The following is a 57671-nucleotide window of genomic DNA, read 5'->3' as shown; positions in this document are numbered from 1 at the left end:
CGGATCGTTTCGTCGCTATCGGTGACACCGCCTTCGTCGAAATCGGTGCGGATCTTGCGAAACACATCGTCATCACCGGCCTCGATGAAATCGGCTGCTATGACATCGCGGGCATAGGCCTCGGCCTCGCCATCCTTTTTGCCAAGACGCTCGGCAGCCCACAATCCGAGGAGCTTGTTTCTGCGCGCTTCGGCCTTGAAGCGTAAATCAGCATCGTGCGCGAATTTCTTTTCGAAAGCATCGCGGCGATCATCCATACCTGTCGTCATTCACAAAACTCCCAACAACTGCCATTAGGAATGAGATCGTCACCCATTCTCTTGCCTAAAGCTGGCAAGGGGCGCAAGATTATACAAGAGCGGCAAATCAATTTCTTGCTGTTCGTCCATAATCTTGCATGAGAACGCATCCCGAAAAGTGTAAAACCGTTTTCGGAGAAGATGCGCAACAAAACAAAGGATTGGAGTGCCAGGCTGATAGAATCGGATCGAAACGCGTTTCAGAATCACCGAAAACGGGGGAACGGGCACGAAGCAGGATTGTTAAAAGCCCTTATTTGCTATAGGTAGCCCGCGAGAATAGCGGCTTAGAGCCGATCACCATAGATATGGAAATCCGAGAAAAGCCATGAACCGTCGCCGCCGTATTTACGAGGGCAAGGCCAAGATTCTTTACGAAGGCCCCGAGCCAGGAACGCTTGTCCAGTTCTTCAAGGACGATGCAACCGCGTTCAACAAGAAAAAGCACGAAGTCGTGGACGGAAAGGGTGTACTCAACAACCGCATTTCCGAATATATTTTTACGCAGCTGAACCGCATTGGAATTCCGACCCACTTCATCCGCCGTCTCAACATGCGTGAGCAGCTGATCAAAGAAGTGGAAATCATTCCGCTTGAAGTCGTGATCCGCAACGTTGCAGCAGGCTCGCTGTCCAAGCGCCTCGGCATCGAGGAAGGCACGGTTCTGCCGCGCTCGATCATCGAGTTCTATTACAAGGCCGATGCGCTCGAAGACCCGCTGGTCACCGAAGAACACATTACGGCATTCGGCTGGGCCAGCCCGCAGGAAATCGATGACATCATGGCTCTTGCCATTCGCGTCAACGACTTCCTTTCCGGTCTGTTTCTTGGCGTCGGCATCCAGCTTGTCGATTTCAAAATCGAATGCGGACGTCTGTGGGAAGGCGACATGATGCGTATCGTCGTCGCCGACGAAATCTCCCCGGACTCGGCTCGTCTCTGGGATATCAATACCAATGACAAGCTAGACAAGGACCGTTTCCGCCGCGATATGGGCGGATTGGTCGAGGCCTATCAGGAAGTGGCGCGCCGTCTCGGCATCATGAACGAGAATGACTCGCCCCGTCCTTCCGGCCCTGTGCTTGTGAAGTAATCCGATCAGCCCGGGAGCCGCTAAGACAGACACCTTCCGGGCTGTTTCGTTCGCGACAGGCAATTCCAGATTTTCATCTGAAGTTGTAAGAACCAAATCTAGAGCTACAGGAACTTAAGAGTGATCAAGGCACGCGTCACCGTTACACTGAAAAACGGCGTTCTGGACCCGCAGGGCAAAGCTATCGTCGGCGCACTCGGCAGCCTCGGTTTCGCCGGCGTCAATTCGGTCCGTCAGGGCAAGGTGTTCGACCTCGAACTCGAAGGCACCGACAAGGCCAAGGCCGAAACAGACCTGAAGGCCATGTGCGACAAGCTCCTCGCCAATACGGTGATCGAAGATTATTCCATCGCCATCGGCTGAGCCAAACAAAGGAAGCAGACGCTCATGAAATCCGCTGTCATTCTCCTTCCCGGCCTCAATCGCGACCGCGACATGATCGCAGCGCTCACCAAGATCACCGGTCAGGCTCCTGTCACTGTCTGGCAGACCGATACCAGCATCCCGGACGATGTCGACCTGATCCTCATCCCCGGCGGCTTCTCCTACGGCGACTATCTGCGCTGCGGCGCAATTGCGGCCCGTATGCCGGTTCTTCAGGCCGTGCGTGAGAAGGCCGACAAGGGCGTCATGGTCATGGGCGTTTGCAACGGCTTCCAGATTCTCGTTGAAGCCGGACTGCTGCCGGGCGCGCTGATGCGCAACGCCTCGCTTAAGTTCGTCTGCCGCGAAGTGAAGCTTGAAGTCAGCAATGCGAACACCGCCTTCACCCGTGGCTATCAGCCGAACCAGATCATCCGCTGCCCGGTCGCGCATCATGACGGCAATTATTTCGCCGATGCCGAGACGCTGAAGCGTATCGAAGGCGAAGGTCAGGTCGTGTTCCGTTATGCGGAAGGCACCAATCCAAACGGTTCGGTCAATGATATTGCCGGTATCGTCAATGCGCGCGGCAATGTGCTTGGCATGATGCCGCATCCGGAAAATCTGATCGAAGCGGCCCATGGCGGCGACGATGGGCGGGCGCTTTTTGCGGGCGCGCTGGGCATCGCAGCCTGATAAGTTTCGAAGAAGGGCGGTTCTCTATGAGACCGCCCTTTTTCATTTTCTTCACCGAATTGCATTGCCGGTAAGATAACGTTCCCTGCCCGCACCCTCGACGACGAAAACCAGTCTAGCTTGTCGCCTGCTTTCGTGGCAGTTTTGCCTTGGGAGAATTCCTTGGCAACCGAATCGGGGGGACAAAATCATGCAGCTTTATTCTCGGCCTCTGTCTCCTTACTCCGCTTTCGTGCGCAGCGTTCTCTATCTGAAGGACCTGCCTTTCAAGCCGATCACACTGCCCTATCCCTTCCCGGCCGATTTCGGTGAAATCACGCCTTTGCGCCGTGTTCCCGTGCTGATTACCAGTTCCGGCGAAACGCTTTTTGAAGCCGTTGTGATTGCCGAATATCTCGAAGATCATTTTCCTGAAAAGCCGCTCCTGCCCGGCACGCCGCGCCAGCGCGCGCTGATCCGGCTTCTGGCCCGCGTTGTGGAGCTGGAAGTTCTTGGACCGGCGATGAAGCTGTTCATCCTGCTGAGCAAACCGGAGCGTGACAGCGCAACCATCGACCGCCTGTTCGAAAAACTGAATACGGGCCTGTCGGTGATCGAACATCGCCTCCCGGATACGTTTTATGCCGTTGGCGAAGAGCCGACGCTGGCTGATGCCTGGCTGCTACCGGTGCGCTTTCTCATGGAACCATTGAAGAAGCTTTCGGGAAAGCCGGATTTGCTGGACGCGTTTCCGAAATTCGATGCCTATGCCGCGAAGGCAAAGCAACATCCGGCTTTTGAGCGCATCTGGAACGAGATGAGCGATGGACTAAAGGCCTTCATGCCGCAGCTGGCCTGAGAGCCCGCTGCGCCGCCCCTTCCTGTCATTATTCCCCCTCTGCGCGCCTCCAGTCCTCCCCGGTGGCACGCCCTTTTGGAGTTCGTTTCTTGACGAAAAAGACCATCGCTTTCATCGCCTTGCCTGCGATTGCGCTTCTTGCGGCCTGTACGCCGCGTCCGGCCAGTGGACCAGTCACGCAGAATGTCAGCAAGGCTGCGCTACCGACGATGGAACGCATTGCACTGGCCGCCAATAGCTGCTGGTTCAAATCGAAGGACAAGGATTTCCGCAGCTATTCGCTGGCACCGGAACTCAATTCTTTCAGCGGTCGTCCGCGTATCCTCGTCGTGCCGGGGCACAATCCGGCAGCGCGCCCGCTGCTAGTCGTTCAGGCGGAAGGCAATCCCGCCCGTGTCGAAACCTTCGGCCCGATGCTCCAGGAAAGCCACGGCAACCGCATTCTCAGTGACGTCAACCGCTGGGCATCTGGCCAGAAGGGCTGCTAAAATTGAAACCCTCCCGCAAAAATGCGGGAGGGGTCATCTCTATAACAGCTGTCGACGACAGCGAATGTGTGTTTCAGTTCTTCACATCGAATTCGTTCTTGGCAGCGCAGGCGGTCGCTTCCCGTTTCAAAGCTTCAGATTTCGTCCCGCCTGATGCCAATGTCTTTAAGCTGTCTATCGTCCAGCTCCATAAGCATCTTCCGGGTCCGACGTCTTGACGAAGATGCCCGGACTTTATCGACAAGCCCTGTCCAAGCCTTGCGTATCCTGTGCGGCACAACCGAAACTGACCGAGCGCGCAAGCCCTTGCTTAAATCACTCGCAATATCGACTTCCGGCAGAATAGTAATTGCGTCAATCACATCATTGGTTGGCCTGATGTAGTTCATTACAGCAGCCTCCTCTTTTCAAACATTAGCTTCATGCGAATGGATTGATAATTAGGATGCTACCAAATTCACCAATATGAACAATTACAAGTACTTGCGCTGGATTTCTGCCTCGCTATTTTGCCATAGCCATTATTTCGATACTGCTCATATAGAGCTCGACGATTGCAGGCATGTTCCTGCACGCGCGTAAGCCCGGAGCGGGTTTGGGAATTTCAGCGCAGATGAAAACGTACCTTGCGCGCTTCCCGCTCGGCTTCGCTTCTTCTGAGGCCAATATCGCGCAACTGCTCCTCGGTCATTTCGAACAGTGCAAGGCGACTGCGACGCATCATGCTTTTGTGTGACAGCCAGTTGAAGAGCCGACGCAGCAGGCCCGCATCCGTCGCTTCCCCCGACGCAGCCTCCAGTTGAGCATGCAACCCACGGGGCAGTTCGCTTATACGATCCGCATCCGGCATGGGGGAAATTGTATCTATTGTCTCTGTCTGCAGTCTGAAGTAAAACATCGTTCCGTCCATTCATGTGCGCGCCTGATGCCATAGGGGGCCAGATTTGAAGGTCATTCACGGCAATCTGGATATAGGGGCATCAATCGGCTGCGAAATGACTCTATAATTGACTCCGTAACCGATACAATTTATAAGTTGTCACCATGACAAATTGGATTCCTGACCTATCGTGCAAAACCGGCCCGCTTTACCTGCAATTGGCGGATGCGATTGAGGAAGCGATCGGCAATGGTGGATTGCCTGCGGGCGTGAAACTGCCGCCGCAGCGCAATCTCGCTTACGATTTGAAGGTGACAATCGGTACAATCGGGCGCGCCTATGCGCTTGCCCATGAGCGTGGCCTCGTCACCGGTGAAGTCGGGCGCGGCACCTATGTGCTAGGTGAAGAGTCGTCCGAATCCGGGCTGGTTCCGCCCGGACTGATTGGTACGAAACCGGCTGACGTGCCAACGGGTAAAATCCGGCTCGATTCCACCTCGGCGCCGGAAGTCGGCCAGCACGATGTGCTGGCGCGGATCAGCGCCGACATTCACCGCGATTTTCCGCAGGAGATTGCCAACTATTCGCGTCAGTTTCCGCAGCATTGGCTGGAAGCGGGCCAGAAATGGCTCGGCAGGGCCGACTGGCAGCCGGATCTCGACAATATCGTCATCACCAATGGCGCGCAGGCCGCAAGCATTGCCATCATCACGGCTTTCACCAATCCGGGCGACCGCATTCTGTTTGAAAACCTGACCTATGCGCAGATCAGCCGTTCGGTGCGACTTCTCGGTCGTCGCACTATTCAGGCTGCGCATGATGAATACGGCCTCATCCCGGAGGAATTCGAGCGCGCCTGCCGCCAGCAGCACCCTACTTTGGCATTTCTCATGCCAACGCTGCACAATCCGACGCTTGCGACCATGACGGCGGAGCGTCGTCGCGCGATAGCCGATATTGCGCGGCGGTATAATGTCTGGCTCATCGAGGACGACATTTACGGCAGCATGTGCGAAAGCGACATTCCGCTCTTGGCAAGCTTTGCACCGGAGCGCACTTTCGTCGTGTCGAGCCTCTCAAAGGCGGTAGCCGCTGGCATACGCAGCGGCTGGGCCGCCTGCCCTTCGCATTGCGCGCAACGGGTCAAGGTCACGCACAAGATGATGACGGGCGGCGTGGCTTTTCTGCTGGCTGAAACCGGCGCACAGCTTGTGCTGTCCGGCGCCGCCGACGATATCCGCGAAAAAAGCCGTATAGAAACAAGAGCGCGTGAAGAAATAGCGCGCCGCGTGTTTTCCGGCTTCGATTTCGTGTCCCGCCCCAATATCCCTTTTCTCTGGATGGGACTGCCCGAGCCATGGCTCTCCGGCACATTCAAGGCTGCGGCCTATGAAAGCGGCATTCTGATTGACGATGAGGACGAATTCAAAGCCGGTCGCGTCGATCAGATTTACCACCGCGTGCGCGTCGCCTTCTCGTCACCGATAGACAGGAACATTGTCGAAGACAGCTTTCTGACGCTGCGGCGTCTGCTTGAAAACGAACAGGCGGGCTATGAGGGCAGCGTGTAAACGCTGCCGCTTGCCGGGCTGATAGAGTTTCGATGCAATCAGATGCTGAATCAGGCCGGGAAAGCGGCATTTTCCTGTCGCGCTTCCAACAGAGTTAGGTTAAAGAGACCCCTTGAAACCTTAGGTGTCCGCCCTTCGCCAGAAGTTTCCGGGTGCCACAGCCTGCGACGGGGTCCCTCATCTCCATGACTATTTCCAATAAGCGCGATATCACGCCGGAACTTATCGAATCCCACGGTCTCAAGCCGGACGAGTATCAGCGCATCCTCGAATTGATCGGTCGCGAACCGAGCTTTACTGAACTCGGCATTTTCTCGGCCATGTGGAACGAGCATTGTTCCTACAAGTCCTCGAAGAAATGGCTGCGCACGCTGCCGACCACCGGTCCGCGCGTCATTCAGGGCCCCGGCGAAAATGCAGGCGTCGTGGACATTGGTGACGGCGATTGCGTCGTCTTCAAAATGGAAAGCCACAACCACCCGTCTTATATCGAGCCCTATCAGGGCGCGGCGACCGGCGTGGGCGGCATTTTGCGTGACGTGTTCACCATGGGCGCGCGTCCCGTTGCTGCGATGAATGCGCTGCGCTTTGGCGAGCCGGATCATCCGAAGACCCGCCATCTGGTGTCCGGTGTCGTGTCCGGCGTCGGCGGCTATGGCAACGCGTTTGGCGTGCCGACCGTTGGCGGCGAAGTGAACTTTGACAAGCGTTATAACGGCAATATCCTCGTCAATGCTTTTGCAGCCGGTCTTGCCAAGCATGACGGCATCTTTTTGTCGGAAGCCAAGGGCGTCGGCCTGCCGGTCGTCTATCTTGGCGCCAAGACGGGCCGTGACGGCGTCGGCGGCGCGACCATGGCCTCGGCTGAATTCGACGAATCGATTGAAGAAAAGCGCCCCACCGTTCAGGTCGGCGATCCCTTCACCGAAAAGTGCCTGCTTGAAGCCTGCCTTGAGCTGATGGCGTCAGGCGCAGTCATCGCCATTCAGGACATGGGTGCGGCGGGCCTCACATGTTCTGCTGTTGAAATGGGCGCAAAGGGCGACCTCGGTATCGAACTCATTCTCGATCATGTTCCGGTTCGCGAAGAGAACATGACCGCCTATGAAATGATGCTTTCGGAAAGCCAGGAGCGCATGCTCATGGTTCTGAAGCCGGAAAAGGAAGCCGAAGCCCAGGCGATCTTTCGCAAATGGGGTCTCGACTTCGCCATTGTCGGCAAGACGACTGACGATCTGCGTTTCCGCGTCATTCATCAAGGCGAAGAAGTCGCCAATCTGCCGATCAAGGATCTGGGCGACGAAGCGCCGGAATATGATCGTCCGTGGATGGAACCGGGCAAGCATGCGCCACTCCCGGCCAGCAATGTGCCGCAGGTGGAAGACTATTCGGCAGCGCTTCTCAAGCTCATCGGCTCGCCTGACCTTTCGTCGCGCCGCTGGGTCTATGAGCAATATGATACGCTCATTCAGGGCAATTCGCTGCAGGTTCCGGGCGGCGACGCCGGTGTGATCCGCGTTGAAGGCCATGACACCAAGGCGCTCGCCTTCTCGTCGGACGTGACGCCACGCTATTGCGAAGCCGATCCCTTCGAAGGTGGCAAGCAGGCGGTTGCCGAATGCTGGCGCAACATCACCGCGACCGGCGCAGAGCCGCTGGCTTCGACCGACAATCTGAACTTCGGCAATCCTGAAAAGCCGGAAATCATGGGCCAGCTCGTCAAGGCCATAGAAGGCATTGGCGAAGCCTGCCGCGCGCTCGATTTCCCGATCGTTTCGGGCAATGTCTCGCTTTATAACGAGACCAACGGTCAGGCCATTTTGCCGACGCCGACCATTGCCGGTGTCGGCCTTATTCCGGACTGGACGCAAACGGCCAAGATCGGCGGCATGCAGGACGGCGACACGCTGGTTTTGCTTGGCGGAGACGGCACGCATCTCGGCCAGTCGGTCTATCTGCGCGATCTCTTCGACCGTGCCGACGGCCCTGCCCCGTTCGTCGATCTCGCGCTTGAAAAGCGCAATGGCGAATTCGTCCGCTCGGCAATCCGCAATGGTCAGGTTACGGCCTGCCACGATCTTTCCGACGGTGGACTGGCAATCGCTGTCGCCGAAATGGCGATCAAGTCTGGCAAGGGCGCAACCCTCAATGCTGGTGACGGCCTGCCGCACGCTGTTCTGTTCGGTGAAGATCAGGCGCGCTATGTGATCGCCGCCACGCCGGAAATGGCCAAGCTCATCGCGCTCAATGCCGAGGGTGCAGGCATTCCGTTCCGCATTCTGGGTCAGGTCGGTGGCGACCGTCTGACCATCGGCGATAGCGTCAATGTCGGCGTTACCGAACTGACGCGGGCTTTCGAAGACTGGTTCCCGGGCTTCATGAGCGGTGAGTTGGTCAGCGATAACTGATCGTCGCTGAACCAGCAGAAGTTAAAACGCCTGGATGAACATCTCATCCGGGCGTTTTGCCTGTATGGACCACCTGTGTGGCATTTAAACATTAGACAGATACACATTGACGTTCCACGATGGTGCGATACGATTCGATGGGTAACAAGAAGCTGGAAACGGCGGGAGTATTTGCATGGCTATGGACGCACATGAGATCGAAAAACTGATACGCGAAGGGATTCCCGGCGCAAAGGTGACGATCCGCGACCTTGCCGGTGACGGGGATCATTATGCAGCCGAAGTGGTCGCGGAGAGCTTCCGCGGCAAGTCGCGCGTGCAGCAGCACCAGATGGTCTATGACGCGCTGAAGGGCAATATGGGCGGCGTGCTTCACGCGCTTGCCTTGCAGACCAGCGTTCCGGAGTGAACCGAAGCGCTTATTGAGCGGACGGCATCTGCTGCGGCAAGATGTTGCCCCTTCAATCCGGCACTTCGCGCGTATTTGACTTGCTTTCACCCGCACGGGGTGGTTACGAGCATGGAAATGATTATATTGGGAGAGACCTCCCAATTAAGCCGGAAATCGACCCGGCGAGTTTGTTTGAAGCGTGATGCGGCCCCATATGTTCCAACGACATTGGGCACACGCTCTGAAAGGAAACGAGATGACCGGCATTAACGATTTCATCGACAATGAAGTGAAGACCAACGACGTCGTGCTTTTCATGAAGGGCACGCCCGGCTTTCCGCAGTGCGGCTTTTCCGGTCAGGTCGTTCAGATCCTCGACTATCTTGGCGTCGACTATAAGGGCGTGAACGTGCTTGCCTCCGACGAGATTCGCCAGGGCATCAAGGAATATTCCAGCTGGCCGACCATCCCGCAGCTTTATGTGAAGGGTGAATTCGTCGGTGGCTGCGATATCGTGCGCGAAATGTTCCAGTCCAACGAATTACAAGCACTTTTTACCGATAAAGGTATTGCCACCAAGGCTGCTTGAGGATTAATAGCCGGTCATACGGCTTTAGTCTTAGCTTTTTACAAAAGGCGCCGTTTATCGGCGCCTTTTCGTTTTTATCCGACGGCAGTTTCTGCCGGGTGCCTCATTTTCGAGATTTCGACGTTCGTACCGCCCTTTACTGGCGCGGCGCGTCAGTATGCCAAGGAATGTCAGTCATGCCGATCGACATAAAGAACGCCTCGCCGGACCAGAAGACCTCCATACACGGGCGCGGCGAATTCATTGCACTGATCGCGGCTATCATGGCCATCAATGCGCTGGCGGTTGATATCATGCTGCCCGGCCTGCCGCAGATCGGCGCGAGCCTCGGCGTGCAGTCTGAAAACCATGTGCAATTCGTGATCACCGCCTATCTGCTGGGCTTCGGTGTCTCGCAGCTGTTTTATGGACCGCTCAGCGACCGTTTCGGTCGCCGTCTGCCACTGTTCGGCGGCTTGGTGATCTATGTGCTGGCCGCGCTCGGTGCCGCCATGGTCACGGATTTCACCACGCTCATCATATTGCGCGTGCTTCAGGGACTGGGTGCCGCGGGCACCCGCGTCATTGCCGTTTCAGTGGTGCGCGACCGTTTTGCCGGTCGCCAGATGGCGGAAGTCATGTCGCTGGTGATGATGATCTTCATGATCCTGCCGGTGGTCGCACCCGCCACCGGACAGCTGATCATGCTGTTTGGCGAATGGCACCTGATCTTTCTGTCCATGGCCGTGATGGCGCTGATCGTCGGCATATGGGCCTTCATCCGCCTGCCTGAAACGCTGCCCACAGACCAGCGCCGCCCGCTGACCATCAAAAGCGTGATCGGCGGCTTCGGTATCGTGCTGTCGAACCGCGTCGCGCTGTTCTACATGCTTGGCACGTCGTTCATCCTCGGCGCGCTGTTCGGCTATATCAATTCCGCCCAACAAATCTTCGTTGATATCTACAAGCTCGGCTCCTACTTTCCGCTGGCGTTTGCTGCGGTCGCCATGACACTGGCGCTGGCGTCGTTCCTCAACTCCCGCCTCGTCGGACGGTACGGCATGCGCCGCATCTCCCAGTCCATGCTGCTGGTTTTCACCAGTTTCAGCCTGCTCTGGATGGTGCTGTCGATCGTGCTGGTCGATCCGGTGCCGTTCCCGCTGCTGATGGCGATCTACATGACCATCATGTTCTCGTTCAGCCTCGTGACGGCCAATTTCAACGCGCTTGCGATGGAGCCGCTTGGTGAAGTTGCAGGCACGGCATCGTCCGTTCTCGGCTTTGCCCAGACGGTCATCGGTGCTGCGCTGGGTGCGATCATCGGTCAGGCCTTCGACGGCACTACGACGCCGGTCGCCATGGGCTATGGCGTGCTTGGCTTCGTCGCGCTGATCTGCGTGCTGATCGCCGAACGCGGCAAGCTCTTCCGGGTGCAGAACCCGCCTGCCGAACATGTGGTCGGTTGATTTTCAATGAGAATAAAAAACCCGCCATTCCGGCGGGTTTTGTTTTTACTCTTCCCAGAGCGTGGCCTGAATAGCCTGCCAGCTGTCCTTACTCGGCGCAGCCAATATGCCCCCGCCGATATGCGACGGATGATAATCGCTACCGTCCCAACGGGCGAGATGGCCGCCTGCTTCCTGATGGATCAGTGCGCCGGGCAGATGGTCCCAGGGCATCAGCTTGTTATAGACCGCGAAATGCGCGCCGCCGGTCGCGAGAATGCGATAGTCATGCGCTGCACAGCGATAGCCGATCTGCGACAGGAATTTCGTATGATTGCGCGCAAGACGGGACCGCAGCGGTTCCGCCGTGTACTGCCACGAGATCGTGCCTGTCATCTGGTCGATAGCGGCGGGCGCTGCAACGCGGACCTTGCGCGTGCTGCCATTGGCATGGCGAATATAGCTGCCGCTGCCCTTTGTGGCCGTGATCCAGTCATTGCCGACCGGATCGTGGATGATGCCGGCAACGGTCTCGCCTTTCGACACGACCGCTAGCATAACACCGAACAGCGGTACGCCGGATGCAAAATTGAACGTGCCGTCCACCGGATCAATGGTGAAAGCAAAATCGGCATCGCCGAGTCCATCGAGCAAGGCTGGATTGTCGGAGCACGCTTCCTCGCCCACAATCATCGCATCGGGATAGCGTTCTTTCAGCTTTGCGGTGATAAAGCGCTCTGCATTGACGTCGGCTTCCGTCACCAGATCGGCGGGGGACGTTTTCTGCCGGATATCGTCCGCGTCGAGCGTGCGGAAACGCGGCATGATTTCTTGCTGGGCAGCTTCTGCCAGAAGATCGGCAAGCCAGTCGATCTGGCCTTCATCAAAGCGCACTGTCATTCCCTTCATTCTTCTCGTCCTGCGGACCAGCCATCAGGCCCGCGAAATCGAACAGCTTGCGGTCCAGAAGATGGCTCGGGCGCACATTGGTCATGGCGCGGATCATCGTGTCCTTACGGCCCGGCATGCGCTTTTCAATATCCGTCAGCATGGCCTTCATGGCATTGCGCTGAAGCCCTTCCTGGCTACCGCACAGGTCGCAGGGAATGATCGGAAACTGCATGGAGGTTGCAAATTTTTCCAGATCGTCTTCCGCCGCATAAGCCAGCGGGCGGAACACCATCAGATCGCCTTCGTCGTTCAGAAGCTTCGGCGGCATGGCGGCAAGGCGTCCGCCATGAAACAGGTTCATGAAGAAGGTTTCGAGAATATCCTCGCGATGATGGCCGAGAACGATGGCCGAGCAGCCCTCCTCGCGCGCAATGCGATAGAGATTTCCGCGACGAAGGCGCGAACAGAGCGAGCAATAGGTGCTGTTCTCTGGTAGCTTGTCCGTCACAATGGAATAGGTGTCCTGATATTCGATGCGATGCTCGATGCCATAGCGGTTCAGGAAATCCGGCAGAATGTGCTTTGGAAAATTCGGCTGTCCCTGATCCAGATTGACCGCGAGCAGTTCGACCGGTAGCAGGCCGCGCCATTTAAGATCGAGCAGCAGCGCCAGCAGGCCATAGGAATCCTTGCCGCCGGAAAGACAGATCATCCAGCGCTCGCCGGGCTTCACCATAGCAAAGTCTTCGATAGCCTGACGCGTCAGACGTAGAAGGCGCTTGCGCAGCTTGTTGAATTCGACCGTGGCGGGCACGTCGCGAAACAGCGGATGGCAACCGTCTCCGCCGGTCTCTTCCGAGATACCGGGCAAATTATCTGGCGCAATATTCGGATCGAAAGCGTTCATGGCTCTTCTCGGATGCTGTCTGGTATAGCGCTTTACATACAGAAAAGCCGCCCATGGGGAAACCATGGACGGCCATTTCTTTGCGATAAGTGGCGCCCGAAGGCGACCAGATTAACGCGAGTAGAATTCGACCACGAGGTTCGGTTCCATCTGGACGGCGTAAGGCACATCCGTCAGGGTCGGAACGCGGGCGTAGGTCGCAACCATCTTATTGTGATCAACTTCGATGTAGTCCGGCACATCGCGTTCTGCGAGCTGAACAGCTTCGAGAACAACAACCAGCTGCTTCGACTTTTCGCGAACTTCAACAACGTCACCGGCCTTCAGGCGGTAGGACTGGATGTTGACGCGACGGCCGTTCACGTTCACGTGACCGTGGTTGATGAACTGGCGTGCAGCGAAGATCGTCGGAACGAACTTTGCGCGGTACACAACAGCATCCAGACGTGATTCGAGAAGACCGATCAGGTTTTCACCCGTGTCGCCCTTGCGGCGAGCGGCTTCGTCATAGGTCTTGCGGAACTGCTTTTCCGAGATATCGCCGTAGAAACCCTTGAGCTTCTGCTTGGCGCGCAGCTGCACACCGAAGTCCGAGAGCTTGCCCTTGCGGCGCTGGCCGTGCTGACCCGGGCCATATTCACGACGGTTAACCGGGGACTTCGGGCGGCCCCAGATGTTTTCGCCAAGACGGCGATCAATCTTATACTTTGCGGATTCGCGCTTGCTCATCGCATTTCCTTCAAAAAGTTAGTGCGCCATACGGCGCAGACAGGAAACGCGCCCTCCTCTGCCCTCCGTTTTCGAGGACTGACAGGATGAAGCGCGCGAGCGCAATCTTCATCCACGGGACACGTCAAATGAAACGCCAGCGCGTTAAAGCGCCAGCGATGGCGGGCTTTTAGTCATGTGCATGTCATCTTGTCAAGTTCGAACGCTTGCCAAAGCCCAGATAACCGGGCGTTTAAAGCGCTTTTCGCCGTCTTTTGCAACATATTGCCATCAAGCGTGAAGGAACGCGGCTTCTCTTTGCGGCATTATGCAGTCGGGGCTGTAGAAAATGAGGTATTCATTGGTGTTGCTGGTCCTACCCCGTTTCCTATCCCGTAGAAATTCAACTGCCGCTGTTCTCCTCCTCAGTTTCCTCGGTTTTACGGGAGAAACGGCTCTTTATCCTCAGCCCGCACAGGCGCAAAACTTCATCGAAAAAATCCTGAAGCGCGATGCGCAAAAGGCAAAGCAACAGCGCAAGCGCCCGTCGGCCAACCCGCAAAAGAAACGGCAGGAAAGAAAGCCGCCAGCCCGGCAGGATAAAGCTCCGACTAAACCTGCACCACAGTCAGCATTGCCTGTTGTCGTTCCTGTTCCAACACCGGCACCCAGACCAGCGCCTGCTCCCGAACCGAAGACCGAGGCAGAGCCCGCCGTCATCATTCCGCCTGAAAAGCCCACCCCGCCACAACAGGCGGAGCCAGAACAGCCGCAGCCTTCAAAACCTGCCGCTGATGGACGCGTCTATCAGGTGGCGTGCCCCGCGCTGATTTCCGGCGAAGTAGAGGGCAAACTTCTGACACCCATCGAAGACGGCGCGCAATGCGGTCTCCATTCGCCGCTCTCACTGACGGCAATCGGCAAGAATGAGCCGCTCAAGCTTGCCAATCCCGTCACGACGAACTGCGCCATGGCGGTGACACTCGCCCAATGGAGCAACGACGTTAAAAACGCAGCACAGGATATCTACGGCAAGGATATCAAGATTACCCAGATCGGCACCGGCTCTGATTATCAATGCCGCAAGGTGAATGGCGCATCCACAGGCCGCGTGTCGGAACATGCCTTTGGCAATGCGCTCGACATCATGTCCTTCACATTCTCGGACGGCAGCAAGACGCAGCTGGAAAGCGGCTGGAATGGCGCCGACAAGGAAAAGGCCTTCTGGCGCGCTGTGCACGGCGCAAGCTGCAAGCTTTTCATGACCGTCATCGGCCCGGATGGCGATGCGGCGCACCGCACCAACATGCATCTTGATCAGGGATGCCACGGCAAAAGCTGCACGGCCCGGATATGCCAGTGAGAAAAGTGCATAACCGCCCGGAATTCATAAAAAAATCCAAATCCGGTTTCTAGTTTGATGCGGTATTATCGATTCCAGAACGGGTCCGCCTGTGACAGAATCACTGGAACCGCTCTCTTTGCCTATTTTGCAGGGTTTCCGAAAAGGATATGGGGCATGCAATTGACCAAAATTATACTTTCCACCCTTTGCGCCATCGGCTTTGTGACCGCCGCTCACGCGGACGCTGTTCCGAAGCGCTCGAAAGATTTTACGGGTAATTACCAGACATTGGTCAAGGACCAGCAGGCCTCGCCACAGGTGGCCGATTGTGTGGCCAGCGGTTATGATCTGGTGAAAAAGGACAAGAAATACGACCGTCTAGGCTTCACAAAAGACGATATTTCGTCGGCCACAACCAATGACACATCATCGAAGTTCAGCGCCAAGGACCCGCGCAAGGTCTCAGCCGTCATCTCGGTGCCGGGCGAAGCGCGTATCAAGAGCACGGGCTATAAATGGGATGGCGTCAATCTGCGTTGCGGCATCACCAATGGTAAGCTGACGGCCATCGAACTGGTTCAAACGAAAGCCGCACAATAATTTGATCGGCAACAGCCACACAGAACCGAGCACCTGATCCCAAGTCAGGTGTTCTTTTTGTCGTCGACATGCTGAGGCAGACCGTTGCGCTTGGTCTCGGCGAATTCTTCCAGTTCTTTCTCGCTCATCGATTCGTACATCTCTTTCGATGCGCCGATTAACTCGCTGACCTTGATCTCGCCGCGCTTGGCCGCCAACGCAGCACCGGCAGCCTTTTGCTGGGCTTGAGATTTTGCAGGCATGAACTCTTCTCCTTTTGCGCCGCCCCAAGGCCAACGCGACGGATAGAAATCAGTTCCCGCCGCTAGTCCTGCTCGCTGTCGAAACGAGAGCGCGCACTGCGTAGCGACGCCCGGTTTGCAACCGCCCATTGCCCCAAACTGTCGATAGGCCCCGCCAGCGAATGACCAAGCTCGGTCAGCGAATATTCGACTTCCGGTGGTGAAGTCGGTCGTACATGGCGCGAAACCAGCCCGTCGCGTTCGAGCGAACGCAGCGTGACCGTCAGCATACGCTGCGAGATTCCTTCAATTTCTCGCCGTAAGGCATTGAAACGCATGGAACCGCTCTGCAAGCTGAAGATAACAAGAATGCTCCACGTGTCGCCAACCCGGTCGAGCACATCACGGATCGGGCAAGAACCCTTGCCGTCCGTCTCAAAGGCCGGTGTGGAAGACAAAAGCGGCGTCTTGGCGTCTGGTCGTGTCGGTATCGTCATAGTCACTCTTATCACATACTCGCTTGTTGGGATCAAACCGGATGCTTGCGTCTGCCCTTCCGCCAAGCCCATGGGCTAACAACCCCACACGTCCAAACGTCCTTATCTTGCCTTTTGGACGGTTACTTCCATGTTTCCTACCCATGTAGAAGTGCGTTCTTCACAAGCCCGGTAGCCTGACATATGTAGTTACCAGAAATAACCTGATTATGAAACATACCTTAAATGGCTGAACTACAAAAGCGTAAAGAAGGAACTGGAATGGCTAAAATCGCACTGATTGGCGCAACGGGTTTTGTTGGCGCAGCAATCTTGAAGGAAGCCGCATCGCGCGGCCATCATGTTACGGCGCTGGTACGCCACCCGGAAAAGGTGGAAAAGCTTGCCAACGTGACCGCCGTGAAAACGGACGTGTACGACACGGATGCGCTCGCCAGCCAGCTTTCAGGACATGACATCATCATTTCCGCATTCAATCCCGGCTGGGGCGACACGAATATTCGTGAAAACCACATCAAGGGCAGCCGCTCGATCAACGAGGCAGCCAAGAAGGCAGGCGTCAAGCGTCTAATCGCGGTCGGTGGTGCTGGTAGCCTGTCGATCAACGGCCAGCAACTTGTCGATTCCGCCGAATTCCCGGCAGAATGGAAAGAAGGTGCTCTGGGCGCCCGCGAAGCGCTGAACGAGCTGCGCAAGGAAAGTGGCCTCGACTGGACCTTCGTGTCGCCAGCGATCATTCTTCAGCCGGGTGAACGCACGGGCAAATATCGTCTTGGCGGTGACGAGCCCGTTTTCAACGACAAGGGCGAAAGCACTATTTCGGTCGCTGATCTGGCTGTCGCTATCGTCGATGAGGCCGAACAGGGCAAGCATATCGGCAAGCGTTTCACCGCAGCCTATTGATTACTGCTTCTTGATCGCATTTCTGCTTTAAAAGCAAAGCCGGACGGTAAATGCCATCCGGCTTTAGAGCGCATCCCGAAAAGTGTGAAACGGTTTTCGGAACAAGATGCGCGTTAAAACAAAGAGTTAGAGCGCCGATCTGATCCAATCAGATCGAAACGCGCTTTAACGTATCAAAACAACCTGCGGAGACCGTATGGAACTCGGAATCTATACTTTTGGCGATCTTGGTCCAGACGTGGAAACCGGAAAGCCGATCGCCCCGCAACAGCGTATCAGCAATCTGATCGAGGAAATCGAGCTGGCCGATCAGGTGGGGCTCGATGTCTTCGGCCTTGGCGAACACCATCGGCCCGATTATTCGGTATCCGCACCCGCCGTTGTTCTGGCTGCTGCGGCCTCGCGCACTAAAAACATCCGGCTGACGAGCGCAGTCACCGTCTTGTCGTCCGACGATCCCGTGCGCGTTTACCAGCAGTTTTCGACGCTGGACCTGATCTCGAATGGACGCGCTGAAATCATGGCCGGACGTGGTTCGTTCATCGAATCCTTCCCGCTCTTCGGGTACAATCTCGACGATTACGACACGCTTTTTGCCGAAAAACTCGATCTGCTTCTAACGATCCGCGACAACGAACGCGTGAGCTGGACCGGGACGACGCGCGCAGCCATTGACGGGCGTGGTGTCTATCCCCGTGGCGTGCAGGAACAGCTGCCCATATGGCTCGCCGTTGGCGGTACGCCAGCTTCCGTCGGTCGCGCCGCCCTGCTCGGATTACCATTGGCTCTCGCCATTATCGGCGGCTACCCGGAACGGTTTGCCCAGCTGACCGATTTTTATCGTGAAGCTGGCGTAAAAGCGGATCATGCGCCGGAAAAGCTCAAAATTGGAATCAATTCGCATGGCTATGTGGCTGAAAACGCTCAACAAGCAGCGGATGAATTCTATCCGTCCTATTCACAAGTCATGGCAAAGCTTGGCCGGGAACGCGGCTGGCCGCCAACCACGCGAGAGCAATTCGACGCAATGCGCGAACCGCGTGGATCTCTTCTGGTGGGCAGTCCGCAGCAGGTCATCGACAAGATTCTCGCCCAACACAGCTACTTCAAGCACGACCGCTTTTTGTTCCAGACAGCGCTCGGCAATCTGCCGCATAAATATACGATGAAATCGATTGAGCTGTTCGGCACCAAGGTTGCGCCGGAAGTTCGCAAAGCGCTCGGCGTGGTATCCGCGACATGAAAAAAGCCCGGTGTCGCGACCGGACTTTTTTTAAACCAGTTCCACGTCCACGACGCCCTGAATGGCTTTCATTGCGCTCGCAATCTGCGGGCTGACGCGATAACGGTGGGGTAGTTCGATTTCAACTTCGCGCTGCCCATTGTCCTTGATGACGATGAGACTGACCTGTCCGTCGCCGCGCGTGTTGAAATGCGGCGCGATATGGCGAATCGCTTCCGCCGAGCGCAGATAAAGCCGCAGCGCCTTCTGCATGCGGCAGGCCTCGTCTTCCAGCGATTGCACGGTCTGGATGCGCAAGCCGATACCTTCCGGGCGATCCTCCGCCTGCACCGTGATCACCACCGATTTGCCGCTTTCCAGAAGATCGCGATATTGCGCGAGCCCTTCCGAAAACAGCACGGCTTCAAACTGGCCGCTGGCATCCGACAACTGAACAATGCCCATCTTGTTGCCGGTGCGGGTCTTGCGCTCCTGACGCGCCGTCACCGTGCCCGCCAGACGCCCGGCATTGGCGCCGCGCTTCACCGCAGCCGAGAAATCAGCCCAGCTTTGCACGCGCATACGATCCAGAACCGCGCGATATTCATCGAGCGGATGCGCCGACAGATAGAAGCCGACCGCCTGAAACTCTCGATGCAGCATTTCCGACGGCAGCCAAGGTGCGGCCTGCGGCAGAATAAGCTGTTCCTTCGGCGCACCGGACAGGCCGAAAATATCGGACTGGCCGCTGGCGGCATTTTCCTGCGTGCGCTGGGCGAAGCCCATGATGCGGTCCATGCCTGCGCTCATTGCCGGGCGTTCGCGCTTGAAGCAATCCATCGCGCCCGCATTGATCAGGCTTTCCAGCACGCGACGATTAACGATCCTCGGATCAATCCGCTCGCAGAAATCCTCAAGGCTTTCAAACGGCTTCTGGGCGCGCACATCCACAATATGGTCGACAGCAGCTTCACCGACGCCCTTGATGGCAGCCAGTGAATAGAAAATCTGCTTCTCGCCCACTTCAAACGGACGGAACGAGGTCATGACCGAAGGCGGCACGACCTCGATCCCCAGACGATTCGCTTCGCGGCGGAAATCGTTGAGCTTGTCGGTGTTCGACATATCGTAGGTCATCGACGCGGCCAGAAATTCGACCGGGTAATGCGCCTTCATATAGGCTGTCTGATAGGAAACGATGGCATAGGCCGCCGCGTGTGACTTGTTGAAGCCGTAATCGGCAAACTTGGCAAGCAGATCAAAGATCATATTCGCCTGAGCCTTGTCGACGCCGCCATCAATAGCGCCCGAGACGAAACGGACGCGTTGCTTGTCCATTTCCTCGCGAATCTTCTTACCCATGGCGCGACGCAGAAGGTCAGCTTCGCCGAGCGAGTAGCCCGACAGCACCTGTGCGATCTGCATCACCTGTTCCTGATAAACGATAACGCCTTGCGTTTCCTTGATCAGGTGATCGATCTTCGGGTGAATGGAAGCGATTTCCTCTTCACCATTCTTGCGCGCATTATAGGTCGGGATGTTCTCCATCGGACCGGGACGATAGAGCGCGACGAGCGCAATAATGTCCTCGATCCGGTCAGGACGCATGCCGAGCAGCGCTTTACGCATGCCAGCACTTTCAACCTGAAACACTCCGACGGTTTCGCCGCGCGACAGCATTTCATAGGTCAGCTCATCGTCGAACGGCAGCCGGGTCAGATCGATGTCGATCCCCTTGCGCGCTACGAGCTTGACCGCCGTTTCCAGCACCGTCAGCGTCTTGAGCCCGAGAAAGTCGAACTTGACCAGTCCAGCTTGCTCCACCCACTTCATATTGAACTGGGTGACTGGCATATCGGAACGCGGGTCGCGATACATCGGCACCAGTTCCGACAGCGGACGGTCGCCGATCACGATACCGGCGGCGTGGGTCGAAGCGTGGCGATAGAGACCTTCCAGCTTGAGCGCCATATCGAGAAGCCGCCCAACGACCGGTTCCTTCTCGCGTTCCTCGGTGATCTTCGGCTCGGTTTCGATGGCCTGCGCCAGCGACACCGGATTGGCTGGATTTTGCGGCACCAGCTTGCAGAGCCGATCCACTTGCCCATAGGGCATTTCGAGAACGCGGCCGACGTCGCGCAACACGGCGCGCGCCTGAAGCGTACCGAAGGTTATGATCTGGGCGACCTGATCACGCCCGTATTTCTCCTGCACATAGCGGATCACCTCTTCGCGGCGATCCTGACAGAAGTCGATATCGAAGTCGGGCATCGATACGCGGTCCGGATTGAGGAAGCGTTCAAACAGCAGCGAGAAGCGCAGCGGATCGACGTCCGTAATCGTCAGGGCATAAGCGACGAGCGAACCCGCACCCGAACCACGGCCCGGCCCGACCGGAATGCCATGCGCCTTGGCCCATTTGATGAAGTCCGCAACGATCAGGAAGTAGCCGGGGAACTTCATGCGGGTGATGATGCCGATCTCATATTCGAGACGTTCGGCATATTGTTCCGGCGTATAGCCTTCGGCAAGGCCCACGCTTTCCAGCCGCATCTGCAAGCCCTCACGGGCCTGACGTGCAAGTTCTTCTGCTTCCGCAGCGACAGCGGCTTCAGGATCGTCGGATTCACCCGTGAAGCGTGGCAGAATTGGAGCGCGGGTTTGCGTGTACCAACTGCAACGCTCCGCTATCTCAATCGTGTTGTCCAGCGCCTCGGGCAAGTCGGCAAACAGCGCCGCCATTTCGGCGCGGCTTTTCAGATAATGATCCGGCGTCAGGCGGCGGCGATCATCATTGGAAAGGATCTGCCCCTCGGCGATGGCCAGCAGCGCATCATGGGCTTCGTAATCCTCCGCCTTGAGGAAGAACGCCTCATTGGTGGCCACCAGAGGCAATTCCATCTCATAGGCTAGCGCAACAGTCTTGGCTTCCAGAGCACGGTCATAGCCCGCATAACGCTGTAACTCGACATAAAGCCGATTGCCGAATGTCTCATGCAGGAACGCCAGACGCGATTGCGCCCGGTCTGGCCGGTCTGCCGCAAAAGAGCGACCGATTGGCCCGAGCGGCCCGCCTGACAGGACGATGACGTCCTTGGCCAGTGCTGGCAGCCAGCCTGCATCTATATGGACCGGATCGCCCGCAGGCGTATCCAGAAACGAGCGGCTGACCAGCCGCACGATATTCGCGTAGCCCTCTTCCGTCGAAGCAAGCAGGACGAGAGGAGCCAGATCAAGCGCGAGCCTGCGATTGATACTGCGCCCATTGTCGTTGTGGTCGCCGAAGGCAACATCGACCTGACAGCCGATGATCGGCTGCACACCATCCTTCGATGCCTTCTGCGCAAATTCGAGTGCACCAAACAGATTGTTGGTGTCCGTTATCGCGATGGCCGGCGCTTCGTCGGCAATCGCCTGTTTGATGACCTTGCCGAGCGGCAATGCGCCCTCGAGCAAGGAATAGGCCGAATGAACACGCAGATGCACAAAACGCGGCGTGGAAACGCTTCCACTGGCTGCATTGTCTGCTGCTGCATCATTCATTCTATTCACCCTGATCAAACCGAACCGTGCGGGTGGACATACACCCGTTTCATAGGACCGCCTACTGAAATGCTGCTGGTCGCCGGCGACTCTGTCGCCTGAGGCTTTCAGTTTCAGGGAATGTCCCGGCGATGTCCAGAGAGACAGCCGCCGGTATCGAAAGGGTACACAAGAGAACCCTCAAAAGCGCGTTACTTCGAGCCGGTTCATACGGCGAACTTCAGTGATCGCACTCCAAGCTTTGTTACGCATATCAGTGTCCAAAACAGGTTTTCCGCTTTGGATGATATGCTTCAGTCACTTCAGATCGCGCTGACCCAGATGGCGAAGGTTGCAATAAACAGGCTGACGGAGACGAATGACAAAACGTCGTGGACGAGATCGGTCATGTGGAAAACTCCTCTTTGTTCACGTATGTTTATTTTTTGTTCTATTTTTGTTCCAAAGTCAACACCCTGTTTGAGTCGCCAGTTACATTAGGGTTTACGAATAATAAACGCGCAACCGCAGGCGGTATCACGCGCCTGCGGTTTCAATGGCTTAACGATGGAGAAAGTTGGCCGTCTTACAGATCGACGACCTTGCCGTCCTGCAAGGTCACGCGCCGGTCCATGCGGCGGGCCAATTCGTGATTATGCGTGGCGATCAGCGCCGCCAGACCGGACTGGCGCACAAGCGCCTCCAGTGCCCCGAACACATAGGAGGACGTCGTCGGGTCGAGATTGCCGGTCGGCTCGTCGGCTAAAAGCACAAGCGGCGCATTGGCGACGGCGCGCGCAATAGCGACACGCTGCTGCTCACCACCGGAAAGCTCGGCGGGACGATGCGAAGCGCGCTTGCCGATCTTCATATATTCGAGCAATTGCTGTGCGCGTTCCGATGCGGCCTTCTTGGTCAGGCCACGGATCATCTGCGGCATCATCACATTTTCCAGCGCTGAAAACTCCGGCAGCAAATGGTGGAACTGATAGACGAAGCCGATATCGTTACGACGCACCGCCGTACGGTCGTCATCCGAGAGCGCGCTGCAGGAGCGACCGTCGAGAAAGACATCGCCATTGTCCGGGCGTTCCAGAAGCCCAGCCGTGTGCAAAAGCGTGGACTTACCGGCACCGGACGGGGCGACGAGCGCCACCATCTCGCCGCGACGCAGCGTGAAATCGGCGTCTTTGAGGATAACCAGTTCGCGGTCGACTTCCTTATAGGCGCGACTGACCTTCTCCAGCCGCAGAATAATTTCAGCCGCCATTATTCGTACCTCAATGCTTCGACCGGATCGAGCTTGGCAGCGCGCCAGGCTGGGAAAATGGTGGCGATAAAGGAAAGCACCAGTGCCATGACGATGACGGAAATCGTCTCGCCAGGGTCCATCTTTGCTGGCAGCTGGCTCAGGAAATAGAGCTCCGGATTGAACAGCGTCGTTCCCGAAAGCCACGAGAAGAACTCACGCAACCGTTCGACATTCAGGCACACCACCACGCCGAGCACCACACCGGCGACCGTGCCGGTCACGCCGATGGCTGCACCCGTCATCAGGAATATGCGCATCACCGCGCCGCGTGTCGCGCCCATGGTGCGCAGAATAGCGATATCATGCCCCTTGTCCTTCACCAGCATGATGAGACCGGAGATGATATTGAGCGCCGCGACCAGAACGATCAGCGTCAGGATCATGAACATGACATTGCGCTCGACTTCCAGCGCCGAGAAGAAAGTCTGGTTGCGCTGGCGCCAGTCAACAAGTGTCAGCTGGCGACCTGCCGCCTCTTCCACCGGCGCGCGCATCGCATCCACCTTGTCGGGATTTTCGACAAAGATTTCGAGCGACTGCACCTTGCCTTCCTGATTGAAGAAAAGCTGCGCCTCGGAAAGCGGCATCATCACGATGGAATTGTCATATTCCGACATGCCGATCTCGAAGATCGCGACAATCGGATAGGCTTTTACGCGCGGATTAACACCAAACGGGGTCACATCGCCATCGGGAGAAATCACCCGCAGCGTATCTCCGATGGAAAGCCCCAGATTTTCAGCCATGCGCGTGCCGATGGCGACACCGCCGCTCTGGTCGAAGCCTTGCAGTGTGCCCTGGCGGATATTGCCCGATACAAGCTTCAGCTTGTCGAGGTCTTCCTCGCGCAGACCACGGATCAGCGCTCCATTGCCCGCACCGATGGTGCCCTGCACGAGAGCCTGTCCTTCCACCACCGGAATAGCGAATTTGATGCCGGAAATGCCGTCGATACGCTTGATCAGGTCAGCATAATCATCCAGCGGACGATCAATCGGCTGCATGATCAGATGGCCATTGATGCCGAGAATGCGCGTCAAAAGCTCGGCGCGAAAGCCGTTCATCACCGCCATAACGATGATGAGGGTCGCCACGCCCAGCATGATGCCGGTGAAAGAAAACCCGGCAATAACCGATATGAATGTTTCACGGCGGCGCGCACGCAGATATCGCCACGCGATCATCCGTTCGAAGGCCGAAAAAGGGCCGGACTTCGGCGGCTTCACAGCTGCCTTGGCCTGCCCTTCGGACTTTGCTGCCGCCGCGCCGCTCATGCTTCAGCCGTCAGCATGTTGATGGCGGCTTCCACCGTCAGATTCTGGCGTTCGCCGGTCTTGCGGTCCTTGACTTCAACCTCACCAGCGGCAACGCCGCGCGGACCGACGATCACCTGGGTCGGCAGGCCGATCAGGTCCATGGTGGCGAATTTTGCACCGGGACGGTCATCCGTATCGTCCAGCAGCGGATCGATACCGGCATTGGTCAGTGCGTCGTAGAGCTTCTCGCTGACGCTATCGCAGCCTTCGTCGCCGGGCTTCATGTTCACGATGCCTGCGCCGAACGGTGCAATCGCCTTTGGCCAGATGATGCCCGCATCGTCGTGGAAGGCTTCGATAGCAGCCGCCACCAGACGCGACGGGCCGATCCCGTAGGAGCCCATAGACACCAGATGTTCCTTGCCGTCCGGGCCCTGCACTTTCGCGCCCATCGGTTCGGAATATTTTGTGCCGAAATGGAAGATGTGACCGACTTCAATGCCGCGCGCCGAAACCTGATCATCAGCCTTGACCTTGGCCCAATCGGCTTCGTCATGCATTTCGTCGGTTGCCGCGTAGGGCGTTGTCCAGCGATTGACGATATCGGTCAGCTGCGCATCGTTGCGGAAATCCGTATCCGCGCCTGGCACGGCCAGATCGAGATAGGCCTTGTCGCAATAGACCTGGCTTTCGCCGGTTTCAGCCAGAATTATGAATTCGTGAGACAGATCGCCGCCGATCGGGCCGGTGTCGGCGCGCATCGGGATCGCCTGCAGACCGACGCGCGCAAACGTGCGCAGGTAGGAGACGAACATGCGGTAATAGGCCATCTTCGCGCCCTCATAATCGAGGTCGAACGAATAGGCGTCCTTCATCAGAAACTCGCGTGAGCGCATCACGCCGAAACGCGGGCGGACTTCGTCGCGGAATTTCCACTGGATATGATAGAGGTTAAGCGGCAGATCCTTGTAGGAGCGCACATAGGAACGGAAAATATCCGTGACCATCTCTTCATTGGTCGGGCCGAAGAGCATTTCGCGCTCCTGACGGTCCTGAATGCGTAGCATTTCCTTGCCGTAAGCGTCGTAGCGCCCGCTTTCACGCCACAGATCGGCGGACTGGATGGTCGGCATCAGGATTTCGTTGGCGCCAGCGCGGTTCTGCTCTTCACGGATGATATCGCAGACCTTGTTCAGCACCTTCAGCCCAATCGGAAGCCAGGAATAGATGCCTGCCGACTGCTGGCGGATCATGCCCGAACGCAGCATAAGCCTATGAGAGACGATTTCCGCCTCTTTAGGATTTTCCTTCAGAATGGGCAAAAAATACCGCGACAAACGCATCGTAACCACCGATCCAGAGAGAATGCCTGCTTGCTTCAAGAATCAGGCAAAAATTAAGCATATTTGAAGGTTTCTTATCGGGTTATGCTTGCGTTGAAAACCCGCCTGAAAAAGCTTTGCGCGGAGCGGTTTTCACCATCCACAGGCGCGACAGGCAGGTAAAACGCCCAAAGCCACAAAACACCGCCTCCGAATTCACATTCAATTTCAATATATTACAGATATATCATTAGCTTTTAGGAAAATTCACGAAAGAATTATGACGCAGAAGAAGATTTTTCGTGACAAAAGCTGTGCAGTTCGCTATTTTTTTCATCATAAGAGCAACAACGGAATAAAACCGTTGTTTTCACGCGGTCAAAGTCTTGGGAGGATGGATCCAGGCGCGAGCTACGCAGCCGCCAGTAACATGGAAACGGATCGAACGCGTATTTTATTAGCAAGGCGAAAGCCTTGCTTTTTTTTTGCATTTGCATTGATCGCGACCCTCGCCGTCAGCTTCCCGAAAAGCCGCGCAATAACCCATTGAATTTGTGTGATTTATAGACCTGCTTTTGCAGGCGACTATTTGCAATATGTTGCCAAAGTAAAACTAGTTTTATTCTTCGGCGCATATCGCGACCAGAGCGAACGAGGACCGAAGCGTGAAATTCCTTTAGTCCCTTATAATTCAGCACCTTACGATAAGATCATAAGTTTTTGATTCAGAGCGTATTTCCCAGCAGTCTGTTTTGCGCATAAAAGAAAGACTGCCTAAAAATGAGGCAGCCTTGGATTTCTCATTCTGTTTTCGTAAATGCGATTACGTCAAATCCGGGAAAAAATGCGGAATGTCGTCCAGACCAAAACCGCTGATCTGCGTCACATAATAATAGACAGCGAAGATAAGCGTGGCGACAAAAGTGGTACGCAGAAAGGCGCGACCGATGCGCGGTGTTGCCGGAGCGCTGGCCACCGTGCCAAGCGTAACATTATTTTCCTCAGCCTGTGTGCGCAGGCCGACCGGCAGCAGCGCAAAAAGCGACGTCCACCAGATAATGAAATAGATCGCAATGCCGGACATGATGGACATGATTACACTTCCTCCAGCTCAATCAGCGTGCCGTTGAAGTCTTTCGGGTGCAGAAACAGGACCGGCTTGCCATGGGCGCCGGTCTTCGGCTCTCCATCGCCGAGAATACGTGCGCCTTCCGCCTTGAGCTTATCCCGCGCTGCGATAATGTCCTCCACCTCATAGCAGAGATGGTGCACACCACCGGACGGGTTCTTTTCGAGGAAGGCTGCAATGGGTGATCCCTCACCCAAAGGCTCCAGCAGCTCGATTTTCGTGTTGCCGACGTCGATGAAAACCACGGTCACACCGTGTTCCGGCAAGGCCTGCGGTGCGCCGACATTTGCAGCCAGTTTGCCACGATAAAGCGCGGACGCAGCCTCGATATCCGGAACGGCAATCGCGACATGGTTCAAACGTTCGAGCATCAGCACCTCCCTTGCTGCATATTTATAGCGTGACGGTCAGCGTATCCTATTCACGAATACGGTCACCACAGGCTTTTTGCCCCACGTCTGATTTGCCGCAGCGCGCACCGCGCGGCGCGCGGATTCACGCACCAGCTCGACATCCTTGCGGCGGACGCGGGGAATGCTATCGACGGCCTCGACGACCGCATCGAGCAGGATGTCTTCCATCAACTCGCCCTGACCGTCTTCTTCCGGCAGACCAAATGTCACCAGATCGGGTTCGTCGAGAAGCTTGTGGTCGCGGTCCAGCAGGATGGAAACGGCGACATGGCCGACATAAGCGAGCTTGCGGCGCTCGACCATGCCGATCTCTTCCTCGTCACCGATCAGCTTGCCGTCCTTGTAGATACGGCCAATCGGCGCTTCGTCGATAATTTCGGCCTTGCCGGGGGCAAGACGCAGCACGTCGCCATTGCGGATCTGGGCGACCTGCCCGATCCCTTCCATCGCGCCAAGCGAGCCCTGCGCCACCAGATGCGCAGCTTCGCCATGCACCGGAACGAGAATTTGCGGGCGAACCCAGGAATACATACGCTTTAATTCGCTGCGACGCGGATGGCCGGAGACGTGCACCAATGCATCATCGTCGCCGATGATCTTGATGCCCCGGTCGATCAGGCAGTTCTTGATGTCGAGAATGGCTTTTTCGTTGCCCGGAATGGCGCGCGACGAATAAATGACCGTATCGCCCGGCGACAGGGCCAGACTGCGCATTTCATCGCGGGCCAGCTTGGCAAGTGCTGCACGCGGCTCGCCCTGACTGCCGGTCAGGATCATCACCACGTTTTCACGCGGAATATAGCCGTAATCCTCTTCGCTCAGATATTCCGGCAGGCCTTCCATATAGCCAAGCTCGGTCGCGACAGAAATCGCGCGCTTCATCGAGCGACCGACGACCAGAACCTGACGGCCCGCATCGCGCGCCGCCTCCGTGATGGAGCGTATGCGGCCCACATTGGAAGAAAAGGTGGTGATCGCCACGCGTCCACGCGCATTCTCGATCAGCTCGCGCAGGCTTTCACCGACCTGACGTTCCGACGGGGATTCACCCTCGCGCATGGCATTGGTGGAATCGCAGATCAGCGCCAAAACACCGGCATCGCCAATGGCGCGGAAGCGCGCTTCATCGATGACCGGGCCGAGCGAAGGTTCCGGGTCCATCTTCCAATCGCCGGTGTGAACGACAGTGCCAAGCGGCGTCGTGATCGCCAGCGACACAGGTTCCGGGATCGAGTGCGTGACAGCGACCGCTTCAACCTTAAACGGGCCAACTTCGAACTTTTCACCAGCCTTGTAGACCGTGACCGGAATTTCCGGCGCGCTGATCTCGGACTGGCGCTTGGCTTCCAGCAGACCGGCGGTGAACGGCGTCGCATAGACTGGAACCTTCAGGCGCGGCCACAGATCGAGCAGCGCACCAAAATGGTCTTCATGCGCGTGGGTGATGATGATACCGCGCACATTGTTCTTTTCCGCTTCAAGATAGCGAATATCCGGCAGGATAAGGTCGGCACCCGGCTGTTCCGGCCCGGCAAAGCTCACGCCCATGTCGACGACCAGCCATTCGCGATTATCCGCAGGTCCAAAGCCGTACATAGCGAGATTCATGCCGATTTCGCCCACGCCGCCGAGCGGCAGAAAGACGAGTTCCGGGTTATTGGATCGGGCCATGAAATTTCCTCTGTAATTATACCCTGCTTATAAAGTGGAACCGGATCAGTTTGCACTTCGGGAAGACATGCTTTCGCCGCATCCACTGAACCTAAATGGCTTTAGTTGCAACCCCGGCAAGATAAAAGAAAGCTGTTATTTACGCAGTGTTGCTGCCGTTCCGAAATAAACATCGCCCGCTGTGACCGTAATGCGCGCGCCGTCATTGTCGCGGATCACGAAACGGCAGGCTTCATCGATGGTCTCGAACCGGCCTTCGATGACCTTGCCTTCAACCTGCATCGTGACATTTCCACCAAGACCATGCGCCCGCTCCAGCCAGCGTTTGCGGATCGTATCCAGCCCGCGTCCCTCGTCCCAGACACGATAATTGACCGACCACGCATCGGAAAGAGCGGCAAACAATGTCTCGGCATCGCACTTGCTGCCAAGCGCCTGCAGCGACGTGGCGGCGTATGGCAGATCGTCGGGAAAGGCCACGATGTTGGTGCCGATGCCGATGGCAATCGCAAAGCTATCCTTGGCGAGAATTGATGATTCCAGCAGAATGCCCGACAGTTTCGCACCATCCAGCAGCACATCATTCGGCCATTTCAGGCCGATCTTCGGCGGCACGGCTGGTCCGGTTGCTGCAAAAGCCGCTTCCAGCGCATCGGCCAGCGACAGGCCCGCAACGAAACCGAGCGTTGCCGCCGTTTTCAATTCGTAGGATTCGATCAGGAGAAGTGTGGAGGCCAGATTACCTTCCGAAGTAGACCAGGCGCGACCGCGTCTTCCGCGTCCACTTTCCTGCCTCTTCGAGACAAGCCAGAGCTTGCCCGGATCACCGCCAGCTGCTCGTTCCAGAGCCACCGCGTTTGTGGAGCCTACCGTCTCGAAAACCTCGAGACGGTAGCCAGCATTTTCGGCGACAGGCGAAAGCGCAAAATGCATTCGATCACCTGTCACAGTTTACTTAGAAGAACGTCTTTGCTGCGGCTTCGGCAAATCCGCCGATTGGACCAGCGAGGAAGACGTAGAAGAGCACGAAAGCGCCCGTAACGCCGAGAACGAGGCGCAGCTCGCCCGCGACCGGCACGAAACCACCAACCGGCTCATCGAACCACATGATCTTGATCATGCGCAGATAGTAGAACGCACCCACGACCGAAGCCACGATACCGATGATCGCCAGCGGGTAAAGACCAGCCTGCACAGCAGCAAGGAAGGTGTACCACTTGCCGAAGAAGCCGGCGAGCGGCGGGATCCCGGCGAGCGAGAACAGGAAGATCGTCATGATCGTTGCCAGCACCGGATTGGTGCGCGACAGACCGGCCAGATCGCCGATGTTCTCAACATTGCCGTCTTTGGTGCGCATGGCGAGAATGAAGGCAAAGGTGCCGAGCGTCATGGCAAGATAGATCGCCATGTAGATGGCCACGCCCTTCACACCGATGGCCGTACCAGCAGCCAGACCCACAAGGGCATAGCCCATGTGGCTGATCGACGAATAAGCCATCAGACGCTTGATATTGCGCTGGCCGATAGCGGCGAAGGCACCCAGAACCATCGAAGCGATTGCGATGAAGATCACAACCTGCTGCCAGTCATGGGTGACCGGAGCGAAGGCTTCGGAGACGACGCGGATGATGAGCGCCATGGCGGCCATCTTCGGAGCGGCGGCAAAGAAGGCCGTTACCGGGGTCGGCGCACCTTCATAGACGTCCGGCGTCCACATGTGGAACGGAACGGCGGAAATCTTGAATGCCAGACCGGCCAGAATGAAGACCAGACCGAACACCAGACCAAGCTCACGCTGGCCGCCCGAAACAGCCTGGGCGATTTCGGCGAAACCGATATGGCCGGTATAGCCGTAAACAAGCGAGATACCGTAAAGCAGCATGCCCGAGGACAGCGAGCCGAGAACGAAATACTTCAGACCGGCTTCTGTGGAGCGAACGCTGTCGCGGTTGAACGCAGCCAGCACGTAAAGCGCCAGCGACTGCAGTTCGAGACCGAGATAAAGCGACAGCATGTTGGAGGCCGACACCATCAACAGCATGCCGAGCGTCGAAATGACGATCAGGACCGGGAACTCGAACTTGTCGAACTTTTCCGCCTTGGCGAAACCGACCGACATGACGAGCGTGACGATGGAGCCGATCAGCGTCAGCACCTTCATGAAGCGGCCAAAACCGTCATTGACGATGGCGCCGCCGAAAGCGGAACCATTCGCCGGGAATAGAACAACCAGTGCCAGCGCTGCAATCAGCACTGCGACGGACAGTCCGTTGACGAGCGTGGTTGCACGCTCGCCAGAGAACACGCCGATCATAAGCAGTGCCAAGGCGCCTACAGCCAGGAGAACCTCCGGCGCTGCAAGGGTCAGATGAGCTATCAGATCAGTCTGCATGACCTTACGCCTTTATTTTCTTACTGTGCCAGCATTGCATTGGCGGCTCCGCCAATTGCAGCGTCGTAATGTTGAACCAGAGCGGTCACAGCACTTGCAGTCGCATTGAAGACCGGTGCCGGATACACGCCGAAGAAGATGGTGAGTACCACGAGCGGATAGAGAATGATCTTCTCACGCGGGCTGAGATCGAGGAGCGCCTTGAGGCTTTCCTTGTCGAGCGCACCGAAGATCACCTTGCGGTAAAGCCACAGCGCATAGGCCGCCGAGAGAATGACGCCCGTGGTTGCGAACAGCGCCACCCAGGTATTGACCCGGAACACACCGAACAGCGTCAGGAATTCACCGATGAAGCCCGAAGTACCCGGCAGGCCGACATTCGCCATCGTGAAGATGAGGAAGGCCACCGCATATTTCGGCATGTTGTTCACCAGACCGCCGAACGCCGCGATCTCACGGGTATGCATACGGTCATAGATCACGCCGACGCAAAGGAAGAGAGCACCCGACACGATACCGTGCGACAGCATCTGGAAGATTGCGCCCTGAATGCCCTGCTCATTGGCCGCGAAGATACCCATGGTCACATAGGCCATGTGTGCGACGGACGAGTAAGCAATCAGTTTCTTGATGTCTTCCTGAACCAGAGCCACCAGAGACGTGTAGATGATGGCGATCACCGACAGCGTGAAGACAAGGGGCGCGAAATCAGCAGAAGCCAGCGGGAACATCGGCAACGAGAAGCGCAGGAAGCCGTAGCCACCGAGCTTCAGAAGGATACCGGCCAGAATGACCGAGCCTGCTGTCGGCGCTTCAACGTGGGCATCGGGAAGCCAGGTGTGGACCGGCCACATCGGCATCTTGACCGCAAACGACGCGAAGAAGGCGAGCCATAGCCATGTTTGCATGCCAGCCGGGAAGCTGAACTTCTGCAGTTCGACGATGTTCATCGTGCCAGCCTGCCAATACATGGCCATGATGGCGATGAGCATCAGCACCGAGCCGAGCAACGTGTAGAGGAAGAACTTCAAGCTTGCATAAACGCGACGCTTGCCGCCCCACACGCCGATGATGATGAACATCGGGATAAGGCTTGCTTCGAAGAACACGTAGAACAGGAAGAGGTCGAGCGCGCAGAACACGCCGATCATGAGCGTTTCCAGAATGAGGAACGCGATCATATATTCCTTGACGCGCTTTTCGACAGACACCCAGCTTGCAAGAATGCAGAACGGCATCAGGAAAGCGGACAGCACCACGAACAGGACGGAGATACCGTCCACGCCCATATGATAGCTGATGCCGCCACCCATCCAGCCAGCCTGCTCGACCATCTGGAAACCGGGGTTCGAATTATCGAACCCGGCCCAGACAACGAGCGACAGGATGAAGACGAACACGGTCGTCAACAAAGCCACGTTGCGGATGTTGCGACGCGAAGCCTCGCTGTCGTCCTTGATCAGAAGGATCAGTAACGCGCCGACGAGCGGCAGAAACGTGACCGTTGAGAGAATTGGCCAGTCGGTCATCAGAAAGAGCTCCCGAGCATCATCCAGGTGACGAGCGCGGCGACGCCGATCAGCATCGCGAATGCGTAATGATAAAGATATCCGGACTGCATCTTGACGACGCGGTTGGTGACATCAAGCACACGGGCCGAGATACCATCCGGACCGAAGCCGTCAATGAGCCAGCCGTCGCCACCCTTCCAGAAGACACGACCGAGCCACTTGGCCGGACGAACGAAGAGGAAGTCGTAGAGTTCGTCGAAATACCACTTGTTCAGCAGGAACTGGTACAGACCGCGATGGCGTTCTGCCAGTGCCTTCGGCATTTCCGGCGACCGGATGTAGAAGATCCAGGCAACGATGAAGCCGATGATCATAGCCGTGAAAGGCGACAGCTTAACCCAGGTCGGAACATGATGGTACTCATCGAGGATCTCGTTGGTCGGCAGCGTGAACAGAGCGCCCTTCCAGAATTCGGCATAGTCATGACCGAAGAAGAATTCCTTGAACACCACACCGGCAAGGATTGCGCCGACAGCAAGAACGAACAACGGCACCAGCATCACGGGCGGCGATTCATGGACGTGATGCATGACTTCTGCCGAAGCGCGCGGCTTGCCGAAGAAGGTCATAAAAATTAGACGCCAGGAATAGAAGCTCGTGAACAGAGCCGAGACGACGAGCAGCGTAAAGGCGTAGCCAGCAGCCGGGCTGTGCGAAGCGAACGTCGATTCAATGATCGCATCCTTCGAGAAAAAGCCTGCCGTACCGATAATCGTGCCCGGAATGCCAAGACCCGTAATAGCAACCGTACCGATGAGCATCATCCAGTAGGTAACCGGGATCAGCTTGCGTAAGCCCCCCATGCGACGCATGTCCTGCTCTTCCGACACGGAATGGATGACCGAACCGGCGCAAAGAAACAGGAGAGCCTTGAAGAAGGCGTGCGTGAACAGGTGGAACACCGCAGCGCCGTAAGCGCCGACGCCGAGAGCCACGAACATATAGCCCAGCTGCGAACAGGTCGAATAAGCGATAACGCGCTTGATATCGTTCTGCACCAGAGCAACCGTTGCCGCAAAGAATGCGGTGGTGGCGCCGATGATGGTGACGACCAGAAGAGCCGTATGCGACAGTTCGAAGATCGGCGACATACGCGCGACCATGAACACACCTGCGGTCACCATGGTTGCGGCGTGAATGAGAGCCGAAACAGGTGTCGGGCCTTCCATAGCGTCCGGAAGCCAGGTGTGCAGCAGGAACTGCGCCGACTTACCCATCGCGCCCATGAACAGAAGCAGGCAAACAACGGTCAGTGCCGTTTCCTTGTGCAGTTCATAGCCGAGGAAGTTCAGCACGACCTGACCTGCATCCGCAGCGCCTTCTGCCGGCAGATAATTGGCGGCAGCAGCGAAGATCGTGTTGTAATCAACCGACTGGAACAGAGCGAACAGGCCGAAGATGCCAAGCAGGAAGCCGAAGTCACCAACGCGGTTGACGACGAAGGCCTTCATGGCGGCGGCATTGGCCGAAGGCTTCTTGAACCAGAAACCGATCAGAAGATAGGACGCCAGACCCACGCCTTCCCAGCCGAAGAACATCTGAACCAGATTGTCCGACGTAACCAGCATGAGCATCGCGAAGGTGAACAGCGACAGATAGGCGAAGAAGCGCGGACGATGCGGATCGTGGTGCATATATCCAATCGAATAGATATGCACGAGAGCCGAAACCGAGTTCACGACAACGAGCATGACGCCGGTCAGCGTATCGACACGCAGCGCCCAATCGAAGGACAGCGAACCGGACGTGACCCAATGCAGCACCGGAATGCGCACAGTTTCACCGTCGCCCATTGGAATCTGGAAGAACACGATCCACGAGCAGATCGCGACGATAACCATAAGGCCGGAAGTGATGTATTCACTCGCTTTTGCGCCGATCTTATTGCCGAACAAGCCAGCAATAAGAAAGCCGATAAGCGGAAGGAAGACGATCGCGTAGTAGAGCATTTGCCCGTCAACCTTTCATAACATTGACGTCTTCCACCGCGATGGAACCGCGATTACGGAAGAAAACAACGAGAATTGCCAGACCGATGGCCGCTTCAGCAGCCGCAACAGTCAGAACGAAAAGGGCGAAGACCTGCCCGACCATGTCGCCGAGCTGGCTGGAGAACGCCACGAAGTTGAGATTGACCGAAAGCAGGATCAATTCGATCGACATCAGGATAACGATGACGTTCTTGCGGTTCAAAAAGATGCCGAAGACGCCAAGCGTGAACAGGATGGCCGAAACGGTCAGATAATGAGCGATACCGATTTCCATATGCTTATCCTTAGATGCCTTTGCCCGTTTCGACCTTCTTGATCTCAATCGCCGTTTCGGGCGTGCGAGCAACCTGGACCGAGATGGACTGGCGCTTGACATTCGGCTTGTGCCGCAGCGTCAGAACGATGGCGCCGATCATCGCGACCAGAAGGACGAGACCAGCAACCTGGAAGTAGAAGACGAAGTCGGTGTAGAGAATGTCGCCCAGAGCAGCGGTATTGGACCGCTCGGCGATATTCGGGATCGGCACAGCGCCCTGCCCCAGCTTCGGTGCAAACATGTTGCTCGCGAAGACGAAGATCAGTTCGCCCAGCAGGATCAACCCGACCAGAGCGCCGACCGGCGCATATTGCAGCGCACCGCGCTTCAGTTCCGAGAAATCCACATCCAACATCATGACGACGAAGAGGAAGAGAACCGCCACAGCGCCGACGTAAACGACGAGCAGGATCATGGCGAGGAACTCGGCCCCGGTCAGCAGGAACAGAGCTGCCGCATTGAAGAATGTGAGGATCAGAAACAGCACCGAATGCACGGGGTTGCGTGCCGCAATCACCATGAACGCGCTTGCGATCATGATGAAAGCGAACAGATAGAAAAACGCTGCCGCAATACCTGTCAGCATGGGGATCCCCCAACACCTTTCCGTGAGCAAAGCCCTATTGCTTTGCCCGCTTTATTCATAAACTCTTGTCCGAGCATCGGACTGACCGAAAATTCGATCTGACACTCGAACTGATCGGGAACCCGATCAGCGATAAGGCGCATCCATCGCGATATTGCGCGCGATTTCGCGTTCCCAACGGTCACCATTGGCGAGGAGCTTGTCCTTGTCGTAGTAAAGCTCTTCGCGCGTCTCGGTCGCGAACTCGAAGTTCGGGCCTTCGACGATGGCATCCACCGGACATGCTTCCTGGCAGAAGCCGCAATAAATGCACTTCACCATGTCGATATCGTAACGCACCGTACGGCGGGTGCCGTCGTTGCGGCGCGGACCGGCCTCGATGGTGATGGCCTGCGCCGGGCAGATTGCTTCGCAAAGCTTGCAGGCGATGCAGCGTTCTTCACCGTTGGGATAACGGCGCAGCGCATGTTCGCCGCGGAAACGCGGCGAAACCGGACCCTTTTCATGCGGGTAGTTCAACGTCGCCTTCGGCGCGAAGAACTGGCGCATGGAAAGAAAGAACGCGCCGACGAATTCCTTGAGAAGGAGCGATTTGGCTGCTTGAGCGATTGAAGCCATTGTTATTACTCCTTACGCCAGACCGAAGACTTTGAGGAAGGTCGCGGTGGCGACAACCATGAAGAGCGAGATCGGCAGGAAAACCTTCCAACCCAGACGCATCAGTTGGTCATAGCGGTAACGCGGTACGAAAGCCTTCACCATGGCGAACATGAAGAAGCAGAGGCAGAGCTTGAGCATGAACCAGATGATGCCCGGAACCCAGTTGAGGAACCAAACGTCAACCGGAGGCAGCCAGCCGCCGAGGAAGAGCGTGGTCATCAGGGCGCACATCAGCGTGATCGCCACATACTCGCCGAGGAAGAACAGAAGGAACGGCGTGGACGAGTATTCGATCATATGACCGGCCACGAGTTCGGATTCAGCTTCGACGAGATCGAAAGGCGGACGGTTCGTTTCAGCAAGCGCCGAAATGAAGAAGATCACGAACATCGGGAACAGACAGAGCCAGTTCCAGTCGAGGAACGATGCAGGCAGGCCGAGCATGGTGCCGAGGCCGGTGTTCTGCGACAGCACGATATCGGTCAGGTTGAGCGAGCCGACAGTCAAGAGAACGGTGACAATCACAAAGCCGATGGAAACTTCGTAGGAAACCATCTGCGCCGCCGAACGAAGCGCGCCGAGGAACGGGTACTTCGAGTTGGAGGCCCAGCCGCCCATGATCACGCCGTAAACTTCAAGCGAAGAAATGGCGAATATATAGAGAATGCCGACATTGATGTTGGCGATAGCCCAGCCTTCATTGACCGGGATAACGGCCCAGGTTGCCATTGCGAGAACGGCAGAGACGAAGGGCGCAAGGAGGAAGACACCCTTGTTTGCGCCCGACGGAATGATTGGTTCCTTGAAGACGAACTTCAACAAGTCGGCGAAAGCCTGGAACAGACCCCAGGGACCGACAACGTTAGGGCCGCGACGAAGCTGCACCGCTGCCCAGATCTTGCGATCCGCATAAAGCAGGTAAGCGACGACGATCAGCAATACGACGAGCAGAACGACCGACTTCAGCGCCATGATCAGCGCGGGTAAGACGTAAGCTGCAAAAATTCCTTCCATTGTTCCGTCTCTCTCTCGCTTACTCGGCAGCTTGGCTGAAGCCGCCAGCCGCGAGCGCCGAGCATTCGGCCATGACGGCGGAAGCGCGCGCAATTGGGTTAGTCAGGTAGAAGTCCTTGACCGGGGAAACGAACGCAGCGCCGCCGCCCAGGTTGGAAGCCTTGCCTGCCAGCGCGACGAGATCGTCGGCGGAAGCAGGCGTGATGGTGTCGATGGCCAGCATGTGCGGGTAGTCCGCATAAAGCTTGGCGCGAAGCTGCTGCAAGCTATCGAACGGCAGGCGCTTGCCCAGCGTATCGGAAAGAGCACGCAGGATTGCCCAGTCTTCCTTCGCTTCGCCCGGTGCGAAACCGGCGCGGCTGCCAAGCTGTACGCGACCTTCGGTGTTGAGCCAGGTGCCCGACTTTTCCGTATAGGCTGCGCCCGGCAGGATCACATCGGCGGCGTGTGCACCGGCATCGCCGTGCGTGCCGATGTAAACAACGAAGCTCGGGCCCTTACGGGTCATGTCGAGTTCGTCTGCACCGAGCAGGAACACGACATCCAGATTGCCCAGCATGTCGCCAGCTGCCTTGCCGCCCTCACCCGGCACAAAGCCGAGGTCCAGAGCGCCAACGCGCGAAGCGGCAGTGTGCAGAACGGAGAAGCCGTTCCACTCATCCTTGATCGCACCAACGTCCTGAGCAAGCTTGGCGGCCGTCGCCAGAACCGCACGACCGTTTTCGCCGGTGAGCGCGCCCTGACCGATGATGATCAGCGGACGTTCGGCCTTGGCCAGCACGTCGCGGAAAGCGTTGGCGCCAGCAGCGACGGATGCCAGTGTGTCGGCACCTGCGCCCAGATATTCGTAATTGTAACGCAGTTCTGCCTGTTCGCCGATCAGAGCGACCGGGAAATGGCCCATGCGCTGACGCTTGCGAATACGTGCGTTCAGAACGGCGGCTTCAACGCGTGGATTGGAACCGATGATGAGCAGAGCATCAGCGTTTTCAATGCCTTCGATGGTCGCGTTGAAGAGATAGCTTGCACGACCGAGAGCCGGATCAACGGCAGCGCCATCCTGACGGCTGTCGATATTGGCAGAGCCGAGCGAAGCCATCAGGCCCTTCAGCGCATAGATTTCCTCGACCGAAGCCAGATCGCCTGCAACAGCGCCGATCTTATCAGCCGACGTTGCCGAAACCTTGGCTGCAATGGCAGCGAAAGCTTCCGGCCAGCTTGCGGCGACCAGACGGCCATCCTTGCGGACATAAGGGCGGTCGAGGCGCTGGGTGCGCAGGCCGTCCCAGATGAAGCGGGTCTTGTCGGAAATCCACTCTTCGTTCACCGCTTCGTTGACGCGCGGCATGATGCGCATCACTTCGCGGCCACGCGTATCGACGCGGATGTTCGAACCGACCGCGTCCATCACATCGATGGTTTCAGTCTTGTTCAATTCCCACGGACGCGCCTGGAACGCGTAAGGACGCGAGGTCAGAGCGCCAACCGGGCACAGGTCGATCACGTTGCCCTGCAATTCCGAGGTCATGGCGCGTTCGAGATAGGTGGTGATCTCGGCGTCTTCACCACGGCCGATGAGGCCGAGTTCGGAAATGCCAGCCACTTCCGTCGTGAAACGGACGCAGCGCGTGCAGTGAATGCAGCGCGTCATCACCGTCTTGACGAGCGGGCCGATATATTTGTTTTCGACCGCGCGCTTGTTTTCGCGATAGCGCGAACCGTCGGTGCCGAAAGCCATTGCTTGATCCTGCAGATCGCACTCGCCGCCCTGATCGCAGATCGGGCAATCCAGCGGGTGGTTGATCAGCAGGAATTCCATCACGCCTTCGCGGGCCTTCTTGACCATCGGCGTGTTGGTGAAGATTTCAGGGGCTTCGCCGTTCGGGCCGGGACGCAGATCGCGCACGCCCATGGCGCAGGATGCCGCCGGCTTCGGCGGTCCGCCCTTTACTTCAACCAGACACATACGGCAGTTTCCGGCGATGGAAAGCCGTTCGTGGAAACAGAACCGCGGCACTTCAGCGCCCGCGGCTTCGGCAGCCTGAAGGAGCGTATAGTGATCGGGTACTTCGATCTCTGTGCCGTCAACCTTGATCTTTGCCATCGTTTATCCAAACCTGCGGCTTAAGCCGCATTTTCCAGATCTCAAACTCTTGCGCCTGCCCTTGTATTGGCATGACCTTTTCCGAAAACCGCCAGGCACTTTTCGGGGCCATGCCCTGCCGGGCAGGCTCACACAAACCGTTCAGCCTTATTCCGCTGCTTCCAGACGGATATTGCGGCTCTGCACGGCGTTGCGTGTATAATCATCAATGCGCTTTTCAATCTCCGGACGGAAATTGCGGATCAGACCCTGGATCGGCCATGCAGCCGCGTCGCCAAGCGCGCAGATCGTGTGACCTTCAATCTGCTTGGTCACGTCGAACAGCATGTCGATTTCGCGCTTCTGCGCGTTGCCCTTGACCATGCGTTCCATCACGCGCCACATCCAGCCGGTGCCTTCGCGGCACGGCGTGCACTGGCCGCAGCTTTCATGCTTGAAGAACGCCGACAGACGGGCAATCGCCTTGATGATGTCGGTGGACTTGTCCATGACGATCAGGCCGCCGGTGCCGAACGACGATTTCTTGTCGCGCATGCCGTCGAAATCCATGATGGCGTCCATCATGTCTTCGCCTTTGATGACCGGGCAGGATGCGCCACCGGGAATAACCGCCAACAGATTGTCCCAGCCGCCGCGAATGCCGCCAGCGTGCTTTTCGATCAGTTCGCGGAACGAAATGCCAAGGCCCTCTTCCACGACGCAAGGCGTGTTCACATGACCAGAAATCTGGAACAGCTTGGTGCCGACATTGTTCGGACGACCGATGGACGAGAACCATGCACCGCCGCGACGCAGGATCGTCGGCGCAACCGCAATCGATTCCACGTTGTTCACGGTCGTCGGGCAGCCATAGAGACCCATATTGGCTGGGAATGGCGGCTTCAGGCGCGGCTGGCCCTTCTTGCCTTCAAGGCTTTCGAGCAGCGCGGTTTCTTCGCCGCAGATATAAGCGCCAGCGCCATGGGAGACAAAAATGTCCATATCCCAGCCGCACTTGTTGTCTTTGCCAAGCAGACCGGCTTCGTAGCATTCGTCGATTGCCGCCTGCAGGGCTTCACGCTCACGCATGAATTCGCCGCGAATATAGATATAAGCGGTGTGTGCGCCCATGGCGCAACCGGCGATCACGCAACCTTCGATCAGCGTATGCGGATCGTGGCGCAGAATTTCGCGGTCCTTACAGGTGCCCGGTTCGGATTCGTCGGCATTGACGACCAGATAATGCGGACGACCATCGCTCTGCTTGGGCATGAATGACCATTTGAGCCCCGTCGGGAAGCCAGCGCCGCCACGGCCACGCAGTCCCGATGCCTTCATCTCGTCGATGATCCAGTCACGGCCCTTTTCGATGAAACCCTTGGTGTTGTCCCAATGGCCGCGCGCCATGGCACCTTTGAGGGAGCGATCCTTGAAGCCGTAAATATTGGTGAAGATGCGATCTTTATCAGCCAGCATGTCTCACCTGTTTCCGTTCGTGTTTGCGAATATCGAAGTCATCATACCGGCTTCTTTCCGAATACCTTGATGTATTCCTCGACGCCGCCCTTGGCCAAAGCCTTGGCTTGCTTCACCCAGTCTTCACGCTCGATACGACCGTGGAAGCTGAGATAACCATCAACCCATTCGCGCTCGGCCTTCTTCCAGGCAGAAACCTGCTTGAAGGTGAAGATGCCAAGCTCATGCAGGGTTCCTTCAATCTTCGGACCAACACCGGAGATCAGCTTCAGATCGTCAACTACTTCCGGGCGCTCCATGGCAACCGGACGATTGGCATCGTCAAGCTTGAAGGACTGCTTCGTATCGACCGATGCGGCCTTCTCGGCAGTCTTCGGCACCTTGACGTCCGAAGGCGTCTTCAGGGCCGGATCGGTTTCGGGCGCATTGGTGACCGGCTTTGCAGCGTTCGACGGAGCGACGTTCTTCGCTTCTTCGGCGGCCTTGGCTTCGGCTTCCGCCTTGGCCTTTGCTTCCGCTTCGGCCTTCGCCTTGGCGGTCGCGGCGTCCGATGCCTTGCGGGTTTCGAGACCGATCTTCTTGTAATCCAGATCTTCGGTCAGCGACGTCAGACCGTCGACCGGATTGGACGTTTCACGGCCAATCTGCGGGCCCGGCTTGACGGTGTCGCCCTTGCCAGCTTCGAAAGCGTCGATGATTTCGGCAAGGCGTTCCGGCGTCAGATCTTCATAGGCGTCCTTGAAGATCATGACCATCGGTGCATTGGCGCAAGCGCCCTGGCATTCGACTTCTTCCCACGACAGCGTACCGTCGGCATTAAGCTCGAAGGGATCGTGGTTGATCTTGTGACGGCAGACATCCATCAGCGCTTCCGAGCCACGCAACATGCACGGGGTCGTACCGCAAACCTGAATGTGAGCGCGCGTGCCGACAGGCTTGAGCTGGAACTGCGTATAGAAAGTAGCGACTTCCAGAACGCGGATCAGCGGCATGTCGAGCATGGCTGCCACATGTTCGATGGCAGCTTTCGTGACCCAGCCGTCCTGCTCCTGCGCACGCATGAGCAACGGAATGACAGCCGACTGCTGACGGCCATCAGGGAATTTTGCAATCGTCTTGTGCGCCCAGTCCTGATTTTCCGCGTTGAACGCGAAAGCGGCTGGCTGGACGGCATCATCTGCGAGACGGCGAACGGACATCAGCGGTCAACCTCACCAAACACGATATCGAGCGAGCCAAGAATTGCCGACACGTCAGCCAGCATATGGCCGCGGCACAGGAAATCCATGGCCTGAAGATGGGCAAAGCCCGGAGCGCGCAGCTTGCAGCGATAAGGTTTGTTGGAGCCGTCCGAAACGAGGAAGACGCCAAATTCGCCCTTCGGCGCTTCAACTGCTGCGTAAACTTCACCGGCAGGCACATGGTAGCCTTCCGTGTAAAGCTTGAAGTGGTGGATGAGCGCTTCCATTGAACGCTTCATCTCGCCGCGCTTCGGCGGCACGATCTTGTTGTCGGTATTGGAAACCGGGCCGACGCGTTCCTTGCCGAGCAGCAGGTCAACGCACTGGCGCATGATGCGCGCCGACTGGCGCATTTCTTCCATGCGGATCAGGTAGCGGTCATAGCAGTCGCCGTTCTTGCCGATCGGAATGTCGAATTCCATTTCGTTGTAGCACTCATAAGGCTGCGACTTGCGCAGATCCCATGCAGCGCCCGAACCGCGCACCATGACGCCCGAGAAGCCCCATGCCCATGCATCTTCCAGCGACACCACGCCGATATCGACGTTACGCTGCTTGAAAATACGGTTCGGCGTGATGAGGTCATCAAGGTTGTTGAGCGTCTTGAAGAACGGATCGATCCATTTGCCGATGTCTTCAACGAGCTGATCCGGCAGGTCCTGATGGACGCCACCCGGACGGAAATAGGCAGCGTGCATACGAGCGCCACAGGCGCGTTCGTAGAACACCATCAGCTTTTCGCGCTCTTCGAAGCCCCAAAGTGGCGGCGTCAGCGCGCCAACGTCCATGGCCTGCGTGGTCACGTTCAGAAGGTGGTTCAGGATACGGCCGATTTCCGAATAGAGAACGCGGATCAACTGACCGCGCTTCGGCACGTCGATGCCCATAAGGCGTTCAACGGCAAGCGCATAGGCATGTTCCTGGTTCATCGGCGCCACGTAGTCGAGGCGGTCGAGATAAGGCACAGCCTGAAGATAGGTTTTGGCTTCCATCAGCTTCTCGGTGCCGCGATGCAGCAGACCGATATGCGGATCGACGCGGTCGACGACTTCGCCGTCGAGTTCAAGCACCAGTCGCAGCACACCGTGCGCGGCGGGATGCTGCGGACCAAAGTTGATATTGAAATTGCGGACCTGAGTCTCAGCCATGTTCAGCTTCCCGTCGCTCAGTTCGTCTTTGCCTTCTCATCGCCCGGCAGGACGTATTCCGTCCCTTCCCATGGCGAGAGAAAATCGAAATTGCGGAATTCCTGACGCAGTTCGACAGGCTCGTAGATGACGCGCTTCAGCTCGTCGCTGTAACGCACTTCCACAAAGCCGGTCAGCGGGAAATCCTTGCGCAGCGGATGGCCTTCAAAACCATAGTCGGTCAGGAGGCGACGCAGATCCGGGTGGCCGGAGAACAACACGCCATACATGTCGTAGGTTTCGCGTTCATACCATTCGGCACCAACGAAAACCGAAACCGCCGATGGAACCAGCGTGTCTTCGTCTGCCTGAACCTTGACGCGGATGCGCTGGTTCTGACGCGGCGACATCAGCTGATAGACCACATCGAAGCGATTGGCGCGCTGCGGGTAGTCAACGCCAGAAATATCCGTCAGATTGACGAACTGGCATTGAACATCGTCACGCAGGAAGGTCAGAACGCTGATAAGGCTCGTCACCGGTACAGAAAGCGTCAGCTCGCCATAGGCCAGCTTCGCCTCTTCGATTGCATCGCCGAGGCGTTCCTTGATGTAGCCGGAAAGTTCACCGAGAGCTTCTTCGCTCATTTCCCTAACTTCCTTATTTAGAACTCACACTGCACTTGCCCTGGGAGACTTTTGGGAGAAATCCCACGCGGCGGTGTCAGTCGAACCCTAACAAAACCTGTATGGCGCAAACCGGTCCAGTGACCGGATTAACGCTCGATCGTACCCGTGCGGCGGATCTTCTTCTGCAGCATAAGAATGCCGTAAAGCAGAGCTTCCGCAGTGGGCGGGCAGCCCGGCACGTAGATATCGACCGGAACCACGCGGTCACAGCCACGAACCACCGAATAGGAATAGTGGTAGTAGCCGCCGCCATTGGCGCAGGAACCCATCGAGATCACATAGCGCGGCTCAGGCATCTGGTCGTAGACCTTGCGCAGAGCGGGCGCCATCTTGTTGGTCAGCGTCCCTGCAACGATCATCACATCGGACTGACGCGGAGACGCGCGCGGTGCGATACCAAACCGTTCGGCGTCGTAGCGCGGCATGGAAATGTGCATCATTTCCACAGCGCAGCAGGCGAGACCGAAGGTCATCCACATCAGCGAACCGGTACGCGCCCAGGTGATCAGAGCGTCAGCAGATGTGACGATGAAGCCCTTGTCGGACAGTTCGCTGTTCAGATCGTTGAAGAAAGCATCGTCGGAGCCGACAGGCTTGCCCGTGCGCGGGTCAAGAATGCCTTTCGGCTGTGGAGCCACGAGTGTGGTGTTGGCTGTGGTCAATCCCATTCCAGCGCTCCCTTCTTCCATTCATAGATGAAGCCGATGGTGAGGACGCCAAGGAACAACATCATCGACGCGAAGCCAAACCAGCCGATGGAACCGAAGGATACAGCCCACGGAAACAGGAAGGCGACTTCAAGATCGAAGATGATGAAGAGAATCGACACCAGATAGAAACGAATGTCGAATTTCATACGGGCGTCATCGAAGGCATTGAAGCCGCACTCGTAAGCTGAAAGCTTTTCCGGGTCTGGCTGTCTATATGCGACGAGGAACGGCGCAACCAGAAGGGCTACACCGATTACCATTGCGATGCCGAGAAAGATGACAATCGGCAAATAGGAACTTAAAAGCTCGTTCATGATCCTTTATCCGGCTTGAATACGAGGCTGCGCCGCCTGTCATAAGCTTTTTGAAGCCCACGACCATGCGACACATTGCATCTATTGCATCCTCGTCGCCCCAAGCAGCTTCAAAAGGCATGCCGTGCGAACTAAGCGCTTTCGCGGGGACGGTTAGCGCAGCCCGCGTTGAAGCGCAACCCCTCCAGCGCCTTCAGGTGGGCATAGTCGGGTCGAGATGCTTAATAAGGCATGGCCTCGGGCCCGAATAACCCAGCTGAACTCGTTCTGCCCCCGTCCTGGCACAGTAAGATCATAATTTTGTGAGGCACTGTCTCATGATGCCTTCCCGCTGACAACAGCAAAGAGAATCAACGGCATTATTAATAAAGTACGTTTGCGAACCATTTCGGGCGCCTTGTCACGCGGGAAAAATGCGAGCGCGCCCGTGCGATCCATGCCGCTCCCTGCCTCCCGCGAAAACACCCCCGCTCTGCTGCACGCAAAATTTCTTTCGCACAGACCGCGATATGGAGAATGGAAACGGCTCCGCACTGTCTCAGCACGCCAAGCCATGCCTTCAGATCGGCAGAGCAGACTTTATCATAAGGATATTGCTTAGAATCGGAACGAAGGGAGGTCACACATGCAAGATTTTCTGCTCGCTGGCGGCGACCTTCTCGTGATCGGCGTGATCGTTCTCTCGGTCGCCTATCTCTCCTGGAAGCAATTCTCCCGATAAAAGAGACTGGCTCGCACAAACCGGCGGACGAACAAATTCGTCTAAACAGTTTTGGCGATCATTTATAAGGAAAGTTCGAGAAATGGCGTGGAGCGCCACTTTCAGTTCAACAGTGCATTTGATTATGTTGAAGGAAAGTGGCGCGAGTGACGGGGCTCGAACCCGCGACCTCCGGCGTGACAGGCCGGCACTCTAACCAACTGAGCTACACCCGCGCATTTTTTAAAGCCCGTAGGCTTCGGTCACCACCGCCGTTTCCGTCGGTGTGAGCGGTCGTTTAAGGGGTTCGCGAACAAGTGTCAAGCGCATGTTTGGAGAAGAATTGCGATATTCTGCAATTCATTCACAAGCTTTGCAAAACACCCCGAAAACAGGCCCACGGCGCAGCAGCACACAAATGCTTGCACGACATGAAATACAAAAAAAGGGAAACAAATGAGGAGGCGTGGAGCGCCACTTTCAGTTCAACAGTGCATTTGATTGTGTTGAAGGAAAGTGGCGCGAGTGACGGGGCTCGAACCCGCGACCTCCGGCGTGACAGGCCGGCACTCTAACCAACTGAGCTACACCCGCGCATTTTTCTAAAGCCCGTAGGCTTCGGTCACCACCGCCGTTTCCGTCGGTGTGAGCGGTCGTTTAAGGGGTTCGCGAACAAGTGTCAAGCAAGTGCTGGGAAGAAAGCAAAAGAATTTTTGCCTTTCTGTGAAAAGGCTGGTTTTCCCGGCTTTTTCAAAGACATCCTGTTATCCACACCACACTGACCGCCGCAACAATGACGGCGACCAGCGCGATGAATCACCTGCTGCTTCGGATATTCGCCCTCTCACCCGAACTTGTGATTCAAAATCCCGCATAGCGGGACATTACGAAGAATGTAACTGTGGTGTTACGCGACAATTCTCTCTATTCCATGTATCCATGCCTCCCCGATCCTTTTAGCCGCCAAGGCGCGCAGAAAACGGATCGGGACAATATGAAGATCGCGCCGCGATAGACTGACTTGCTGCAAGAGCAGATGGAAAGGAATTGAGATGAGCTGGACGCCCCATGGACAACACCTGATAGCTGGCGAGTGGGTTGCGGGGGAGACGACTTTTGCCTCGACACCGGCGACGGGTCCATCACATGAATTCGCAGTCGGTACGCCCGATCTGGTGGCGCGCGCCTGCGAAGCGGCAGAAGATGCTTTCTGGACTTATGGTTATACAAGCCGCGAAGAACGCGCCCTGTTCCTCGAAGCCATTGCCGACGAAATCGAAGCGCGCGCTGCCGCCATTACTGAAATCGGCACGCAGGAAACCGGCCTACCGGCGGGTCGCCTTGAGGGCGAGCGTGGACGCACCACCGGCCAGCTGCGCCTTTTCGCCAGCCATATTCGCAAGGCTGACTACCTCGACCGTCGCGTGGACGAAGCCCTGCCCGATCGCAAGCCCGCACCCCGTCCGGAAATCCGCCTGATGCAGCGCCCGATCGGCCCAGTTGCCGTTTTCGGCGCATCCAACTTTCCGCTCGCTTTCTCGACCGCTGGCGGCGACACCGCAGCCGCCCTTGCCGCAGGCTGCCCGGTGGTCGTGAAAGGCCACTCCGCGCATCCCGGAACCGGCGAAATCGTCGCTGACGCCATTCAGGCCGCCATCGCCAAGACCGGCGTGCCGAAGGGCGTGTTCAGCCTCATTCAAGGTGGCGACCGCAAGGTCGGCGAAGCGCTGGTCACGCATCCGCTGATCAAGGCCGTCGGCTTTACCGGTTCGTTGGGCGGTGGCCGCGCTTTGTTCAATCTGTGCGCCCAGCGCCCGGAACCGATTCCTTTCTTCGGCGAGCTTGGCTCGGTCAATCCGATGTTCATGCTGCCGGAAGCCATGAAGACCCGCGCGACGTCGCTCGGCGAAGGTTGGGCTGGCTCGCTGACTATGGGCGCCGGTCAGTTCTGCACCAATCCCGGCATTGCTGTGGTGATCGACGGTTCGGATGCCGACAGCTTTGTGCAGTCAACCCGCAGCGCTCTGGAAAAGGTCGCGCCGCAGGTCATGCTGACGGATGGAATCGCCAAGGCTTATCAGGACGGCAAGGCGCATTTCGACAGCCGCAACTCGGTCAAGCCGGTGCTGACCACCGAAAGCAAGGGCCGCGAAGCTTCGCCCAATCTCTATGAGACCACCGGCGACGCCTTCCTCGGCGATCACACCATCGGCGAAGAAGTGTTCGGCCCGCTCGGCGTTGTCGTTCGCGTCAAGTCGGTCGATGACATGGTGCATCTGGCAAAAGGTTTTGAAGGCCAGCTGACGGCAACCTTGCACATGGACAAGGACGATGCCGCCGCAGCGCGCAAGCTTCTGCCCGTTCTGGAACGCAAGGCCGGACGCGTTCTGGCCAACGGTTTCCCAACCGGCGTGGAAGTGGTCGATTCGATGGTTCATGGTGGCCCCTACCCGGCCAGCACCAATTTCGGCGCCACCAGCGTCGGAACCATGTCCATCCGTCGCTTCCTGCGCCCCGTCAGCTATCAGAACATCCCAGCCGATGTGCTCCCTGCTGATCTCGCGTAAATAGTCTTTGGAATGCAGCCGTCATCCCATCCCGGATAGACGGCTGCGTCCCGATTATGATGGACGGCAGTCGATAAGTTTCGACAGATCGGCCGGTTCAGCTCATTCCAGAATCATCGCTGCTATAATAATTTGGCGTCATTGATTGCGATAAATTCTGGGGGCATCGCTATGAACAACACACTCGACATCACGCTCAACGCAGCAGTACAAGATCAAAGAACGGTCGACGACAATCGCCGCAGCATAGCGCCGTTACTGGACGGTATGTCCATTCGCGAAAGCGTTCGTCACAACGATGACCGGGGAAGCGTCACGGAAATATACGACCCTCGCTGGAACTGGCATCCAGATCCGCTCGTGTTCTCCTATGCGTTCACGATACGTCCCGGTGCTGTCAAAGGATGGGGCCTCCATAAAGAACACGAAGACCGATATTTCGTGATCAGCGGTGAGCTGGAACTGGTCTTGTTCGACCCGCGTCCCGAATCCAGCACCTATAACAAGATTTGCAAGGTCTATCTGTCAGGAGCGCAGCCGAAACTGGTCAATGTTCCGAAATTCGTTTGGCATGCCGACCACAATATCGGAACGACCGAGCTTGTCGTCATTAATTTCCCGACGATCCAGTACGACCACAGCAAGCCCGATAAGTATCGTCTGCCACTGGATACCGATTTGATTCCTTATGATTTCGGAACCGCAAAGGGATGGTAAGCGGCCCATTATTCTCGATCCTGATGCCGACGCACAGCCGCGTCGACGTCATTCAATATGCCATTCAGTCCATATTAAATCAGTCAGTCGACGATTTCGAACTGCTGGTCGTCGGAGATGGCTGCGCGCCGGGGACGGCTGAAGTCGTTCACGCGTTCCATGACCCCCGCATACGTTTCTTCGACCTCCCTAAAGCGCCGCATTTCGGCTACGCAAATCGCAATATCGCCCTGCGGCAATCGCGCGGTCGTTTCATCGCCTTCATGGCAGATGACGATCTTGTTTTGCCGGATCATCTGGCAATATTGCGCGACGGTCTGGAAAGTGGAAGCGCCCTCGCCTACACGCAGGCCGTCTGGGTCTCGACCGATGGCGTGGCCGCGCCGTTTCTCACAAATCTCGAGCTTCAGGACGAGCTTGAGATATTCATGAACCAATGGAACTCGATACCGGCCAGTTGCTTTGCTTATCGCGCAGACATATTTCCAAAGAGAGATGCCTGGCCGGAAGATGTAGCCTCGGCAGCTGATTGGAAATTATGGCATGCGATTATCAAAGCGGCTCCCGACAATGCTCTCGTCTATTGTCGTATCCCCACTGTTCTTCATTTTTCTGCAAAATGGAAACAGTCCCGAAACTCGCTAATGCCACAACTCGCCACGTTTCTCGATATAGCCGATCATGCTGCATGGTGGCCCAAGTCGCTGAAAGCACAGATACCGTCCGCAACGTCCGAACAAACGATCTATGCCGCGCTTCTTGAAAACCCATCGTGGGCAGCAGCATTCCGTCGGGATGTAACTGATCTTATTGGCAGAATCGCCTGGGACGATATCAGTAATCTCCGCCCGGAACTGAAACGCAATACCATCCGCTCCGAACAGCTGACGCAATTGAATGCGCAGATTACGGATATGCATGAAGCTTCTATCGCGCTTGGAACCGAAATTGAATTGCGCTCGCAGGAAGTTGAATTCAAATCCGCCCTGCTTGCCGATTTGGAGCGAAAGCTGAAACAACATGAAAGCGAGCTCGAGCAATTACGCAATTCAACCTCGTGGAAAATAACGCAACCTCTTCGGAACATTGTCAGTTTCATCCGCAAGTAGTTGCACCACGCGCACACATGCGTAGCACGCCCGCGAAAGAGCGCAACATGCGAGCTGTCTCAAAAGTCCAAGTCAGTTTCCATGGACGGATTCCTCAAGGCGCGCGCGCTCACGCAAGCGAAAACTGCGGGGCGTTTCGCCTGTGAAATTCTGGAAGAAACGCGAAAAATAGGCCGGGTCCGCAAAGCCCAGCGAATAGGCAATGTGCTGGACTGACGACGGCATGGCGATCAGATCATGCTTGGCAACCTCGATCAGCTTATGCGCAATCATATGTTGTGTCGTTTCGCCGGTAAGCCGCCGCACCAGCCGGTTGAGATGGGTTGGAGACAGGCCGAGTTGATCAGCATAAAACGCCACCGGGCGATGCTCCCGAAAATGTCGTTCGATTAGTTCCAGAAATTTTTCCACGCGCGCATCGCTATAGTCAGGGCGTCCGGTCTCATCAAGCGACCCACTCAATCCATGACGTGACACCAGCACAATCATCGTCTTGAGCATGGACTCCAATATGCTGTTTTTATATGGCTTTCTGGAATAAAACTCGACCTGTATCCGATTGACGGTCAAGGCTGCCAGTTCACGATCCTCCAGCGCGGCATCTTCCATCGCCACAAGTCTCGGCTCATTCAACCAGGCTCCGAACGGCCCACCGCGGCGGTCGCCGACAAAGGGCATTTGCGGGCGCAATATCGTGATGATGTGCCCATTGATATCGCGTGAGAACGAAAACCCATGATTGAATCCGGGCGGCACAAGAATAGCGCATGGCGTGCGAAAACTGTGAATCATGCCGTTGAAACTGGCATTGCCTGCGCCATCCTGAATGTACAGGAATTGAAAGAATTTCTCGTGCCGATGCAGCGATATTTCAAACTGATACAGGCTGGATCTGGAATAAAGCGTTTCACAATGTAGCCAGAAATCGGGCTTTTTGTCGGTCCCTTCCCCATAGAGTTCATAGGTTGGAACATCGACGCGCATCATTCTCTCCTGCAAATTGTGTTCGATTTGTACAATTAATTGCAGCAAGAATCCATTGCCAGTTTGCAACGTTTCCAAAAAATAAGGGACATCGTTGCGTTGGGAGGAAATCATGCGCACTAAAGTCGCCATTATTGGTTCGGGTCCGTCCGGCTTGTTGCTCGGACAACTCTTGACGCGCGCCGGTATCGACAATGTCATTCTGGACCGCGCCAGCGAAAATTATGTTCTGGGCCGCGTACGCGCCGGGGTGCTGGAAGAAGGCACCGTTCGCCTGATGGAAGAAGCCGGCGCCGCCGAGCGCCTGCACCGCGAAGGCCTGCCGCATGACGGCTTTTCGCTTGCTTTCGACGGTCGTGATCACCGCATTGATCTTCACGCCCTGACCGGCAAGCGCGTGACCGTCTATGGTCAGACGGAACTGACGCAAGACCTGATGGATGAGCGGCACAAATCCGGCACTGTCGGCATTTATGAAGCCGCGAATGTCACGCCGCATGATTTTGACGGCGCATCGCCTTACGTCGCCTACGAAAAGGATGGCGTCACGCACCGGATCGATTGCGACTTCATCGCCGGTTGTGATGGCTATCACGGCATCAGCCGCAAATCGGTGCCCGAAAAGGCCATCACCAATTTCGAAAAGATCTATCCTTTCGGATGGCTTGGCGTTCTGGCGGATATTCCGCCGGTCGATCACGAACTTATCTACGCCAATCACGAACGCGGTTTCGCGCTGTGCTCAATGCGGTCGGAAACCCGCAGCCGCTATTATCTGCAGTGCTCGCTGGACGAAAAGATCGAGGATTGGAGCGACGACCGCTTCTATGAAGAATTGCGCCGTCGTCTGCCCGTGAACCATGCGGAAGCTCTGGTGACAGGCCCCTCTTTCGAAAAGTCGATAGCGCCGCTTCGCTCCTTCGTTGCCGAGCCGATGCGTTTCGGAAAACTGTTTCTCGTCGGCGATGCCGCCCATATCGTTCCGCCGACCGGCGCGAAGGGCCTCAATCTGGCAGCCAGCGATGTCCACTATCTTTTTGAGGGCTTGCGCGAGTTCTATCTCGAAAATTCTGCAGCGGGTGTGGATGCCTATTCAGCCAAAGCACTGGCGCGCATTTGGAAAGCGGAGCGTTTTTCCTGGTCGATGACGAAAATGCTGCATCGCTTCCCGGACATGGAAGCCTTCGATCAGAAGGTTCAGGAAGCGGAGCTTGACTATATCAGCCATTCTCACGCGGCATCGACCGCGCTAGCGGAAAACTATGTAGGATTGCCGTTCTAAACATAAGCAATCGAACATACGGCGCGCTGCTTTGTACTTAAGTGGCGCGCCATCGTGCCTATCGGTGCGCGTCGGGCTTGAATGCGAGGAAATATCGGACTTAAATCCTCGAAAGAAAGTCTGTGCGCAGCGGTGTTGAATCATTTCTTATTTGGACACAAACATAACCATTGAGTTATGATTTCGGCAGACAATATCATTTTACATAAACAGTCAGATCGACATTCTAGAGCGCAACCCGAAAAGTGTGGAGACGGTTTTCGGAAAGATGCGCGTTAGGCAAAAGTTGGGACGCGCCGATCTGATGCAAACAGATCGAAACGCGCTCTAAAATAGGACATTCCATGCGATACTGAGACGGTCAGGCGCAGGAATGTTGGGCAACCGGGAGGAAGACATGAAGAAAATTGCACTCACCGCGCTGGCGGTATTGTCGCTCACCGCATCCGCGGCTTATGCCGATGCGGTCAAGGTTGGCGTTATCGGTCCGTTTTCGGGACCATTCGCCATTCAGGGCAAGAATTTCAAGGCCGGTATCGACGCCTATATGGCCGAACACGGCAACAAGGTCGGCGAGGACACGGTGGAAGTCGTTTATCGCGATGTACCGCAGGCCGATCCCGCGCAGTCCAAGGCACTGGCGCAGGAACTCGTCGTCAAGGAAGGCGTGCAATATCTGGCAGGCTTCTATTTCACGCCTGACGCCATGGCCGTCACGCCGATCCTGAAGCAGGGCAATGTGCCGATGGTGGTGATGAATGCCGCCACGTCCGCAATCGTGACGAAGAGCCCCTATGTGGTGCGCACATCGTTCACGACCTGGCAGACCTCAACCCCTATTGCCAAAGTGGCAATCGACAAGGGCGTGAAGAAGGTCATCTCGGTGGTGAGCGATTACGGTCCGGGCGTCGATGCGGAAAATGCTTTCAAAGCCGCTTTTACGGAAGCTGGCGGTGAAGTGGTGGAAGCCATCCGCATGCCGCTTGCCACCAATGATTTCAGCCCGATCATGCAGCGCATCAAGGATTCCGGTGCGCAAGGCGTTTTCGCCTTTCTACCGTCCGGTCCCACCACGCTCGGTTTCATGAAAGCCTATGTCGATAACGGCCTCAAGAAAGACGGCGTACAGCTTTTTGCGCCGGGCGACCTGACGCAGGAATCCGATCTTCCCGCCCTTGGCGAAACGGCGCTTGGCGTGCTGACGACCTTCCATTATGCGATTTCGCACGATTCTCCGGAAAACAAGAAGTTCGTCGAAGAAGCGGGCAAGGCCATCGGCAACCCAGCTGAATTGTCCTTCCCGTCTGTCAGCGCCTATGACGGCATGCATGTCATCTACAAGATGATCGAAGCAACCGGCGGCAAGAAGGATGCGGAAAAGGCTGTGGAAGCCGTCAAGGGCATGGAATGGATCAGCCCGCGCGGCCCGGTTTCCATCGATCCGGAAAGCCGTCACCTGACGCAGAATATCTATCTGCGTGAAGTCGCCAAGGCGGAAGACGGCACCTATTACAACAAGGAAATCCAGACCTTCGAAAAGCAGGGCGATCCGGGCCTCAAGGCCAAGTAATTCACCTGCTTCACGGTTCAGCCCGCCTTATATTCCAAGGGATATGAGGCACTTGCGCTCCCGGAACGTTCCGGGAGCGACTTTCTCTCCGCCTCCGGCCAGAGAATCGATCTAGAGCGTTCCAGCTAGAACGGAATCATGGAACCGCTCTATCTCTTTGTTTTACGCATTATCCTACGCAAAACCGCTATGCACTTTTGCCGGAAATGCTCCAATAGGATTACTCAATGCAGACTGTGCTCAGCATTGCTGTCGATGCCCTCGCCTATGGCATGGTGCTTTTCGTCATCTCTATCGGCCTTTCGGTCACCATGGGCCTGATGCGCGTCGTCAATCTGGCGCATGGCGCCTTTGCGATGATCGGCGGCTATTTCGCGTCTTACGCCGCGCATCAGCTTGGCCTCAATTACGGTTTTGCCATCATCATCGCCGTTATCGGCACGATGATCATCGCTGTTCCGGTGGAGCGCCTGCTCTATCGCCGCATCTATGGCGCACCGGAGCTGACGCAGGTTCTCATGACCATCGGCATAACATTCTGCATCATCGGTCTGACAAACTATATTTTCGGCCCGACGCTGAAGACCATCCCACTGCCGGAAATGCTTCGCGGCTCGATTGATCTCGGCTTCCGCGCCATCGCCAAGCATCGCGTCTTCGCCATCGGCTGCGGCCTCGCCGTAGCAATCGGCCTCTGGTACATCGTTGAACGCACCGCATTCGGCGTCAAACTTCGCGCTGCTGTCGATAACGCCAATATGGCTGCCGCGCTCGGCGTTCGGACCGAAATCGTCTATGCGATCAGCTTTGCGCTCGCCATCGGCCTTGCCGCATTCGGCGGTGTCGTCGGTGCCGAACTGCTGCCCGTCGAGCCCTACTACGCGCTGCGCTATATGGTGACGTTTCTCGTGGTCGTTTCCGTCGGCGGCGCTGGCTCCATCCCGGGCGCTCTTATCGCCTGCCTGCTGCTCGGCGCTATCGACACGACGGGACGCTATCTCGCGCCAGAATATGGCGAATTCTTCTTCTATCTGGCGGTGATCGTGATCGTTACCCTGTTTCCACGCGGCCTTGCCGGAAGGTTGGCCAAGAAATGACCGACATGTCGCAAACTCTCCCCCAAAACCGCAATTCCTATGCGGGCCTGATTGGCGTCATCGCCATCATCGTGGCCAGCATCGTCGGCTGGTTCCTGTTTCCCGATAATCTGGCGCTTCTGACGCGCATCATCGCGATTGCGCTTCTCGTGCTCTCGCTCGATCTCGTCACTGGCTATTGCGGCATCGCAACGCTCGGCCATGCAGCCTTGTTCGGCGCTGGCGCTTATGGCGCGGGCATTGCCGCAGCGCATTTCGGCGTGACCGACCCGCTGCTCATGACGCTGATCGGCCTCGCCGCCGGTGCCGTCACCGGACTGGTTTCCGGCTTCGTCATCTTGCGTGCCCATGGATTGGCGCAGCTCGTATTGTCGATTGCCGTGGTGCATCTTTTCCATGAAGCGGCCAACAAGGCATCCAACTGGACCGGCGGCAGCGATGGCCTGAGCGGCATTTCGCCCGATCCGATCTTCGGCATGTTCGAATTCGATCTTTATGGACAGACCGCCTATATTTTCGGTGTCATCCTGTTGGTCGTGTCGTTCATTTTCCTGCGCTATGTCGTGCGGTCGCCTTTCGGCATGCTTTGCCGGGGCGTGAAGGAAGATCCGATCCGTATCCACGCCATGGGTGCTTCGGTTCATTCGGCGCAGCTTCGCATGTATGTCATTTCCGGCGCCATTGCCGGTATCGGCGGCGCGCTGAACGCCATTTCAACGCAGGTCGTGGGTCTCGACAGCCTCAGCTTCACCATGTCGGCGGAAGCGCTCGTCATGCTGGTTCTGGGCGGCACGGGCACATTGTTCGGCGGCCTCATCGGCACCGTCGTCTTCATGTGGTTCGAAGATCTCGTTTCGGCAGCCAATCCGTTCCACTGGCTCACCATGGTCGGCGCTCTGCTGATCCTCGTGGTGCTGTTCGCCCCGCGCGGCCTCTATGGCACCGCCGTTCACTATTTCGAAAAGCGGAAGGCGCGCAACACATGAGCACCGTGTTTGAAGTCTCAAAACTGCGCAAGAATTTCGGCGGTCTTGCCGTCACGAACGATGTCTCGCTCAGCATGGCCAAGGGTGATCGTGTGGCCCTGATCGGACCGAACGGCGCAGGCAAGACCACATTCGTCAATCTCGTGACGGGAAACCTTCCCGCCACCTCCGGCACAGTGACGCTTGGCGGCGAGAATGTCTCGAAACTCAACGCCATGCAGCGCGTGCGGCGCGGTCTGGTGCGCTCATTCCAGGTCACGCGGCTCTTCTTCGACATGACGCCGGAAGAACATGTCGCGCTCGCCGTTTTGCAGCGAGAAGGCAAGACGGGCCGCATTCTCGGCGATTATCATAAAATGCCGGGCGTGATGGATGAGGTGCGCGATATTCTCGACACGCTCGGCCTGCTGCCGCTCAGTCAGCTGCGCGTCAGCCAGATCGCTTATGGCCAGCAACGACTGCTGGAGATCGCGCTGGCACTGGCGCTGCGTCCAAAGGTGCTGTTGCTGGATGAACCTGCCGCCGGTGTGCCGCAAAGCGATACGGGCCGTATCGAAGAAGCGCTCGACCGCCTCCCCGCCGATCTTGCTGTTCTCATGATCGAGCACGACATGGATCTGGTTTTCCGCTTTGCAAAACGCGTTATCGTTCTGGCCGCTGGAACCGTGATTTTCGACGGACTGCCGCAAGATGTCGTGCAGGATACCCGCGTCCGTGAAGCCTATCTGGGGAGCTATGCGCAATGAGTGCAGCCTCGCTTGAAATCCGCAATCTTTCGTCCGGCTATGGTCCTACACGGGTCATTGAAGATGTGTCGTTCAAAGCCGAACCCGGCTCACGGCTGGCCATATTAGGGCGCAACGGCGTCGGCAAGACCAGCCTCTTTGCGACCATCGCCGGACAAACCCGGCGCTATGGCGGCGAAATCCTGCTCGGCGGCCAGAATATCGCGACACTGCCGTCAGCTGCCCGTGCGCTTGCCGGTCTTGGCTATGTACCGCAGACACGCGATGTGTTCCCCACGCTGACGGTGGAAGAAAACCTGTTCGTCGGCTTGAAAAAACGACCAAAGGACGCGCTCGAAGAAGCCTATGCCATGTTCCCTCGCCTCAAGGAGCGGCGGCGCAATCTGGGTTCGCAGCTTTCCGGCGGGGAGCAGCAGATGCTTTCAACGGCACGCAGCATTCTCGGCAAGCCAACGGTGCTGCTGCTGGACGAGCCGCTTGAAGGCCTCGCACCGGTCATTTGCGAAGAGCTGATGGCAGCATTCTCGACACTGGCGCAAAAAGGCGACATGACAATCCTGCTCGTCGAACAACGGATCCAGAGCGCGCTAGACTTCGCCGATCACGTTATCATTCTGGAGCGTGGGCGCATTGCGTGGTCCGGTACGTCCGAACAACTGGCGTCAGATCATCACGCAGTTGAAGAGCACCTGGGCGTCGGTGGCTTGCATTGATCGAGCGCCGCTAGAACCATCACAGTTATAAGAGGTTATGGCGGGCATTGTCCCGCCATAGTCGTTTTAGC

55 protein-coding genes and 2 tRNA genes (1 of these 57 only partly in view) are annotated in these 57671 nt (G+C 57.0%); 24 read left to right on the top strand and 33 right to left on the bottom strand.

Annotation, left to right across the window (positions count from 1 at the left end; all coding sequences use genetic code 11):
- On the bottom strand, nt 1-269 hold the 5' portion of the coding sequence (locus D8666_RS01420; RefSeq protein WP_109368829.1) for a DUF1476 domain-containing protein. 55 nt of this gene lie to the left of the window's left edge; only the first 269 of its 324 coding nucleotides appear in the window; its start codon is at nt 267-269; the stop codon falls past the left edge of the window.
- A 358-nt stretch (nt 270-627) separates the two neighbouring features.
- On the opposite strand from D8666_RS01420, the gene purC reads away from it, so the two are divergent.
- The 5 genes from purC to D8666_RS01390 all read left to right on the top strand — a co-directional run bounded on the left by purC (nt 628) and on the right by D8666_RS01390 (nt 3777).
- Nucleotides 628-1392, top strand: coding sequence for a phosphoribosylaminoimidazolesuccinocarboxamide synthase (gene purC / locus D8666_RS01410; protein ID WP_109368827.1), 765 nt, complete (start codon nt 628-630; stop codon nt 1390-1392).
- Nucleotides 1393-1512: 120 nt separating this feature from the next.
- Nucleotides 1513-1755, top strand: coding sequence for a phosphoribosylformylglycinamidine synthase subunit PurS (gene purS / locus D8666_RS01405; protein ID WP_121535887.1), 243 nt, complete (start codon nt 1513-1515; stop codon nt 1753-1755).
- A 24-nt stretch (nt 1756-1779) separates the two neighbouring features.
- Complete coding sequence (gene purQ / locus D8666_RS01400; protein ID WP_109368825.1) at nt 1780-2451, top strand: phosphoribosylformylglycinamidine synthase subunit PurQ; 672 nt, start codon at nt 1780-1782, stop codon at nt 2449-2451.
- 190 nt (nt 2452-2641) lie between these two features.
- Nucleotides 2642-3289, top strand: coding sequence for a glutathione S-transferase family protein (locus D8666_RS01395; protein ID WP_109368824.1), 648 nt, complete (start codon nt 2642-2644; stop codon nt 3287-3289).
- Nucleotides 3290-3378: 89 nt separating this feature from the next.
- On the top strand, nt 3379-3777 hold the full coding sequence (locus tag D8666_RS01390; RefSeq protein ID WP_121535884.1) for a hypothetical protein: 399 nt from the start codon (nt 3379-3381) through the stop codon (nt 3775-3777).
- A gap of 134 nt (nt 3778-3911) precedes the next feature.
- On the opposite strand, the gene D8666_RS01385 is transcribed toward D8666_RS01390, so the two are convergent.
- Both D8666_RS01385 and D8666_RS01380 read right to left on the bottom strand, forming a co-directional pair.
- Nucleotides 3912-4166, bottom strand: coding sequence for a YjiS-like domain-containing protein (locus tag D8666_RS01385; protein WP_109368822.1), 255 nt, complete (start codon nt 4164-4166; stop codon nt 3912-3914).
- A gap of 215 nt (nt 4167-4381) precedes the next feature.
- A complete protein-coding gene (locus D8666_RS01380) occupies nt 4382-4687 on the bottom strand; it encodes a DUF1127 domain-containing protein (RefSeq protein ID WP_109368821.1) in 306 nt (101 codons plus the stop codon).
- Nucleotides 4688-4821: 134 nt separating this feature from the next.
- Here D8666_RS01380 and D8666_RS01375 point away from each other — a divergent pair, with 134 nt between their 5' ends.
- The 5 genes from D8666_RS01375 (at nt 4822) to D8666_RS01355 (ending at nt 11061) form a co-directional block, all read left to right on the top strand.
- Complete coding sequence (locus tag D8666_RS01375; protein WP_121535881.1) at nt 4822-6228, top strand: aminotransferase-like domain-containing protein; 1407 nt, start codon at nt 4822-4824, stop codon at nt 6226-6228.
- A gap of 185 nt (nt 6229-6413) precedes the next feature.
- A complete protein-coding gene (purL, locus tag D8666_RS01370) occupies nt 6414-8636 on the top strand; it encodes a phosphoribosylformylglycinamidine synthase subunit PurL (protein ID WP_121535878.1) in 2223 nt (740 codons plus the stop codon).
- Between the two features lie 175 nt (nt 8637-8811).
- The gene (locus tag D8666_RS01365; protein ID WP_007874594.1) at nt 8812-9045 is read left to right on the top strand and encodes a BolA/IbaG family iron-sulfur metabolism protein; all 234 of its coding nucleotides are present in this window, start codon (nt 8812-8814) and stop codon (nt 9043-9045) included.
- A 238-nt stretch (nt 9046-9283) separates the two neighbouring features.
- The gene (gene grxD / locus D8666_RS01360; protein WP_078338449.1) at nt 9284-9616 is read left to right on the top strand and encodes a Grx4 family monothiol glutaredoxin; all 333 of its coding nucleotides are present in this window, start codon (nt 9284-9286) and stop codon (nt 9614-9616) included.
- A 176-nt stretch (nt 9617-9792) separates the two neighbouring features.
- Nucleotides 9793-11061, top strand: a complete 1269-nt coding sequence (locus D8666_RS01355) for a multidrug effflux MFS transporter (RefSeq protein WP_121535875.1) — start codon at nt 9793-9795, stop codon at nt 11059-11061.
- Nucleotides 11062-11106: 45 nt separating this feature from the next.
- On the opposite strand, the gene D8666_RS01350 is transcribed toward D8666_RS01355, so the two are convergent.
- From D8666_RS01350 to rpsD, 3 genes are all read right to left on the bottom strand, one after another.
- Nucleotides 11107-11934: an inositol monophosphatase family protein gene (locus tag D8666_RS01350; RefSeq protein ID WP_121536294.1), complete on the bottom strand. Its 828-nt coding sequence runs from the start codon at nt 11932-11934 to the stop codon at nt 11107-11109.
- Nucleotides 11924-12838 (bottom strand): tRNA 2-thiocytidine(32) synthetase TtcA, encoded by a 915-nt coding sequence (ttcA, locus tag D8666_RS01345; protein ID WP_121535872.1) that lies wholly within the window; start codon nt 12836-12838, stop codon nt 11924-11926. The genes D8666_RS01350 and ttcA overlap by 11 nt, the downstream gene beginning before the upstream one ends.
- Nucleotides 12839-12949: 111 nt before the next feature.
- Nucleotides 12950-13567 carry a 30S ribosomal protein S4 gene (rpsD, locus tag D8666_RS01340; protein ID WP_121535869.1) on the bottom strand — a complete coding sequence of 206 codons (618 nt, stop codon included), beginning with the start codon at nt 13565-13567 and terminating at the stop codon, nt 12950-12952.
- A gap of 328 nt (nt 13568-13895) precedes the next feature.
- Here rpsD and D8666_RS01335 point away from each other — a divergent pair, with 328 nt between their 5' ends.
- Nucleotides 13896-14909, top strand: coding sequence for an extensin-like domain-containing protein (locus D8666_RS01335; protein ID WP_121535866.1), 1014 nt, complete (start codon nt 13896-13898; stop codon nt 14907-14909).
- Between the two features lie 156 nt (nt 14910-15065).
- Nucleotides 15066-15491, top strand: a complete 426-nt coding sequence (bspC, locus tag D8666_RS01330; RefSeq protein WP_121535863.1) for a type IV secretion system effector BspC — start codon at nt 15066-15068, stop codon at nt 15489-15491.
- Between the two features lie 44 nt (nt 15492-15535).
- Here the strand turns inward: bspC and D8666_RS01325 are convergent, their stop codons facing one another.
- Together D8666_RS01325 and D8666_RS01320 are read right to left on the bottom strand one after the other, a co-directional pair.
- On the bottom strand, nt 15536-15733 hold the full coding sequence (locus tag D8666_RS01325) for a DUF3008 family protein (protein WP_121535860.1): 198 nt from the start codon (nt 15731-15733) through the stop codon (nt 15536-15538).
- Between the two features lie 62 nt (nt 15734-15795).
- Nucleotides 15796-16209 carry a winged helix-turn-helix transcriptional regulator gene (locus tag D8666_RS01320; RefSeq protein ID WP_121535857.1) on the bottom strand — a complete coding sequence of 138 codons (414 nt, stop codon included), beginning with the start codon at nt 16207-16209 and terminating at the stop codon, nt 15796-15798.
- A gap of 261 nt (nt 16210-16470) precedes the next feature.
- Here D8666_RS01320 and D8666_RS01315 point away from each other — a divergent pair, with 261 nt between their 5' ends.
- On the top strand, nt 16471-17112 hold the full coding sequence (locus tag D8666_RS01315; RefSeq protein WP_109368813.1) for an NAD(P)-dependent oxidoreductase: 642 nt from the start codon (nt 16471-16473) through the stop codon (nt 17110-17112).
- Between the two features lie 196 nt (nt 17113-17308).
- On the top strand, nt 17309-18355 hold the full coding sequence (locus D8666_RS01310; RefSeq protein ID WP_121535854.1) for an LLM class flavin-dependent oxidoreductase: 1047 nt from the start codon (nt 17309-17311) through the stop codon (nt 18353-18355).
- A 30-nt stretch (nt 18356-18385) separates the two neighbouring features.
- On the opposite strand, the gene dnaE is transcribed toward D8666_RS01310, so the two are convergent.
- The 4 genes from dnaE to proS form a co-directional block, all read right to left on the bottom strand.
- Nucleotides 18386-21877, bottom strand: a complete 3492-nt coding sequence (gene dnaE / locus D8666_RS01305) for a DNA polymerase III subunit alpha (RefSeq protein ID WP_121535851.1) — start codon at nt 21875-21877, stop codon at nt 18386-18388.
- Between the two features lie 565 nt (nt 21878-22442).
- A complete protein-coding gene (locus D8666_RS01300) occupies nt 22443-23126 on the bottom strand; it encodes an ABC transporter ATP-binding protein (RefSeq protein WP_109368810.1) in 684 nt (227 codons plus the stop codon).
- Nucleotides 23126-24442: a lipoprotein-releasing ABC transporter permease subunit gene (locus tag D8666_RS01295; protein ID WP_121535848.1), complete on the bottom strand. Its 1317-nt coding sequence runs from the start codon at nt 24440-24442 to the stop codon at nt 23126-23128. The genes D8666_RS01300 and D8666_RS01295 overlap by 1 nt, the downstream gene beginning before the upstream one ends.
- Complete coding sequence (proS, locus tag D8666_RS01290; protein WP_121535845.1) at nt 24439-25767, bottom strand: proline--tRNA ligase; 1329 nt, start codon at nt 25765-25767, stop codon at nt 24439-24441. Before proS ends, D8666_RS01295 begins: the two co-directional genes overlap by 4 nt.
- Nucleotides 25768-26026: 259 nt before the next feature.
- Here proS and D8666_RS24100 point away from each other — a divergent pair, with 259 nt between their 5' ends.
- Complete coding sequence (locus D8666_RS24100) at nt 26027-26296, top strand: hypothetical protein (RefSeq protein WP_167836025.1); 270 nt, start codon at nt 26027-26029, stop codon at nt 26294-26296.
- 273 nt (nt 26297-26569) lie between these two features.
- Here D8666_RS24100 and D8666_RS01285 read toward each other — a convergent pair whose 3' ends face one another.
- The 20 genes from D8666_RS01285 to D8666_RS01190 form a co-directional block, all read right to left on the bottom strand.
- Nucleotides 26570-26839: a DUF1467 family protein gene (locus tag D8666_RS01285; RefSeq protein ID WP_121535842.1), complete on the bottom strand. Its 270-nt coding sequence runs from the start codon at nt 26837-26839 to the stop codon at nt 26570-26572.
- A gap of 2 nt (nt 26840-26841) precedes the next feature.
- A complete protein-coding gene (gene mce, locus D8666_RS01280; RefSeq protein WP_121535839.1) occupies nt 26842-27246 on the bottom strand; it encodes a methylmalonyl-CoA epimerase in 405 nt (134 codons plus the stop codon).
- A gap of 36 nt (nt 27247-27282) precedes the next feature.
- Complete coding sequence (locus tag D8666_RS01275; RefSeq protein ID WP_121535835.1) at nt 27283-28959, bottom strand: ribonuclease J; 1677 nt, start codon at nt 28957-28959, stop codon at nt 27283-27285.
- Between the two features lie 135 nt (nt 28960-29094).
- The gene (locus tag D8666_RS01270; RefSeq protein ID WP_121535832.1) at nt 29095-29892 is read right to left on the bottom strand and encodes a biotin--[acetyl-CoA-carboxylase] ligase; all 798 of its coding nucleotides are present in this window, start codon (nt 29890-29892) and stop codon (nt 29095-29097) included.
- 22 nt (nt 29893-29914) lie between these two features.
- Nucleotides 29915-31351, bottom strand: a complete 1437-nt coding sequence (gene nuoN / locus D8666_RS01265) for an NADH-quinone oxidoreductase subunit NuoN (protein WP_109368803.1) — start codon at nt 31349-31351, stop codon at nt 29915-29917.
- A 20-nt stretch (nt 31352-31371) separates the two neighbouring features.
- A complete protein-coding gene (locus D8666_RS01260; protein ID WP_121535829.1) occupies nt 31372-32880 on the bottom strand; it encodes an NADH-quinone oxidoreductase subunit M in 1509 nt (502 codons plus the stop codon).
- Nucleotides 32880-34871: an NADH-quinone oxidoreductase subunit L gene (gene nuoL / locus D8666_RS01255; RefSeq protein ID WP_109368801.1), complete on the bottom strand. Its 1992-nt coding sequence runs from the start codon at nt 34869-34871 to the stop codon at nt 32880-32882. Before nuoL ends, D8666_RS01260 begins: the two co-directional genes overlap by 1 nt.
- A gap of 7 nt (nt 34872-34878) precedes the next feature.
- Entirely contained in the window at nt 34879-35187 is a 309-nt protein-coding gene (gene nuoK / locus D8666_RS01250; protein WP_006466598.1) for an NADH-quinone oxidoreductase subunit NuoK, read from the bottom strand.
- A gap of 10 nt (nt 35188-35197) precedes the next feature.
- Nucleotides 35198-35815: an NADH-quinone oxidoreductase subunit J gene (locus D8666_RS01245; RefSeq protein WP_121535826.1), complete on the bottom strand. Its 618-nt coding sequence runs from the start codon at nt 35813-35815 to the stop codon at nt 35198-35200.
- A 126-nt stretch (nt 35816-35941) separates the two neighbouring features.
- Nucleotides 35942-36433 (bottom strand): NADH-quinone oxidoreductase subunit NuoI, encoded by a 492-nt coding sequence (gene nuoI / locus D8666_RS01240; protein WP_078338429.1) that lies wholly within the window; start codon nt 36431-36433, stop codon nt 35942-35944.
- 12 nt (nt 36434-36445) lie between these two features.
- Entirely contained in the window at nt 36446-37489 is a 1044-nt protein-coding gene (gene nuoH, locus D8666_RS01235; RefSeq protein ID WP_109368799.1) for an NADH-quinone oxidoreductase subunit NuoH, read from the bottom strand.
- 19 nt (nt 37490-37508) lie between these two features.
- Complete coding sequence (gene nuoG, locus D8666_RS01230; RefSeq protein WP_121535823.1) at nt 37509-39593, bottom strand: NADH-quinone oxidoreductase subunit NuoG; 2085 nt, start codon at nt 39591-39593, stop codon at nt 37509-37511.
- A 147-nt stretch (nt 39594-39740) separates the two neighbouring features.
- The gene (gene nuoF, locus D8666_RS01225) at nt 39741-41048 is read right to left on the bottom strand and encodes an NADH-quinone oxidoreductase subunit NuoF (RefSeq protein WP_121535820.1); all 1308 of its coding nucleotides are present in this window, start codon (nt 41046-41048) and stop codon (nt 39741-39743) included.
- A gap of 41 nt (nt 41049-41089) precedes the next feature.
- Nucleotides 41090-42247: an NADH-quinone oxidoreductase subunit E gene (locus D8666_RS01220; RefSeq protein WP_121535817.1), complete on the bottom strand. Its 1158-nt coding sequence runs from the start codon at nt 42245-42247 to the stop codon at nt 41090-41092.
- Complete coding sequence (locus D8666_RS01215; protein ID WP_109368795.1) at nt 42247-43437, bottom strand: NADH-quinone oxidoreductase subunit D; 1191 nt, start codon at nt 43435-43437, stop codon at nt 42247-42249. The genes D8666_RS01220 and D8666_RS01215 overlap by 1 nt, the downstream gene beginning before the upstream one ends.
- A 17-nt stretch (nt 43438-43454) precedes the next feature.
- Nucleotides 43455-44063, bottom strand: a complete 609-nt coding sequence (locus D8666_RS01210) for an NADH-quinone oxidoreductase subunit C (protein WP_109368794.1) — start codon at nt 44061-44063, stop codon at nt 43455-43457.
- 128 nt (nt 44064-44191) lie between these two features.
- On the bottom strand, nt 44192-44773 hold the full coding sequence (locus tag D8666_RS01205) for a NuoB/complex I 20 kDa subunit family protein (RefSeq protein ID WP_010661172.1): 582 nt from the start codon (nt 44771-44773) through the stop codon (nt 44192-44194).
- Entirely contained in the window at nt 44764-45129 is a 366-nt protein-coding gene (locus D8666_RS01200) for an NADH-quinone oxidoreductase subunit A (RefSeq protein ID WP_078338422.1), read from the bottom strand. Before D8666_RS01200 ends, D8666_RS01205 begins: the two co-directional genes overlap by 10 nt.
- 859 nt (nt 45130-45988) lie before the next feature.
- Nucleotides 45989-46065 (bottom strand) — tRNA-Asp (locus D8666_RS01195).
- Nucleotides 46066-46346: 281 nt separating this feature from the next.
- Nucleotides 46347-46423: transfer RNA gene (locus D8666_RS01190), tRNA-Asp, on the bottom strand.
- 458 nt (nt 46424-46881) lie between these two features.
- Between D8666_RS01190 and D8666_RS01185 the strand changes: the two genes are divergently transcribed.
- The 3 genes from D8666_RS01185 to D8666_RS01175 all read left to right on the top strand — a co-directional run bounded on the left by D8666_RS01185 (nt 46882) and on the right by D8666_RS01175 (nt 50222).
- On the top strand, nt 46882-48396 hold the full coding sequence (locus D8666_RS01185; protein WP_121535814.1) for an aldehyde dehydrogenase (NADP(+)): 1515 nt from the start codon (nt 46882-46884) through the stop codon (nt 48394-48396).
- A gap of 171 nt (nt 48397-48567) precedes the next feature.
- Entirely contained in the window at nt 48568-49113 is a 546-nt protein-coding gene (locus D8666_RS01180; protein ID WP_121535811.1) for a polysaccharide biosynthesis C-terminal domain-containing protein, read from the top strand.
- Nucleotides 49107-50222: a glycosyltransferase family 2 protein gene (locus tag D8666_RS01175; protein ID WP_121535808.1), complete on the top strand. Its 1116-nt coding sequence runs from the start codon at nt 49107-49109 to the stop codon at nt 50220-50222. Before D8666_RS01180 ends, D8666_RS01175 begins: the two co-directional genes overlap by 7 nt.
- A gap of 72 nt (nt 50223-50294) precedes the next feature.
- Here D8666_RS01175 and D8666_RS01170 read toward each other — a convergent pair whose 3' ends face one another.
- Nucleotides 50295-51206 carry a helix-turn-helix domain-containing protein gene (locus D8666_RS01170; protein WP_121535805.1) on the bottom strand — a complete coding sequence of 304 codons (912 nt, stop codon included), beginning with the start codon at nt 51204-51206 and terminating at the stop codon, nt 50295-50297.
- A 112-nt stretch (nt 51207-51318) separates the two neighbouring features.
- Here D8666_RS01170 and pobA point away from each other — a divergent pair, with 112 nt between their 5' ends.
- The 6 genes from pobA (at nt 51319) to D8666_RS01140 (ending at nt 57600) form a co-directional block, all read left to right on the top strand.
- The gene (gene pobA / locus D8666_RS01165) at nt 51319-52488 is read left to right on the top strand and encodes a 4-hydroxybenzoate 3-monooxygenase (RefSeq protein ID WP_121535802.1); all 1170 of its coding nucleotides are present in this window, start codon (nt 51319-51321) and stop codon (nt 52486-52488) included.
- 397 nt (nt 52489-52885) lie between these two features.
- Complete coding sequence (locus D8666_RS01160) at nt 52886-54058, top strand: ABC transporter substrate-binding protein (RefSeq protein ID WP_109368790.1); 1173 nt, start codon at nt 52886-52888, stop codon at nt 54056-54058.
- Between the two features lie 227 nt (nt 54059-54285).
- Nucleotides 54286-55155, top strand: coding sequence for a branched-chain amino acid ABC transporter permease (locus D8666_RS01155; protein WP_109368789.1), 870 nt, complete (start codon nt 54286-54288; stop codon nt 55153-55155).
- A complete protein-coding gene (locus D8666_RS01150; RefSeq protein WP_121535799.1) occupies nt 55152-56141 on the top strand; it encodes a branched-chain amino acid ABC transporter permease in 990 nt (329 codons plus the stop codon). The genes D8666_RS01155 and D8666_RS01150 overlap by 4 nt, the downstream gene beginning before the upstream one ends.
- Complete coding sequence (locus D8666_RS01145) at nt 56138-56887, top strand: ABC transporter ATP-binding protein (RefSeq protein WP_121535796.1); 750 nt, start codon at nt 56138-56140, stop codon at nt 56885-56887. The genes D8666_RS01150 and D8666_RS01145 overlap by 4 nt, the downstream gene beginning before the upstream one ends.
- Nucleotides 56884-57600, top strand: coding sequence for an ABC transporter ATP-binding protein (locus tag D8666_RS01140; RefSeq protein ID WP_121535793.1), 717 nt, complete (start codon nt 56884-56886; stop codon nt 57598-57600). Before D8666_RS01145 ends, D8666_RS01140 begins: the two co-directional genes overlap by 4 nt.
- Nucleotides 57601-57671: the final 71 nt, after the last annotated feature.

The organism is Ochrobactrum soli, assembly GCF_003664555.1.
GTDB lineage: Bacteria > Pseudomonadota > Alphaproteobacteria > Rhizobiales > Rhizobiaceae > Brucella > Brucella teleogrylli.
Note: the sequence above shows the minus strand (reverse complement) of the source record. Positions and strands in the feature narration are given on the sequence as shown.

Coding starts and splice junctions, on each gene's coding strand:
- nuoF (WP_121535820.1), bottom strand. CDS start 41,048: ATGCTGGCTGATAAAGATCGCATCTTCACCAATATTTACGGCTTCAAG.
- D8666_RS01295 (WP_121535848.1), bottom strand. CDS start 24,442: ATGAGCGGCGCGGCGGCAGCAAAGTCCGAAGGGCAGGCCAAGGCAGCT.
- pobA (WP_121535802.1), top strand. CDS start 51,319: ATGCGCACTAAAGTCGCCATTATTGGTTCGGGTCCGTCCGGCTTGTTG.
- D8666_RS01175 (WP_121535808.1), top strand. CDS start 49,107: ATGGTAAGCGGCCCATTATTCTCGATCCTGATGCCGACGCACAGCCGC.
- nuoN (WP_109368803.1), bottom strand. CDS start 31,351: ATGCAGACTGATCTGATAGCTCATCTGACCCTTGCAGCGCCGGAGGTT.
- D8666_RS01310 (WP_121535854.1), top strand. CDS start 17,309: ATGGAACTCGGAATCTATACTTTTGGCGATCTTGGTCCAGACGTGGAA.
- D8666_RS01140 (WP_121535793.1), top strand. CDS start 56,884: ATGAGTGCAGCCTCGCTTGAAATCCGCAATCTTTCGTCCGGCTATGGT.
- D8666_RS01380 (WP_109368821.1), bottom strand. CDS start 4,687: ATGGACGGAACGATGTTTTACTTCAGACTGCAGACAGAGACAATAGAT.
- D8666_RS01315 (WP_109368813.1), top strand. CDS start 16,471: ATGGCTAAAATCGCACTGATTGGCGCAACGGGTTTTGTTGGCGCAGCA.
- D8666_RS01300 (WP_109368810.1), bottom strand. CDS start 23,126: ATGGCGGCTGAAATTATTCTGCGGCTGGAGAAGGTCAGTCGCGCCTAT.
- nuoH (WP_109368799.1), bottom strand. CDS start 37,489: ATGGAAGGAATTTTTGCAGCTTACGTCTTACCCGCGCTGATCATGGCG.
- D8666_RS01150 (WP_121535799.1), top strand. CDS start 55,152: ATGACCGACATGTCGCAAACTCTCCCCCAAAACCGCAATTCCTATGCG.
- dnaE (WP_121535851.1), bottom strand. CDS start 21,877: ATGAATGATGCAGCAGCAGACAATGCAGCCAGTGGAAGCGTTTCCACG.
- bspC (WP_121535863.1), top strand. CDS start 15,066: ATGCAATTGACCAAAATTATACTTTCCACCCTTTGCGCCATCGGCTTT.
- D8666_RS01260 (WP_121535829.1), bottom strand. CDS start 32,880: ATGACCGACTGGCCAATTCTCTCAACGGTCACGTTTCTGCCGCTCGTC.
- D8666_RS01245 (WP_121535826.1), bottom strand. CDS start 35,815: ATGCTGACAGGTATTGCGGCAGCGTTTTTCTATCTGTTCGCTTTCATC.
- mce (WP_121535839.1), bottom strand. CDS start 27,246: ATGCTCGAACGTTTGAACCATGTCGCGATTGCCGTTCCGGATATCGAG.
- D8666_RS01395 (WP_109368824.1), top strand. CDS start 2,642: ATGCAGCTTTATTCTCGGCCTCTGTCTCCTTACTCCGCTTTCGTGCGC.
- D8666_RS01215 (WP_109368795.1), bottom strand. CDS start 43,437: ATGGCTGAGACTCAGGTCCGCAATTTCAATATCAACTTTGGTCCGCAG.
- nuoI (WP_078338429.1), bottom strand. CDS start 36,433: ATGGCTTCAATCGCTCAAGCAGCCAAATCGCTCCTTCTCAAGGAATTC.
- purQ (WP_109368825.1), top strand. CDS start 1,780: ATGAAATCCGCTGTCATTCTCCTTCCCGGCCTCAATCGCGACCGCGAC.
- D8666_RS01220 (WP_121535817.1), bottom strand. CDS start 42,247: ATGTCCGTTCGCCGTCTCGCAGATGATGCCGTCCAGCCAGCCGCTTTC.
- D8666_RS01155 (WP_109368789.1), top strand. CDS start 54,286: ATGCAGACTGTGCTCAGCATTGCTGTCGATGCCCTCGCCTATGGCATG.
- D8666_RS01200 (WP_078338422.1), bottom strand. CDS start 45,129: ATGAACGAGCTTTTAAGTTCCTATTTGCCGATTGTCATCTTTCTCGGC.
- D8666_RS01320 (WP_121535857.1), bottom strand. CDS start 16,209: ATGACGATACCGACACGACCAGACGCCAAGACGCCGCTTTTGTCTTCC.
- D8666_RS01385 (WP_109368822.1), bottom strand. CDS start 4,166: ATGAACTACATCAGGCCAACCAATGATGTGATTGACGCAATTACTATT.
- D8666_RS01375 (WP_121535881.1), top strand. CDS start 4,822: ATGACAAATTGGATTCCTGACCTATCGTGCAAAACCGGCCCGCTTTAC.
- D8666_RS01185 (WP_121535814.1), top strand. CDS start 46,882: ATGAGCTGGACGCCCCATGGACAACACCTGATAGCTGGCGAGTGGGTT.
- D8666_RS01270 (WP_121535832.1), bottom strand. CDS start 29,892: ATGCATTTTGCGCTTTCGCCTGTCGCCGAAAATGCTGGCTACCGTCTC.
- nuoK (WP_006466598.1), bottom strand. CDS start 35,187: ATGGAAATCGGTATCGCTCATTATCTGACCGTTTCGGCCATCCTGTTC.
- D8666_RS01325 (WP_121535860.1), bottom strand. CDS start 15,733: ATGCCTGCAAAATCTCAAGCCCAGCAAAAGGCTGCCGGTGCTGCGTTG.
- D8666_RS01210 (WP_109368794.1), bottom strand. CDS start 44,063: ATGAGCGAAGAAGCTCTCGGTGAACTTTCCGGCTACATCAAGGAACGC.
- D8666_RS01145 (WP_121535796.1), top strand. CDS start 56,138: ATGAGCACCGTGTTTGAAGTCTCAAAACTGCGCAAGAATTTCGGCGGT.
- D8666_RS24100 (WP_167836025.1), top strand. CDS start 26,027: ATGACGCAGAAGAAGATTTTTCGTGACAAAAGCTGTGCAGTTCGCTAT.
- D8666_RS01285 (WP_121535842.1), bottom strand. CDS start 26,839: ATGTCCATCATGTCCGGCATTGCGATCTATTTCATTATCTGGTGGACG.
- purL (WP_121535878.1), top strand. CDS start 6,414: ATGACTATTTCCAATAAGCGCGATATCACGCCGGAACTTATCGAATCC.
- D8666_RS01355 (WP_121535875.1), top strand. CDS start 9,793: ATGCCGATCGACATAAAGAACGCCTCGCCGGACCAGAAGACCTCCATA.
- nuoG (WP_121535823.1), bottom strand. CDS start 39,593: ATGGCAAAGATCAAGGTTGACGGCACAGAGATCGAAGTACCCGATCAC.
- D8666_RS01160 (WP_109368790.1), top strand. CDS start 52,886: ATGAAGAAAATTGCACTCACCGCGCTGGCGGTATTGTCGCTCACCGCA.
- rpsD (WP_121535869.1), bottom strand. CDS start 13,567: ATGAGCAAGCGCGAATCCGCAAAGTATAAGATTGATCGCCGTCTTGGC.
- D8666_RS01335 (WP_121535866.1), top strand. CDS start 13,896: ATGAGGTATTCATTGGTGTTGCTGGTCCTACCCCGTTTCCTATCCCGT.
- D8666_RS01180 (WP_121535811.1), top strand. CDS start 48,568: ATGAACAACACACTCGACATCACGCTCAACGCAGCAGTACAAGATCAA.
- proS (WP_121535845.1), bottom strand. CDS start 25,767: ATGCGTTTGTCGCGGTATTTTTTGCCCATTCTGAAGGAAAATCCTAAA.
- D8666_RS01365 (WP_007874594.1), top strand. CDS start 8,812: ATGGCTATGGACGCACATGAGATCGAAAAACTGATACGCGAAGGGATT.
- grxD (WP_078338449.1), top strand. CDS start 9,284: ATGACCGGCATTAACGATTTCATCGACAATGAAGTGAAGACCAACGAC.
- D8666_RS01205 (WP_010661172.1), bottom strand. CDS start 44,773: ATGGGATTGACCACAGCCAACACCACACTCGTGGCTCCACAGCCGAAA.
- purC (WP_109368827.1), top strand. CDS start 628: ATGAACCGTCGCCGCCGTATTTACGAGGGCAAGGCCAAGATTCTTTAC.
- D8666_RS01170 (WP_121535805.1), bottom strand. CDS start 51,206: ATGCGCGTCGATGTTCCAACCTATGAACTCTATGGGGAAGGGACCGAC.
- ttcA (WP_121535872.1), bottom strand. CDS start 12,838: ATGAACGCTTTCGATCCGAATATTGCGCCAGATAATTTGCCCGGTATC.
- nuoL (WP_109368801.1), bottom strand. CDS start 34,871: ATGCTCTACTACGCGATCGTCTTCCTTCCGCTTATCGGCTTTCTTATT.
- D8666_RS01275 (WP_121535835.1), bottom strand. CDS start 28,959: ATGGCCCGATCCAATAACCCGGAACTCGTCTTTCTGCCGCTCGGCGGC.